Source organism: Gordonia jacobaea (assembly GCF_001186365.1).
GTDB classification, from domain to species: domain Bacteria; phylum Actinomycetota; class Actinomycetes; order Mycobacteriales; family Mycobacteriaceae; genus Gordonia; species Gordonia jacobaea.
Map to the genome: position 1 here is coordinate 400581 of NZ_LDTZ01000017.1, position 57671 is coordinate 458251.

49 protein-coding genes and 1 pseudogene (2 of these 50 cut by a window edge) are annotated in these 57671 nt (G+C 65.4%); 31 read left to right on the forward strand and 19 right to left on the reverse strand.

Going from position 1 to position 57671, the window contains the following annotated elements:
• Positions 1-654: the 5' portion of a citrate/2-methylcitrate synthase gene (locus ABW18_RS13045; protein WP_049699484.1), read on the reverse strand. 480 nt of this gene lie to the left of the window's left edge; 654 of the gene's 1134 nt are visible here — the first part of the coding sequence; the start codon lies at positions 652-654; its stop codon lies off the left edge, out of view.
• A 54-nt stretch (positions 655-708) separates the two neighbouring features.
• Between ABW18_RS13045 and ABW18_RS13050 the strand changes: the two genes are divergently transcribed.
• Positions 709-1938: a citrate synthase gene (locus ABW18_RS13050; protein WP_049699369.1), complete on the forward strand. Its 1230-nt coding sequence runs from the start codon at positions 709-711 to the stop codon at positions 1936-1938.
• A gap of 102 nt (positions 1939-2040) precedes the next feature.
• Here ABW18_RS13050 and ABW18_RS13055 read toward each other — a convergent pair whose 3' ends face one another.
• The gene (locus tag ABW18_RS13055; protein ID WP_049699370.1) at positions 2041-2817 is read right to left on the reverse strand and encodes a methyltransferase domain-containing protein; all 777 of its coding nucleotides are present in this window, start codon (positions 2815-2817) and stop codon (positions 2041-2043) included.
• A gap of 69 nt (positions 2818-2886) precedes the next feature.
• Between ABW18_RS13055 and rnhA the strand changes: the two genes are divergently transcribed.
• The 6 genes and pseudogenes from rnhA (at position 2887) to ABW18_RS13085 (ending at position 7140) form a co-directional block, all read left to right on the forward strand.
• Positions 2887-3375: a ribonuclease HI gene (gene rnhA / locus ABW18_RS13060; RefSeq protein WP_049699485.1), complete on the forward strand. Its 489-nt coding sequence runs from the start codon at positions 2887-2889 to the stop codon at positions 3373-3375.
• Positions 3375-4310 carry a D-isomer specific 2-hydroxyacid dehydrogenase family protein gene (locus ABW18_RS13065; RefSeq protein ID WP_049699371.1) on the forward strand — a complete coding sequence of 312 codons (936 nt, stop codon included), beginning with the start codon at positions 3375-3377 and terminating at the stop codon, positions 4308-4310. Before rnhA ends, ABW18_RS13065 begins: the two co-directional genes overlap by 1 nt.
• Positions 4303-4787: pseudogene (locus ABW18_RS13070) on the forward strand (gluconokinase). The gene ABW18_RS13065 and the pseudogene ABW18_RS13070 overlap by 8 nt, the downstream one beginning before the upstream one ends.
• A 29-nt stretch (positions 4788-4816) precedes the next feature.
• Complete coding sequence (locus ABW18_RS13075) at positions 4817-5284, forward strand: MerR family transcriptional regulator (RefSeq protein ID WP_049699372.1); 468 nt, start codon at positions 4817-4819, stop codon at positions 5282-5284.
• Positions 5281-6282 (forward strand): aldo/keto reductase, encoded by a 1002-nt coding sequence (locus ABW18_RS13080; protein WP_049699373.1) that lies wholly within the window; start codon positions 5281-5283, stop codon positions 6280-6282. The genes ABW18_RS13075 and ABW18_RS13080 overlap by 4 nt, the downstream gene beginning before the upstream one ends.
• 66 nt (positions 6283-6348) lie before the next feature.
• Positions 6349-7140: an SDR family oxidoreductase gene (locus tag ABW18_RS13085; protein WP_049699374.1), complete on the forward strand. Its 792-nt coding sequence runs from the start codon at positions 6349-6351 to the stop codon at positions 7138-7140.
• Positions 7141-7152: 12 nt separating this feature from the next.
• Here ABW18_RS13085 and ABW18_RS13090 read toward each other — a convergent pair whose 3' ends face one another.
• On the reverse strand, positions 7153-7725 hold the full coding sequence (locus tag ABW18_RS13090; RefSeq protein WP_049699375.1) for a YdeI/OmpD-associated family protein: 573 nt from the start codon (positions 7723-7725) through the stop codon (positions 7153-7155).
• Between the two features lie 44 nt (positions 7726-7769).
• On the opposite strand from ABW18_RS13090, the gene ABW18_RS13095 reads away from it, so the two are divergent.
• Both ABW18_RS13095 and ABW18_RS13100 read left to right on the forward strand, forming a co-directional pair.
• Positions 7770-8438 carry a hypothetical protein gene (locus ABW18_RS13095; protein ID WP_049699376.1) on the forward strand — a complete coding sequence of 223 codons (669 nt, stop codon included), beginning with the start codon at positions 7770-7772 and terminating at the stop codon, positions 8436-8438.
• Positions 8439-8505: 67 nt separating this feature from the next.
• Positions 8506-9519, forward strand: a complete 1014-nt coding sequence (locus ABW18_RS13100; RefSeq protein WP_049699377.1) for a type IV toxin-antitoxin system AbiEi family antitoxin domain-containing protein — start codon at positions 8506-8508, stop codon at positions 9517-9519.
• Here the strand turns inward: ABW18_RS13100 and ABW18_RS13105 are convergent.
• The 5 genes from ABW18_RS13105 to ABW18_RS13125 all read right to left on the reverse strand — a co-directional run bounded on the left by ABW18_RS13105 (position 9435) and on the right by ABW18_RS13125 (position 16908).
• A complete protein-coding gene (locus ABW18_RS13105; RefSeq protein ID WP_049699378.1) occupies positions 9435-11390 on the reverse strand; it encodes an ABC transporter ATP-binding protein in 1956 nt (651 codons plus the stop codon). The genes ABW18_RS13100 and ABW18_RS13105 overlap by 85 nt on opposite strands.
• On the reverse strand, positions 11387-13120 hold the full coding sequence (locus tag ABW18_RS13110) for an ABC transporter ATP-binding protein (protein WP_049699379.1): 1734 nt from the start codon (positions 13118-13120) through the stop codon (positions 11387-11389). Before ABW18_RS13110 ends, ABW18_RS13105 begins: the two co-directional genes overlap by 4 nt.
• A 71-nt stretch (positions 13121-13191) precedes the next feature.
• Positions 13192-13992 (reverse strand): family 1 encapsulin nanocompartment shell protein, encoded by an 801-nt coding sequence (locus ABW18_RS13115; protein WP_049699380.1) that lies wholly within the window; start codon positions 13990-13992, stop codon positions 13192-13194.
• Positions 13993-14056: 64 nt separating this feature from the next.
• Positions 14057-15133, reverse strand: coding sequence for a Dyp-type peroxidase (locus ABW18_RS13120; protein ID WP_049699486.1), 1077 nt, complete (start codon positions 15131-15133; stop codon positions 14057-14059).
• A gap of 98 nt (positions 15134-15231) precedes the next feature.
• The gene (locus ABW18_RS13125; RefSeq protein ID WP_414651996.1) at positions 15232-16908 is read right to left on the reverse strand and encodes an FAD-binding dehydrogenase; all 1677 of its coding nucleotides are present in this window, start codon (positions 16906-16908) and stop codon (positions 15232-15234) included.
• A 346-nt stretch (positions 16909-17254) separates the two neighbouring features.
• On the opposite strand from ABW18_RS13125, the gene ABW18_RS13130 reads away from it, so the two are divergent.
• The gene (locus tag ABW18_RS13130; RefSeq protein ID WP_049699381.1) at positions 17255-18214 is read left to right on the forward strand and encodes an alpha/beta hydrolase; all 960 of its coding nucleotides are present in this window, start codon (positions 17255-17257) and stop codon (positions 18212-18214) included.
• A 282-nt stretch (positions 18215-18496) separates the two neighbouring features.
• Here ABW18_RS13130 and pgfA read toward each other — a convergent pair whose 3' ends face one another.
• From pgfA to ABW18_RS13150, 4 genes are all read right to left on the reverse strand, one after another.
• A complete protein-coding gene (gene pgfA / locus ABW18_RS13135; RefSeq protein ID WP_049699382.1) occupies positions 18497-20059 on the reverse strand; it encodes a cell envelope lipid trafficking protein PgfA in 1563 nt (520 codons plus the stop codon).
• A gap of 89 nt (positions 20060-20148) precedes the next feature.
• The gene (locus tag ABW18_RS13140) at positions 20149-21519 is read right to left on the reverse strand and encodes an ABC1 kinase family protein (RefSeq protein ID WP_049699383.1); all 1371 of its coding nucleotides are present in this window, start codon (positions 21517-21519) and stop codon (positions 20149-20151) included.
• Positions 21520-21628: 109 nt separating this feature from the next.
• Positions 21629-21985, reverse strand: coding sequence for an ArsR/SmtB family transcription factor (locus ABW18_RS13145; protein ID WP_049699384.1), 357 nt, complete (start codon positions 21983-21985; stop codon positions 21629-21631).
• Positions 21986-21994: 9 nt separating this feature from the next.
• Positions 21995-23302: an MFS transporter gene (locus ABW18_RS13150; RefSeq protein WP_049699385.1), complete on the reverse strand. Its 1308-nt coding sequence runs from the start codon at positions 23300-23302 to the stop codon at positions 21995-21997.
• 79 nt (positions 23303-23381) lie between these two features.
• On the opposite strand from ABW18_RS13150, the gene ABW18_RS13155 reads away from it, so the two are divergent.
• The 6 genes from ABW18_RS13155 to ABW18_RS13180 all read left to right on the forward strand — a co-directional run bounded on the left by ABW18_RS13155 (position 23382) and on the right by ABW18_RS13180 (position 31209).
• Positions 23382-25469, forward strand: coding sequence for a heavy metal translocating P-type ATPase (locus tag ABW18_RS13155; protein ID WP_049699386.1), 2088 nt, complete (start codon positions 23382-23384; stop codon positions 25467-25469).
• Positions 25470-25545: 76 nt separating this feature from the next.
• Positions 25546-27219 carry an L-aspartate oxidase gene (gene nadB / locus ABW18_RS13160; RefSeq protein WP_049699387.1) on the forward strand — a complete coding sequence of 558 codons (1674 nt, stop codon included), beginning with the start codon at positions 25546-25548 and terminating at the stop codon, positions 27217-27219.
• 133 nt (positions 27220-27352) lie between these two features.
• The gene (locus tag ABW18_RS13165; RefSeq protein WP_049699388.1) at positions 27353-28231 is read left to right on the forward strand and encodes a hypothetical protein; all 879 of its coding nucleotides are present in this window, start codon (positions 27353-27355) and stop codon (positions 28229-28231) included.
• A gap of 110 nt (positions 28232-28341) precedes the next feature.
• The gene (locus tag ABW18_RS13170; RefSeq protein WP_049699488.1) at positions 28342-28677 is read left to right on the forward strand and encodes a metal-sensitive transcriptional regulator; all 336 of its coding nucleotides are present in this window, start codon (positions 28342-28344) and stop codon (positions 28675-28677) included.
• Between the two features lie 50 nt (positions 28678-28727).
• The gene (locus ABW18_RS13175) at positions 28728-28931 is read left to right on the forward strand and encodes a heavy-metal-associated domain-containing protein (RefSeq protein WP_005203212.1); all 204 of its coding nucleotides are present in this window, start codon (positions 28728-28730) and stop codon (positions 28929-28931) included.
• A 1-nt stretch (position 28932) separates the two neighbouring features.
• Positions 28933-31209, forward strand: coding sequence for a heavy metal translocating P-type ATPase (locus ABW18_RS13180; RefSeq protein ID WP_049699389.1), 2277 nt, complete (start codon positions 28933-28935; stop codon positions 31207-31209).
• A gap of 109 nt (positions 31210-31318) precedes the next feature.
• Here ABW18_RS13180 and ABW18_RS13185 read toward each other — a convergent pair whose 3' ends face one another.
• Positions 31319-32779, reverse strand: a complete 1461-nt coding sequence (locus tag ABW18_RS13185) for an FAD-binding protein (protein WP_049699390.1) — start codon at positions 32777-32779, stop codon at positions 31319-31321.
• A gap of 94 nt (positions 32780-32873) precedes the next feature.
• Here ABW18_RS13185 and ABW18_RS13190 point away from each other — a divergent pair, with 94 nt between their 5' ends.
• From ABW18_RS13190 to ABW18_RS13225, 8 genes are all read left to right on the forward strand, one after another.
• Positions 32874-34466 (forward strand): molybdopterin-dependent oxidoreductase, encoded by a 1593-nt coding sequence (locus ABW18_RS13190; RefSeq protein ID WP_049699391.1) that lies wholly within the window; start codon positions 32874-32876, stop codon positions 34464-34466.
• A gap of 85 nt (positions 34467-34551) precedes the next feature.
• Positions 34552-35883: a PE-PPE domain-containing protein gene (locus ABW18_RS13195; RefSeq protein ID WP_049699392.1), complete on the forward strand. Its 1332-nt coding sequence runs from the start codon at positions 34552-34554 to the stop codon at positions 35881-35883.
• Between the two features lie 229 nt (positions 35884-36112).
• Positions 36113-37210, forward strand: a complete 1098-nt coding sequence (locus tag ABW18_RS13200; RefSeq protein WP_005203205.1) for a Re/Si-specific NAD(P)(+) transhydrogenase subunit alpha — start codon at positions 36113-36115, stop codon at positions 37208-37210.
• Positions 37210-37515 carry an NAD(P) transhydrogenase subunit alpha part 2 gene (locus tag ABW18_RS13205; RefSeq protein ID WP_005177965.1) on the forward strand — a complete coding sequence of 102 codons (306 nt, stop codon included), beginning with the start codon at positions 37210-37212 and terminating at the stop codon, positions 37513-37515. Before ABW18_RS13200 ends, ABW18_RS13205 begins: the two co-directional genes overlap by 1 nt.
• The gene (locus tag ABW18_RS13210) at positions 37512-39029 is read left to right on the forward strand and encodes an NAD(P)(+) transhydrogenase (Re/Si-specific) subunit beta (RefSeq protein ID WP_083444394.1); all 1518 of its coding nucleotides are present in this window, start codon (positions 37512-37514) and stop codon (positions 39027-39029) included. The genes ABW18_RS13205 and ABW18_RS13210 overlap by 4 nt, the downstream gene beginning before the upstream one ends.
• A gap of 103 nt (positions 39030-39132) precedes the next feature.
• On the forward strand, positions 39133-41241 hold the full coding sequence (locus ABW18_RS13215) for a phosphoinositide-specific phospholipase C-related protein (protein ID WP_235434372.1): 2109 nt from the start codon (positions 39133-39135) through the stop codon (positions 41239-41241).
• A 94-nt stretch (positions 41242-41335) separates the two neighbouring features.
• A complete protein-coding gene (locus ABW18_RS13220) occupies positions 41336-42364 on the forward strand; it encodes a YdcF family protein (RefSeq protein ID WP_049699394.1) in 1029 nt (342 codons plus the stop codon).
• A 124-nt stretch (positions 42365-42488) separates the two neighbouring features.
• The gene (locus ABW18_RS13225; RefSeq protein ID WP_200903259.1) at positions 42489-44813 is read left to right on the forward strand and encodes a SulP family inorganic anion transporter; all 2325 of its coding nucleotides are present in this window, start codon (positions 42489-42491) and stop codon (positions 44811-44813) included.
• On the opposite strand, the gene ABW18_RS13230 is transcribed toward ABW18_RS13225, so the two are convergent.
• From ABW18_RS13230 to ABW18_RS13240, 3 genes are all read right to left on the reverse strand, one after another.
• A complete protein-coding gene (locus ABW18_RS13230; RefSeq protein ID WP_049699395.1) occupies positions 44785-45525 on the reverse strand; it encodes a metallophosphoesterase in 741 nt (246 codons plus the stop codon). The genes ABW18_RS13225 and ABW18_RS13230 overlap by 29 nt on opposite strands.
• A 172-nt stretch (positions 45526-45697) precedes the next feature.
• The gene (locus ABW18_RS13235; protein WP_049699396.1) at positions 45698-46477 is read right to left on the reverse strand and encodes a dienelactone hydrolase family protein; all 780 of its coding nucleotides are present in this window, start codon (positions 46475-46477) and stop codon (positions 45698-45700) included.
• A gap of 75 nt (positions 46478-46552) precedes the next feature.
• Entirely contained in the window at positions 46553-49033 is a 2481-nt protein-coding gene (locus tag ABW18_RS13240) for an ATP-dependent DNA ligase (RefSeq protein WP_049699397.1), read from the reverse strand.
• Positions 49034-49124: 91 nt separating this feature from the next.
• On the opposite strand from ABW18_RS13240, the gene ku reads away from it, so the two are divergent.
• From ku to ABW18_RS13270, 6 genes are all read left to right on the forward strand, one after another.
• Positions 49125-50093, forward strand: a complete 969-nt coding sequence (gene ku / locus ABW18_RS13245) for a non-homologous end joining protein Ku (protein WP_442903959.1) — start codon at positions 49125-49127, stop codon at positions 50091-50093.
• Positions 50090-51562 (forward strand): flavin-containing monooxygenase, encoded by a 1473-nt coding sequence (locus ABW18_RS13250; RefSeq protein WP_049699399.1) that lies wholly within the window; start codon positions 50090-50092, stop codon positions 51560-51562. Before ku ends, ABW18_RS13250 begins: the two co-directional genes overlap by 4 nt.
• 29 nt (positions 51563-51591) lie before the next feature.
• Positions 51592-52893: an MFS transporter gene (locus ABW18_RS13255; RefSeq protein ID WP_049699400.1), complete on the forward strand. Its 1302-nt coding sequence runs from the start codon at positions 51592-51594 to the stop codon at positions 52891-52893.
• Positions 52894-52916: 23 nt separating this feature from the next.
• Complete coding sequence (locus ABW18_RS13260; RefSeq protein ID WP_235434373.1) at positions 52917-53663, forward strand: SGNH/GDSL hydrolase family protein; 747 nt, start codon at positions 52917-52919, stop codon at positions 53661-53663.
• 119 nt (positions 53664-53782) lie between these two features.
• A complete protein-coding gene (locus tag ABW18_RS13265) occupies positions 53783-54154 on the forward strand; it encodes a DUF4267 domain-containing protein (RefSeq protein WP_049699491.1) in 372 nt (123 codons plus the stop codon).
• A gap of 35 nt (positions 54155-54189) precedes the next feature.
• Positions 54190-54678, forward strand: a complete 489-nt coding sequence (locus tag ABW18_RS13270) for a cupin domain-containing protein (protein WP_049699492.1) — start codon at positions 54190-54192, stop codon at positions 54676-54678.
• On the opposite strand, the gene ABW18_RS13275 is transcribed toward ABW18_RS13270, so the two are convergent.
• Positions 54667-55608: a LysR family transcriptional regulator ArgP gene (locus tag ABW18_RS13275; protein WP_049699402.1), complete on the reverse strand. Its 942-nt coding sequence runs from the start codon at positions 55606-55608 to the stop codon at positions 54667-54669. The two genes, ABW18_RS13270 and ABW18_RS13275, sit on opposite strands and share 12 nt — an antisense overlap.
• Before the next feature lie 70 nt (positions 55609-55678).
• Between ABW18_RS13275 and ABW18_RS13280 the strand changes: the two genes are divergently transcribed.
• Positions 55679-56299: a LysE/ArgO family amino acid transporter gene (locus ABW18_RS13280; RefSeq protein ID WP_049699403.1), complete on the forward strand. Its 621-nt coding sequence runs from the start codon at positions 55679-55681 to the stop codon at positions 56297-56299.
• A gap of 482 nt (positions 56300-56781) precedes the next feature.
• Here ABW18_RS13280 and ABW18_RS13285 read toward each other — a convergent pair whose 3' ends face one another.
• Complete coding sequence (locus tag ABW18_RS13285; protein ID WP_049699404.1) at positions 56782-57429, reverse strand: response regulator; 648 nt, start codon at positions 57427-57429, stop codon at positions 56782-56784.
• A 36-nt stretch (positions 57430-57465) separates the two neighbouring features.
• Positions 57466-57671, reverse strand: partial view of a sensor histidine kinase gene (locus ABW18_RS13290; protein WP_235434374.1) — the final stretch only. The gene runs 937 nt beyond the window's last position; 206 of the gene's 1143 nt are visible here — the last part of the coding sequence; the start codon falls outside the window, past its right edge; the stop codon is at positions 57466-57468.

The following is a 57671-nucleotide window of genomic DNA, read 5'->3' on the forward strand; positions in this document are numbered from 1 at the left end:
GCCGCACAGAGCTGCGTGGACGTCGGCCCCCGTTGACGCGATGACACGCGCGGTGAAGGTCGAGGCGTTGAATCCGTGATCCATGGTCAGGATGAGGTACTGCTCGACGGCGCGGGCGTGCTCCCGTGATGGCTCGGTGCCGGTGATCAGGTAGAGCCAGTTGGCCGCGACGCCCAGGTCATCTCGGGGCGTGAGCGGCTCCTGACCTGTGCGAATGCGGTGCAGCGCTGCGAGGATCGTCGGCGTGAGCGCGGTTGCCCGCAGTGCGTCGAAGTGCCGCGTCTGTGCGTCGGAATCCCAGAGGGGCCGGACGCCGAAGGTGGGCCCGAGTGCCGACATCACCGTGCGCAGGCCGGTCAGGAGTTCACGCTCGCCACCGAGCATCGCCGACGTCGCGAGGATGCCGGAGATCTCGTCGGGGAGTGTCCGCAACGCTCTGGTCGCTGAGACGAAGGAGTCGAGTCCGGCTTCGTCGGGTAGGTGTCCGTGCACGAACAGGAACCACACCTCGTCGAAGGTCTTGGTGCGTGCGAGGTCGACGGCCGAGAACTCTCGGTAATGGTAGAAGCCCTCGTCGCCACGGACGTCACCGATTTCGGTGTCGGCGACAACGACATTCGCGAGGCCCGCGGGCGCGATCAGCACATCAGTCATGGGTGCAACGATCACCCCTTGGTGCATCGTCGTCAATGTTGATTCAATCAATATGTGCAACGCATTCATCGACGCCGCTGGCCAACACCGGTGCACCATGACGGGCGCGACTACCTGACCACAGAACAGGTCGCAAAGGCGTTGGGCGTCAAGGCATCAACGGTTTACGCCTACGTCAGTCGCGGGCGGTTGCAGAGTCAGCGGATCGACGGTGTGTCGGGGAGCGTGTTTCCGGTAGACGAGGTCGAGAAGCTGTTGACCGCAGGCCGACCACGGCCACCGGCAGGCGTCGTCGAACGTATTCGGACGCAACTGACCTATCTGCACGACGACCGGCTGTACTACCGGGGACACGCCGTCGGCGACCTCGCGCGGGACATGTCATTCGAGGAGGTAGCGGCACTGCTGTGGGAGCAACCGTGGCCGACTATCCCGCCGGGTGCGGTCGGCGATGTGCCGGGTCGGGTCGACGCCGCGCTCGGGCCGGCTGCGCGAGGTCTTGATCGGATACGACTGATCGTCGACCTTCTCGGAGCCGACGATGCGCGCAGGCATCAACTCGATCCCGCAGCCGTGACCGTCAAGGCGGCGACGATTCTGGAGACGATCGTCGGCGTTGACGTTGTGGACGGTTCCGACGTCGAGGGTCGTGGGTTCGCGGAGCGGCTCTGGCCCCTTCTGACAGACGACCCCTCGACGCCGGAGCGGGTGCGGATACTCAACGCGGCACTTGTGCTGCTCGCCGATCACGACCTGTCCGCCGGAACGATCGCAGCCCGTGTCGCGGCGAGCGCGCGGGGAAGTGTGTACGCCGTGGTCAGCGCGGGTCTTGGTGCATTCGACGGCCCGATGCACGGCGGCGCAACGACTTTCGCGTACCGATTTCTCGCAGAGACGCTCGACGATCCGGAATCGGTTGTCGGTGAACGCCTGCGCCTGGGCGAGCGGATTCCGGGTACTGGGCATGTGGTTTATCGGCACAGTGATCCGCGCGCGGAGACGTTGACGGAGTTACTGCGGGACGCAGGCGACGGGGACCCGCGCGTGTCGAGCGCGATGTCGAGTGTGACCAGGGCGCTCGGGTCGTCGACGTTCGTCAACTCCGATTTCGCGTTGGCCGCGCTCGCGCTGAGCTATCGGATGCGCCCCGATGCCGCGGAGACGATCTTCGCCGTTGCTCGGATCGTCGGGTGGACCGCGCACGCGCTCGAGGAGTACGGCGAGAAGCGGCTGCGGTTCCGGCCCGAGGGGGTGTACACGGGCGTGCGGCCGGTGGGGGTGTGATCTCGACAGGCTCGATCAGCGGGGCGGGGCTCGATCAGCGGGGCGGGGCTCGATCAGCGGGGCGGGGCTCGATCAGCGGAGGAGGCTCGTTCGGTGGGGTGATCAGCGGGGCAGGTAGGCCACGGCGAAGGTGCGGCGGTAGGGGAGCACCGTGCCCCAGTCGCGGGCGGGGTAGGCCGCGCGGAGTCGGTGCTTGAGTTGTTCGCTGAACTCGTCACGCAGTTCGTCGGGAAGCGCTTCGAGGAAGGGGCGCGCACCGGTGCCGGAGATCCAGTCGAAGACCGGGTCGTCGCCCTTGTCCTTGAGTATGTGCAGATACGTCGACTCCCACGCGTTGACCTCGTAGCCGCGCTCGGCGAAGAAGTTCAGGTAAAAATCGGGCTCGAGCCAGGGGAGTCTGCGGACGTCGCCGAGGTACTGCGCGTACGGCTCCTCTTCGGCGAGCTCGTTGAGGCTGCGATAGGTGGCGGCACCGGTGTTGTTGGGAACCTGGATTGCGAAGGCGCCACCGTCGTTGAGGTGGGGCAGTAGCCGCTCGATTGCGACTTCCTGATCGGGGACCCACTGGAACACCGCGTTCGACAAGAACAGGTCGACGGGTTCGGGAGGTGTCCACTCGGTGAGGTCGGCGACGTCGTAGTTGGCCAGCCCGTCCATGTTCTCGCGGATGGCCTCGGCGATCATCTCTGTCGAGGCGTCGATTCCGAGGACCAGGGCTTCGGGCCAGCGTTCGCGTAGGTGCTTGGTGTGCTGCCCAGGCCCGCATCCGAGGTCGACGATGGTCGACGGATTGGTCGGCACCTCGGCGATCAGATCGAGGAAGGGGCGGGCACGAGCGTCGGAGAATTGTAGGTATCGACTCGGATCCCAGACCGGCATGCAACCAACTCTATGCAATTCACAGCGATCATGGCAGTGGGTAACCTGGGAGGAGTGTCAGAGACTCTCGTGAACGATGGTGACAACGCACTGGTGACGGCCGCATCGGCTGCCGCGGACGTCGTCGAAATTTCTACCGATGGCGCCTGCCTGGGGAATCCCGGGCCGGGCGGATGGGGTGCGGTTCTGCGATACCGCGGTCATGAGAAGGAAATCTCCGGCGCTGAACCCGATACCACCAACAACAAGATGGAATTGACGGCAGCGATCGAGGGACTCGCGGCACTGACCAAGCCGTCGAAGGTGATCCTCTACACCGACTCGAGTTACGTGCGAAACGGCATCACCAAGTGGGTGAGTGGCTGGCAGCGCAACGGCTGGAAAACAGCAGACAAGAAGCCCGTGAAGAATGCGGACCTGTGGCGCCGCCTCATCGAGGAGGAGAAGGTGCACGAGGTGACCTGGAAATGGGTGAAAGGTCATGCGGGAGACCACTACAACGAGATCGCCGACACGCTCGCAACATCAGCCGCAAAGAAACTCGCTGGGCGTGAGTGATGAGTTCGGCCGCCTCGCATACTGATTCGACGATCTCGGTCGCCGTCCTCCCCGAGCGCGATCAATACATCACCGCGGCCCTCGACGACGCCGACGCGACGCAGACCGACCTCGACGCCGCCCGGGTCCTGATCTGGTTGGGAGGCGCGGCGGGATTCCCCGATCTCCCCGACACCGTCGAATGGGTGGCGCTGAAGACGGCGGGGATCGAAGAGTTCGTCGCCGCGGGTGTTCTCGACGACAAGCGCGTGTGGACGAATGCGTCCGGCTTCTATGCAGAGAATGTCGCCGAGCACGCACTCGCGCTCTTGCTGGCCGGTCTTCGGCAGATCAACACGTCGGTGCGGTGGGGCTGGGACAAAGACCATATTGACCCCGCGGTGCGCACACTGCGCGGGGCGACCGTGGCGATCATCGGTGCGGGCGGCATCGCGAGATCGCTGATCCCACGTCTGAAGGCCTGTGGCGCTTCGGTTCTCGCGGTCAATCATTCGGGACGCGAGGTCGACGGCGCCGAGCGCACGTTGCCGTCGTCGCGGATGGACGAGGTGTGGTCGTCGTGCGATCACGTGGTCCTGGCCGCCCCGTCGACTCCCGAAACCCATCACCTGATCAACGGAAAGGTGTTGGCGCAGTTGCCTTCCCATGCGTGGGTGGTCAACATCGCACGCGGACCTCTCGTCGACCAACAGGCGCTGTACTGGGCGCTCAAGGGGCATGAGATCGCGGGCGCTGCACTCGACGTGACCGATCCCGAACCGCCCGCGCGAAACGATCCGCTGTGGTCGCTATCGAACGTGATCATCACACCGCACATCGCCAACCCATCGTCGGGTCTCACCCGCGAGCTCGCGCCGTGGATCGCGGAGAACATCCGTCGGTTCCGCGCAGGAGACGATCTCGTGTCGACCGTGGCGGCTGGTCGCGATTACTGAGTCCCCCATCGTCGTCTGTGGTGTGTCGGGGTGCGGGAAGAGCACTGTCGGTCTGGCGCTCGCTTCGCGTCTGGCGGTGCCGTGCCGTTTGTCGATGCCGACGATCTGCACCCCGCCGCCAACATCGCGAAGATGGCTGCGGGACATCCACTCACCGACGCCGATCGGCTGCCCTGGCTCGATGTGGTCGGTACCTGGCTCTCCGAGCACGACGACGGCGTGGCCGCCTGTTCGGCGTTGCGTCGCGCCTATCGGGATCGACTGCGCGGCAAGGCTCCCGGGGTGTTCTTCGTGATGCTCGCCCTCGACCATGACGCCGCACTGGCACGCGTGCGCGGGCGGCGTGATCACTTCATGCCTGCCGCGCTCGTCGACTCGCAGTTCGCCGCACTCGAACCACTCGGACCCGACGAGCGGGGAATGACCGTCGACGCCACGCTGCCGCTCGACGTGATCATCGATCAGGTCTTGCGTTAGAGCGCGCTCAAAGGCCTAGCGTTGTTGTCATGAGCACAGATCACCTCATGAGCAGGGCGTTGGCCACGTTGAACGAACTCGACGGTCCGCTGTCGGTCGAGGTCATCCACCGCCTGGTCGAAGCCGACGAGATCGACGAGCCGCTGACCATTGCCCAGACGGCGGAGATGCTCGACGTCTCGGCGCACACACTGCGGTACTACGAGCGGATCGGACTTGTCTCCGTGCCCCGCGATGCGTCGGGAAACCGGCGCTACGACGCCGACGCCGTGCGGAGACTGGTCTTCCTGACACGAATGAGGCTGTCGGGCATGGCCATTCGTGACCTCCAGCACTACGTCGAACTGGTCGACGAGGGCGAAGACACCGTCCCGGAGCGGCTCGAGATGTTGCTGGAGCACCGCGACACGATTCGACGGCAGATCTCAGAACTCACGCTCTCGTTGGCAGCAACCGAATACAAGATCGCCACCTACGGCGGAAGGACACAGCCATGACCGCATCAACAGACCCGACAACCGCGAACCGCAGGCGCATCGGCTCCCTCGAGGTCTCACCGCTCGGATTGGGTTGTATGGGAATGAGTTTCGCGTACGGCGAGGCCGACCAGGACGAAGCGAGGTCGACGCTGCATCACGCTCTCGACGTCGGGGTCAACCTGCTCGACACCGCAGACGTATACGGTGCGGGAGCCAACGAAGAACTTCTCGCGGCAGTTCTGGCCGACCGCAGAGACGACGTGGTGCTCGCGACCAAGTTCGGCATTGTGCTCGATCCCGAAACCGGTTATCCCAACGGCGAAGTCGACGGTTCGCCGGAGTATGTGCGGTCGGCGGTCGACGCCTCGCTGCGACGTCTCGGCGTCGACACCATCGACCTCTACTACCTGCATCGTGTCGACCCGAAGCTGCCTATCGAGGAGACTGTCGGGGCGATGGCAGAGTTGGTGACCGCGGGCAAGGTGCGCGAGCTCGGCATCAGCGAGGCCAACGCCGACACCCTGCGCCGCGCAGCAGCTGTGCATCCCATCGCCGCGCTGCAATCGGAGTGGTCGCTGTTCAGCCGCGACGTCGAATCGTCGGATGTTGTCGCCGCACGCGAACTCGGCGTCACGATGGTGCCCTACAGTCCGCTCGGCCGTGGCATGTTGACGGGATCTGCTGCGGCAGTGCAGGTTTCCGACGACGACTTCCGTTCTACACTCCCGCGGTGGCAGGCCGAGAACCTCGACCACAACCTGGCCCTGGTCGATGAGATCCGCACCGTGGCAACCGAGGTCGACGCCACGCCGGGTCAGGTCGCGTTGGCGTGGCTGCTGGCTCAGGGTGCCGACGTCGTGCCGATCCCCGGCACCAAGCGCACTCGCTACCTCGACGAGAACCTCGGCGCGCTGTCGGTGGAATTGAGTTCAGATCAGCTCGAGCGATTGTCGACGCTGCGCCCCGCGGGCGACCGCTACCCCGACATGGACTGGGTGGCGGGCAGGTCGTCGTAGTCCGCGCAGCACTCCTGTGTGTGAAAATCTAGAACGTGTTGCAGTTCTGTGGCATTGTCGGGAGTCGTGATCCTGGACAGATTCCGACTCGACGACACCGTCGCGGTCATCACGGGCGCGGGGCGCGGACTCGGAGCGGCGATCGCTGTCGCTTACGCCGAGGCGGGCGCCGACGCGGTGATCTCAGCGCGCAGCGAAAGTGAACTGGAGAAGGTGGCCGCCGAGGTCGCCGACCGGGGCAGGCGTGCGCGCGTCGTCGTCGCCGACCTCTCCGATCCCGACGCTGCGGCAGCCCTCGCGCAGACCGCCGTCGACGCGTTCGGACGGCTCGACACCGTCGTGAACAACGTCGGCGGCGCGATGCCACGTCCGCTGCTCGACACCTCGCCGAAGAATCTGAGCGACGCCTTCGGTTTCAACGTCGCGAATGCTCATGCGCTGGTAACGGCCGCGGTTCCGCTGGTGTTGGAGACGGCCGGCTCGGGCTCGATCATCAACATCACTTCTGCGATGGGGCGGCTACCCGGCCGTGCATACGCGGCGTACGGGACGGCCAAGGCCGCGCTCGCGCACTACACGCGGCTCGCGGCGATGGATCTCAACCCGCGTATCCGGGTCAACGCCATCGCGCCTGGGGCGATCCTGACGTCGGCCCTCGATATCGTGGCGGCCGACGACACGATGCGGACGGCAATCGAGAACTCGACTCCGATGCACCGTCTCGGCGAGCCCGAGGACATCGCTGCTGCGGCCGTCTACCTCGCGTCGCCCGCCGGTGCCTACGTGACCGGAAAGGTGCTTGAGGTCGACGGCGGTATCATCGCTCCGAACCTCGATCTCCCGATCCCCGATATGTAGGACGGGTTCTCCTTACGACGGCCGTTCGTTGCGGGACGCGCGCTCGACGATGGTCGCGATGCGCGTGGACTTGGTCTCGGGTTTGCGGGCCATCGCGATCTGGGTGAGCGCGAGCTTCCGCGCACTCGGCGGAAACGCGTCCCAGTGCTCGCGCGCCTGCGGCGTCGCGTCGAGTGCCGCGGTCAGCTCGGGGTGCTCAACACCCGCCTCTGCGTCGTCGAGGAGATTCCAGAGACCGCGCGCCTTGGCGTCGTCGATCACGGCCTGGCCGGCCGGTTGCATGCGGCCGGCGGCGAGGAGTTCGGTGACGCGCTTCTTGTTTGACGCCGACCACGCGCTGGTGCGGCCGCGGCGAGTGAACCACATTCCGCGACGCTGCTCGTCGAGTGTGCGGGTGTGTCCGTCGATCCACCCCCAGCACAGCGCCTCGCGGACGGTTTCGTCGTAGTCGAGGGCGACGCGGCCGGAGTCCTTGCGCCAGAACACCAACCAGATTCCCGACGACGAATCGTGGTTGTCTGCGAGCCAGTTCCGCCAGTCGTCGATGGTGTCGAAGACGTGCGTAGGGGCGTCCGCTTTGGCCATGTCGACACAGTAGTCGCGGCCGCTGACGTGGGTACTGTTGTCTCATGGATCAGTTCTTGCACTTCATGGGCAATAACTGGTGGCTGATTTTCCCGATTGGCGGAGTTATCGGCGGTTGGGCCGGGTCGGTCGCCCGCTACAACGAGAAGCGTCGACGCGACAAGATCGAACTCGCCCGGGTCAAGGCGAGCGCGCAGACCGAGCAACTACGACTCACCCAGGCCGACAAGTCAGCCATCACCAAGGTGCTCGAGAAGCACGACGCGATAGATCAGCGATGGTTCGATTTTGAACTCGACCTGGCGACACTGATCGAGTTCCCCATGATGACCGACATGCGCGAGCCGCTGACGCTCGCATTTCATCGCGCGAAGATCCGGGCCGACGATCTGCGCCCGACGTCGGCCGACCAGAAGCTCGACCCGCTCGAGTTCGAGCGCTACCGCGACGCCGTCGGCGACTACGCAGCGGCGTTCGACGCGGCCGAACGCGAGGCGCGGCGTCGCAAACAGTCCGACTTCTCGCCCATCGAGCGCGAGTCGCTCGACCGCGCGCGCAAGCTGATCTCCGTCGCCGCAGACGCCGCCGCCACACCCGCGGAACGCCAGGCCGCCTACCGCAAGGCCCGCCAGGAGCTCGACGGACTCATCGACGTCCCGGACGTCGCCGCCGCCCAGATCGAGCAGCGAATCGCGGGCGAGCTGGAGCGCTGAGCGGGGCGAGCTGTGCGCAAGTCGGAATCGGGTGGATCCAGATCGACGTTCTCGACGTCGGATATACATGGACACTTTCCCGGTCAACGAACACGGATTGATACTGCGACGCACGGCGCTCGACGCGGGCGCCTCCGATCGGCAACTCACGCGCGCCGTCGACGCGGGCACCCTGGTGCGGGTGTGGCCCGGCGCCTACGTGCTGCCCGACAAGAGCCGCACGCCGGAGGTCAAGCATCGGCTGAAGGCGGTCGCGGCAACGCTGCTGTCCGAATCCGACGTACCGCTGAGTCATCAGTCGGCGGGCGTGCTCCACGGGATGTCGCTGCTGTTCCCCGACCTTTCGCGGGTCCACCTGACGACAGGGCACAAGACCGGCGGACGCATCGAAACCCAGCGGCATCTGCACTCCGGTCGTCTGGGGCCCGACGACGTCACGGTGATCGACGGCATCACGGTGACGTCACTGGAGGTCACCGCCGTCGACATCGCGTGCAGCGGCAACTTCTTCCAGGCACTCGCCGTCTTCGACTCCGCGCTGCGACTCGGTGCCGATCGCGAGAAGATGTCGGCGCTACTCGACTCTCGACGCCGCGGTGTCGCCGTCGCACGAAGGGCGCTTGCGTTCGCGAGCCCACTGGCCGACAACGCGGGCGAGTCGTGGGGCAGAGGTCAGATGATCGTCGCCGAACTGCCGGTCCCACGACTGCAGCGAGAATACTTCGACGCCGACGGCCAATTCGTCGCCAAGGTCGACTACGACTGGGAGGGCAAGCTCGTCGGCGAGTTCGACGGTATGCGCAAGTACACCAAGGACCTGGGCGACGACGAGACCGCGCTCGACGTGATGAAGCGCGAGAAGGCGCGCGAGGACGGCGTCAGGCGCCTCGGACCGATGGTGATCCGATGGGTCTGGGCCGATCTGCGACAGAACCGCATGGTGCCGATGGTCCGAGAGTGGCTGGAGCGCTTGGAGATTGGCGGAATGGGTAGTGCTCAAGCCTCCGAGTCGACGGCCCCGGCGAACTGGCTGCGGTACAGCCGGCAGTACGCGCCCTGTGCGGCGAGGAGTTCGTCGTGATTGCCCTGCTCGACGATGTGCCCGTCCTCCATCACCACGATGACGTCGGCGTCGCGGATGGTCGAAAGGCGGTGCGCGATAACGAAACTTGTGCGGTCGGTGCGCAGCGCTGCCATCGCCTTCTGGATGAGCAGCTCGGTGCGGGTGTCGACGGAGCTGGTGGCCTCGTCGAGAATCAGGATGGTCGGGCGGGCGAGGAAGGCGCGCGCGATCGTGATGAGTTGTCGCTCACCGGCACTCACGCCGCCGCCCTCGTCGTCGAGCATCGTCTCGTAGCCGTCGGGCAGGATGCGGACGAAGTGGTCGACGTGGCTCATGCGCGCGGCCTCGAGGACCTCCTCGCGCGACGCGGTGGGGTCGCCGTAGGCGATGTTGTCGTAGATGGTTCCGCCGAACAACCACGAATCCTGCAGCACCATTCCGGTGCGTTCGCGTAGGTCGTCGCGGGTCATCTCACGGGATTCGACGCCGTCGACGGTGATGGTTCCGGAGTCGACGTCGTAGAAGCGCATGATGAGGTTGACCAGGGTGGTCTTGCCCGCGCCGGTCGGTCCGACGATGGCGACCATGTGGCCGGGACGCGCGACGAGTGAGAGGTCGTCGATGAGCGGCTTGTCGGCGACGTAGCGGAACGAGACGTCGTCGAATTCGATGAGGCCACGGTCGTGCTCTGGCGTTCTCGGGTTCTTCGGGTCGGGGGTCTGCTCGTCGGCGTCGAGGATGTCGAAGATGCGCTCGGCAGACGCCACTCCGCTCTGCAGCAGGTTGACCATCGACCCGATCTGGGTGAGCGGCTGCGTGAACTGACGCGAGTACTGGATGAACGCCTGCACCTCGCCGAGGCTCAACGCGCCCGACGCCACGCGCAGTCCGCCGACGACGGCGACCGCCACGTAGTTGAGGTTGCCGAGGAACATGATCGTCGGCATGACGGTGCTCGAGATGAATTGTGCACGCCAACTCGACTGGTAGAGCTTCTCGTTGCGCTCGTCGAATTCGGATTCGACGTCGGCCTGACGATTGAACGCGGTCACCAGTTCGTGCCCGGTGAACGCCTCTTCGACCTGGGCGTTGAGCTTGCCGGTCGACGACCACTGCGCGAGGAAGTGCGGCTTGGAGCGCTTGGCGATCAGCGCGGTCGCACCCGCGGCGAGCGGCACGGTGACGAGCGCGATGAGCGCCAGCAGTGGCGAGATCCAGAGCATCATCACCAGGATCGCGATCACCATCAGGATGGAGTTCAGCAACTGGGAGATGGTCTGCTGCAACGTCTGTGACAGATTGTCGAGGTCGTTGGTGACGCGACTGAGCAGATCGCCGCGTGCGGTGGTGTCGTAATAGCTCAGCGGGAGGCGGTGGATCTTGGACTCGACCTCTGCGCGCAGATGCTTGACGGTACCGACGACGACGATGTTGAGCAGATACGCGCCGAGCCACGACAACAGCGACGAGCCGATGTAGAGCGCCAGCACGATCAGCAACACGCGGCCGACGTCGCCGAAGTCGATGCCCACGCCCGGGGTGACGTTCATCGAGTTCACCATGTCGGCGAGGGTGCCGTTGCCGCGCTCGCGCAGCCCTTCGACGGCCTGCGCCTTGGTCGTCCCCGCGGGGAGCATCTTGCCGACGACGCCGTCGAAGATGATGTTGGTGGCGTCGCCGAGCACTCGCGGTGCGAACGCCGTGAGGATCACCGATCCGATGATCGACAACACGACGACGCTCATCGACGTCCGGTAGGAGAACAGCAATCCGATGAGCCGCTTGATCGACGGACCGAACGATCGCGCCTTCGCCACCACAGGTCCCGCAGCCATCGGGCCGCGGCCGGGCCCCGGGGATGCGGGGGCGCCGCCGCCTGCGCGGGTCATGCCGACTCTCCGATCGCGAGCTGCGACTCCGCGATCTCGCGGTACGTCTCGGAGGTCGCGAGAAGCTCGTCGTGTGTGCCGATCCCGACGATCCGACCGCGATCGAGCACGACGATCTGCTCGGCGTCGACGATGGTCGAGATGCGCTGGGCGACGATGATGACGGCGGACTCCGACGTCGCGGGTGCGAGTGCGGCGCGGAGGCGGGCGTCCGTGGCGACGTCGAGGGCCGAGAACGCGTCGTCGAAGAGGTAGACCGACGGTTTGCGCACCAACGCGCGGGCTATTGCGAGGCGCTGACGTTGACCACCCGACACCGTGGTGCCGCCCTGGGAGATCGGGGTGTCGAGGCCGTCGGGCATGCGCTCGACGAAGTCGGCGGCCTGCGCGATGCGCAACGCCTCCCAGATCTCGTCGTCGGTGGCGTCGGGTTTGCCGTTGCGAATGTTCGACGCGACGGTGCCCGAGAAAAGGTACGGGCGCTGCGGGACGAGGCCGATGGCGTCGCGCAGGGTGTTGGGGTCGAGGCGTCGGACATCGGTGTCGCCGACACGAACCTCACCGGCGGTGACGTCGATGAGTCGGGGCACCAGACCGACGAGTGTGGTCTTGCCGGAGCCGGTCGAGCCGACGATGGCGGTCGTGGTGCCGGGTTCGACGCGAAAGCTGATGTCGGACAACACGGGATCGTCGGCGCCCGGATAGCGGAACTGAGCCCCGCGGAACTCGACGGTCGACGGTTGCGCTGCGAACGGCACCGGATCCTGCGGTGCGCCAACGGAGGTCTCGGTGTCGAGGACCTCGCAGATGCGCTCGGCGCAGACCGTCGCGCGCGGCGCCATCATTGCGAGGAACGACGCCATCATCACCGACATCAGGATCTGCATGACGTAGGTGATCATCGCGGTCAGGGCACCGATCTCGATGCTGCCGTCGGACACCAGGTGGCCACCGAACCAGATGATCGCGACGATCGTGACGTTCGTGATCAGCATGACGGCGGGGAACATCAACGCCTGCATGCGGCCGACGCGCAGTGTCGCCTGGGCGAGGCTGTCGTTCGCGGTGGCGAAGCGGTCGATCTCGTAGCGTTCGCGCACAAACGCGCGGACCACTCGGATGCCCGTGATCTGTTCACGCAGAACACGATTGACCGCGTCGATACGCTCCTGCATCGCGCGGAAGCCGGGGATCATACGCGCGATGATGACCCCCATCGCGACCGCAAGGACGGGTACGGCGACGACGAGCACCCACGACAACTGCGACCCCACCTTGATGCCCATGATGATGCCGCCGATGCACATGATGGGCGCCATCACCAGGATGGTGGTGCTCATGACGATCAACAACTGCACCTGCTGGACGTCGTTGGTGGTGCGGGTGATCAACGACGGCGCACCGAACGTTCCCATTTCCCTGGCGGAGTAGGTGTTGATCCGGTGCAGTAGGTCGTGCCGGATGTCGCGTCCGGTCGCGAGCGCTGCCCGCGAGCCGAAGTACTGGGCGATGATGGTGCACACGATCTGGGCGATCGTGATGACGAGCATGACCGCACCGATGCGCAGGATGTACGACGTATCGCCCTTCGCGACGCCGTTGTCGATGATGTCGGCATTCAGCGTCGGCAGGTACAACATGGCCACCGTCGCGACGAGCTGCAGTATCACGACGGCGAGCATGTGCCAGGGATACCGCGAGAGGTATGTCCTGATCAGGCGGGTCAGCATGTGGCGCTCACTCACACGACGCTAGCAAGGTGTGCCGACACGGTGCGAGGGAAATACCCCGGGGGCTCGCGTCAGGCGGACGTCAATGCGACTGCCGCTTCACCGGTGTAGGTGAGGTAGGTGAAGGACTCCTGGAAGTACAGGTTCACTACGTCGGCGTCGTGCGAGTCGTAGCCGATCGACACATCCTGACCGATCGTCAGCTCGAAATCGCCTCCACGCGTGGACAATACGAACGCTCCGGTGATCGCGGGCGCCCACACGATCTCGCCGTCGATCAGACGCTGGATGTGCTGGCGGACCGGGTAGCCGTGATTCGACGTCTCGTTGACGAGGTTGTACACATCCGCTGCGAGTGCGATGGAGTAGGGCCCGTCGATCGACGCGAGCTTGAGCGTCGAGAGCGCCGCGCTGAACGCCTCGGGGTAGTCACGCACGTCCTCGGGCAGCGGGATGGGGGTTGCGGTGGCCTCGGCGCGGATGCCCGAGATGCCTGCGGCGGCGTAGCCCTCGAAGATCGCGCGGTCTTCGGCCAGCGCGAGTTCGCGCGCGGCGTCGACCACCGGATCCCAGTCCGAATCCTCCGCGCCGCGGTCGACGTCGTCGATGGCCTCGCGCGTGACGGTGAACGGCACCTTGAGTTCGATCAGCGGCTGAACGCTGCGCTTGAACGCCTGGATGCCGTCAGCGGGGGCGTCGATCTTGGTGCGGTGTCCGCGCGTGACCGACGACGCCTCGAGTCCGAGCGGTCCCTTGACGTCGACGAGTCGACGGCCCGCGATGTTGCGCTTGAACGACCGAGCCGCCTCTTCTTCGATGGCCTCCCAGGCGGACGCGGAGATGGGGGCGAGTTCGCGATGCAGGTTGTTCATGGTGCGTCTCCTGGTAGTCGGTGTTGGCGGCGAGTTGTGTTGTCAGGCAGAAGGTGCAGAGGAGTCACGAGGGGCGCAGCGATCCGATTCCCAGCGAGCCGTCGCCGGGGTCCGTCGGCTCGGGTGGCGGAACCGGCGATGCGGCGTCGAGCGTGACCGGCGCGGGTGCGTCGTGGGGAGCGTCGTCGTCGGAATCCGACTCGGCCGCGGGTGGGGCATCGGGGAGGTCGTCGAAGAAGTCGACGGTCGGGGTGAAGAACTGTGCCCCGGTGACGGCGGTGGTGAAGTCGAGCAGCCTGTCGTAGTTTCCGGCGGGATCGCCGATGAACATCTTGCGCAGCATCTCCTCGGTGACGTCGGGCGCCGAGGAATACGCGATGTAGAAGGTGCCGGAGTCGCCGATGCCCGAGGCCTCACCGTAGGGCATGTTGTCGCGGACGACGTCGATCTGCTCACCGTTGACGTCGTTGACCACATTGAGTGCGATGTGCGAGTTGGTCGGTTTCACGTCGTCGGACATCTCGATGTTGTCGAGTTTGGTTCGCCCGATCGCCGCCTCCTGGTCTTCGACGGAGATCGAATCCCATTCCTTGAAGTCGGTGACGTAGCGCTGGATGGCGACGTAACTACCGCCCGCGTACGCGGGGTCTTCGTCGCCGACCGTGATCGCGTCGATCGCGGCCTGGCCGACGGGATTCTCAGTGCCGTCGACGAAGCCGATGAGGTCGCGAAGGTCGAAGTAGCGGAAGCCGTGCACCTCGTCGACGACGGTGACCGCGTCGCCGAGTTCGCTCATCAGCATGCGGCCGAGCTCGTAGCAGAGGTCCATCGCGTCGGCCTTGAGGTGGAGCAGGAGGTCTGCGGGAGTCGCTGGGGCGGTGTGGACATCGCCCGCGTACTCGACGAAGGGTCGAAGCGACTTGGGGCGGTTGCCCGCAAACAAGCGGTCCCACGCGTCCGAGCCGATCGACACGATGCCCGCAAGTGCCTGCTCGGGCGCTCGGGACGATACGGAGTTGATGCGTGACCCGAGGACGTCGAACATTCCCCGGACAGCGTCCTCGCCACCCGCGTTGATCGTCAGGACGAGGAACAACGCGTGCTTTGTCTTGCGTGTCAGAATCGTCTGCGGTACGGGCACGGTTTTCACTCTAATGCAGCGCGCAATGCGCGCCGGTGAAAGTGTGTCCTCACAAAACTCAGGTCAGGCACGCCTGGTCGTGTACGACACTTTTCGGTTCAGCCGCGCGCGACCGCTCGTCCGGCGGCGCGGCCGGAGAAGATGCAACCGCCGAGGAACGTTCCCTCGAGCGCGTTGTATCCGTGCACGCCGCCGCCGCCGAATCCGGCGACCTCACCCGCGGCGTACAGGCCGTCGAATACCGAACCGTCTGGTCGCATCACAGCCGACTCGAGGTTGGTCTCGAGACCGCCCAACGTCTTTCGCGTCAGGATGTTCAGTCGCACCCCGATCAGCGGCCCGTGTTCAGGGTCAAGGATCTTGTGGGGCTTGGCCACGCGCACGATCTTGTCGCCGAGGAACTGGCGCGCGTTGGTGATCGCCATCAACTGCGCGTCCTTGGAGAATTTGTTGTCGATCTCGTTGTCGCGGGCGGAGATCACGCGCTCGACATGCTGCAGATCGAGCTTGGGGCCGCGGGTGATCTCGTTCATGCCTGCGATGAGTTCTGCGAGATTGTCGGCGACGACGAAGTCGCTGCCGTTCTTCAGAAAAGCCTCGACAGGACCGGGCGCGCCCTTGGCGAAACGACTCTTCGCGGCGAACTTCAGGTCTTTGTCCGTGATGTCGGGGTTCTGCTCCGAACCCGACAGCGCGAACTCCTTTTCGACGATCGACTGCGTCAGGATGAACCACGAGTAGTCGTGGCCGGTCGCGAGGATCTCGCGCATCGTCGAATTGGTATCGAAGCCAGGGAAGTTCGGCGGCTTGAGGCGATTGCCGTTGGCGTCGAGCCAGAGCGACGACGGCCCGGGGATGATGCGAATGGCATGGTCGGGCCAAATGGGATCCCAGTTGTGGATGCCCTCGGTGTAGTGCCACATGCGGTCGCGATTGACCAGGCTTGCGCCCGCTTCCTCGGCGATGCCGAGCATGCGACCGTCGACGTAGGCGGGGACGCCGGAGATCATCGTCTTCGGTGCGGGCCCGAGACGTTCCGTCGGCCAGTTCTTGCGGATGAGTTCGTGGTTGTGGCCGATGCCGCCGGTCGTCACGATGACCGCACCCGCTCGGATCTCGAAGTCGCTGATCTCGTCGCGGTTCGACGCCTCGCCGCGCCCGGCGGCGGTCGGGGCGAGCTTTGACCCGCGCACACCGACAGCGGTGCCGTCTTCGACGACGATCTCGTCGACGCGATGTCGGAAGCGGAACTCGACGAGTCCGCGACGCTCGGCGTCGAGCACGGGTTCGGCGAAGATCCGGACCACCTCGGGGCCGGTGCCCCAGGTCAGATGGAAGCGGGGTACGGAGTTGCCGTGGCCGTCGGCGAAACCGCCGCCGCGTTCAGCCCAGCCGACGACCGGCGTGATGCGCAGGCCGAGGTCATGCAGGTACTGACGCTTCTCGGTGGCTGCGAAGTCGACGTAGGCGCGAGCCCACTGTCGAGGCCAGTAGTCCTCGTCGTCGCGGTCGAAACCCGCAGAGCCCATCCAGTCCTGAAGGGCGAGTTCCGCTGAATCGTGGATGCCGAGACGACGCTGCTCGGGAGTGTCGACGAGGAAGAGTCCGCCCAGCGACCAGAACGCCTGCCCACCGAGGTTGTTGCGGTTCTCCTGGTCGACGACGATCACCCGACGACCCGCCTTGGTGAGTTCGTAGGTCGCGACGAGTCCGGCAAGGCCGGACCCGACAACGATGGCGTCGGCTTGTCCTGCATCCACGTGCGCTGTGTTCACGAGAGCCTTCCTCGATATGTCCTGCTTGTGGGATCGACCCTATCCCCGGGGCCCTTGGTGAGGTAGCGCCGACGGGTATCGAGATGTGACGACCGACATGTGACAATTGGGCGCCCTGTGACCTAGTTGACGCAGCGCAGGTATGGACCGCGCGTGTGACGTGGGTAATGATCATCTGCGTGTCTCAACCGACGGTCAAGGGTCGATGTACCTTTTGCTGCTGCGTTATGCAGCCGTTACACTCTGTCGCGTTGGGGACCAACTCAGTCGGTATGGCCGCTGACCCCCATTTCCTGCCCGTATGAACGAGGCCCGTCCGGGTCAAGATCGTAAGGACTCTTCTCATATGTTGACTCGTGCGCGCAAGCGCCTCGTTGCCGCTGTGGGCGCCATGGCGGCGCTCGGCGGCCTGACCATGGCCGTGGCCCCTGAAGCCCACGCGGCCGGCCAGACCGAATACGTGTATTCCGCATCGATGCACAAGAACATCCCGGTTCGCATCGTCGACGGTGGTGGCGGCGGCCCCAAGCCCACCCTCTACCTGCTCGACGGTCTGCGGGCTCCCAACAACACCAGCGGTTGGCTGCAGAACAACACCGGCGCCGACCGCTTCATGGCCGGCAAGGGCACCAACCTGGTCATCCCCTTCGGCGGTGGCGGCAGCTTCTACACAGACTGGGAGCGTCCCGACCCCAAGCTGGGCGTGAACAAGTGGGAAACGTTCCTGACACGCGAACTGCCCGCGTACATGAAGAAGAACCACAACTCCGACAACCGTCGTAACGGCATCGCGGGTCTGTCGATGTCGGGAACGTCGGCGCTGAACCTTGCGTCGCGGCACCCGGGCTTCTACAAGGCGGTCGCGTCCTACAGCGGCTACCCGACCGTCACCTTCCCCGGCTTCACGCAGGGCATCCAGGCGTCGGTCGCGACCATGGGCGGCGACCCCAACAACATGTGGGGCTTCTACCCGGCAGGCCAGTGGTTCCAGAACGACCCGTTCCTGAGTGCCAACAACCTGGCCGGCGACTACGTGTACCTGTCGTCGGGCACCGGACTCGGCAGCAAGTTCGACAGCTCGATCAACCCGACGAGCGCGAACTTCAACCCGGTCAAGTTCTCGCAGATGGTTCCGCTCGAGGTGGCCGCATCGGTCAGCACGCGGCTCTACATCCCGCGCGTCGCAGCGGTCCCGGGCGTCAAGCTCACCACGCATGTGACCCCGGACGGCGACCACTGGTGGGACTACTGGCAGGAGAACTTCCGCCAGTCGTGGAACACCACCTTCCGCCCCGCGTTCTTCTGAGCCTGAGGCTAGGTAGCTGAACGACTGCACAACTGAACACGACGAGGGCCGGCGATCGGATCGATCGCCGGCCCTCGTCGTTGTGTTGTGTGCGGGTAAGTGGTTTCGACTTGGCTGCTCGCTCCGCTCGCGGCCGCTCAACCAGCGGGAAAGGCGGCTCAACCAGCGGATAGGGCGGCTCAAACAGCGGGATAGTGGTTTCGACTCGGCTGCTCGCTCCGCTCGCGGCCGCTCAACCAGCGAGGGGTGAGCCGGCCCGACCAGCGGCGAGCTAGCCGCGGCCTACTCGCCCGAGTCCTGCGTGCCGCGGCGGCGGAAGGCGCGGGCCTCGTCGAGCGCGGAGCGCGGGGTGTCGGATGAGTCGTCATCGACTGCGGGCACCTGGCGGGTCGGCTGGTCGTCGCCCTCCGGGGCGTCGGAGGCCGTGGGACCTTCGACGCGCGGGATGCGCTGAGTCGGGCGGTCCCACATGTACGCGTCGTCGTCCTCGTCGGCGTTCGCTTCCGTCCCAGCCGCACCGATCGAGGTCGTCGCGGCGTCGTCCGTGTCGTCGGCCGCGGCGTGGCGGTTGCGGCCAGCAAGGCCTGCACCCGCGGCTGTTCCGGCGAGGGCGGTCGTTGTCGCGGCGCTGCTGCGATCGGACTCGCGTTTGTCGAAGAAGCCCGGTTCGTCGTCGTAGACGTCGGGGTTCTCGAGGTTCTTGTCGGCGCTGTTACGTGTCCGCCAGATGATGAGAATCCATGCGAGGAGGAGTAGTGCTCCGACGATGCCGAGGATGAGCGGCAACCAGAATCCGCCGAGCTTGAGCAGATTCATGTAGTGGCCAGCGCGATCAGCCTGCGCGTTGACGGTGCCGTCTGCCCACTGGAACGTGGCCTTCAGGGCGTCGAGCTTGAAATCGCGGACCGGTGCGGGCGTTCCGTCGCTCTGGTCGGGCGACTTGAAGTACTGGCGCTGGTCCTCGCGGCCGTTGACGATGGTGCCGGTCTCGGGCTCGACGAAGACGTGCCGCGTCGCCGATGCGTAGCGATGCATCGTGATCTTGTCGTCGGGCTTCACGCCGCGCCCGGTGATTCCCCACCACTTCGCGGGCATCGTGAGCATCGTGCCCAGCGCGGCCTCACCCTGTGCGTTGGGCAGCGACGAGAGGTCGGTCTCGGGAACCTCGGAGACGAATTCGTAGGTCTTGACCCCGTTGAAGGTCTTCTCACCGACGTACTTGGCAGGCTGATCCTGGCGGGTGTTGAGGTCGTAGTACAGGTACGACCGCTTCTTGACGTTGAAGCCGAACTTGTACTGGAACCCCTTACGGTCGGGCAACTGGACCGACACGTCCTTGACGTTCACGCCCTCCGGTGCGGCCTCGAGCTGCAGTGCGCTGACGGTGCCGTTGGGCACCGACGTCTTGCGGTTGACCGAAACCCTGTCGATGGTTGCGGTGAGCAGGCCGTCGTCGCATTTCAGGTCGCCGTCGGCGCGCGGGGCCGGTGGGTCTGTCTCCTTGCCGTCGGCGTCGCGGATGCGGTCGATCTGGACGGTTTGCGCCGACTGCAGAGTGGCCTGTCGCTTGTCCGAAGGCTCGATGATCACGCTTCGACGCTGCTGCGTCAGGTGTGCGTCAAGCGTGCGGGCCTTGGGCTGTGAGACCGAGCAGCGATCGAAGATGACCGCCGGGAACCGTTCGCCGGCCGATCCGTCGGCAGGAACCGTCGAGGCAACGGAAGTGATGTCGAGATCGAGTGGCACCACCCGCAACTGAGGCACCAGGAACGCCGGGATGGCGATCGCCGCGGTAATGCAAGCAACCCCGAGGAATGCCAGCAGCGCCAGCCAAACTCGTCTCATTCTCGACTCCTGTGCGGTTCGGCCTGGCCCGTCGTGTCGACGAGCAGGCCACGGTCAACGCTCTCACCCTAATGGTCGGCCAACGGGAATCAGCCCATGCCGGTGCGATCGGCACGCCTGTCCCGTTCGGCTTCTTTCATGATTCCGGCCATGTAGCCGTAGATCTCCGCGTCCGACATCGCCTTCCAGCGCGGTGCCAGCAGCTTCATGTACTTCTCGACGTAGAGCAGTTGCTTTCCGACGAGCACCAACTCGCGCGGCAACCGGGCGTCGTGTGCCCGTGCGACCGCCGCGAGTTGTCGCCCGAGGTCGGTGTAGCTCATGTCGCCGAGATCCGTGGTCGACAGCGGTGTGGTGATCTTGCGGATGTCAGCCCCACCCTGTGTCGTCGAACCGGGGTTACGCACAGCGCCCAGCAAGAAGATGGCGCGACCCGCCGATTCGTAGTCGTTGCGGACGATCAGGTCGACGACGAGCTGACGCAGGATGCGTCGGGTGCGTGGTGTGAAGCGTCCGACGATGCCGAAGTCGAGCAGCACCAGGCGACCGTCTGCGTCGACGAGGACGTTGCCGGCGTGGAGGTCGCCGTGGAACAAGCCGCCGTGAAACGCCGACTCGAGCAGCGACAGCAACAGGTTTCGGCACAGCGCGACCCCATCGTGTCCGGCGGCGCGCACAGCGGCGGCGTCGTCGATGCGGGTGGCGTAGATGCGTTCCATCGTCATGACGCGCGCGGTGGTCAGGTCGTCGTAGACGTGGGGAACGCGGACGCGATCTCCGAACTGTCCCGGTTTGAGACATTCGTACCATTCGCGCATGGCGTCGGCCTCATTGCGGAAATCGAGCTCGGCGTCGAGACCGTCGGCAAAATCCTCGACGACGTGTCGCGCCGACAACATCCGGCCGTACTCCGAGATCTCGGCAAGGCTGGCGAGTCGTTCGAGGATCGCGACGTCGGGTGCGAGTCGCTCGGCGATTCCAGGGCGTTGGATTTTGACGACGACCTCGTCGCCGTTGTGCAGCCTCGCGGTGTGGACCTGGGCGATGGATGCCGATGCGATCGGCTCGGGGTCGAACTCGGCGAAGACGTCATCGGGTGCGCGGCCGATCTCGTCGATGAAAACCTGTCGGATCTCATCGGGGTCGGCGGGTGGCACGCTGTCGAGGAGCGACTCGAACTCCGATGCCAACGTCTCGGTGAAGACACCGGGACTCGACGTGATGAGTTGTCCGAGCTTTACGTAGGTGGGGCCGAGATGCTCGAAGGTCGCGCGCACCTGCGCCGCCGCGCGCTTGCCACTCGGTGCGCGCAGATGCGCTGCGTCGAATGCGGTGTCAAGGAGGAATCTGCCGACGCCGAGCGTTGCGTGGGCGGTGGTCACACCGAGGCGCGTGACCTCGGCGATCGGCGACGCCGGGCGTAGACGCGCGTGGCGACCGTCGTCAACTGTGCTGTCCATATTCCCCCCTGCTCGTCGTGCTTGCGGGTTCCCGCGTCGCGCCCAGTGTAGGAGGTCGGTGTCGGGAATCGGACAAGGCGTACGAACGGCCCAGGTATCGGGTCGCGCCTCAGCCGTGCTCGGGCTCCCCTGAAACGCGGTGGTCGGCGTGGTTGAGAGCCTCGGCGATGACCCTGCCGACGTGCCCGTCGCGTAGGCGGTAGATGATTCGACGCCCCTCGCGTCTGGTGTCGACGAGCCCGGTGAAGCGCAGTTTTGCCAGATGCTGACTGACCGCGGTCCGCGACGCTCCGACGGCCTCGGTCAGAGCGGTGACGTCACGCTCCTCGTCGCGCAACAGCCACAGGATGTGCAGCCGCGTGGGGTCGGACAGCATGGTGAAGAGCGCTGTTGCGGTACCGAGGAGCTCGGGGTCGGGACTGACCCGGTGCTCGAGGCTCGGGGCAGGGGTGGCTGCCTGTTTCATCGGCGGTGATCACCGTTCGTCGGCGGTTGCGGTTGCTCGGTTCATCGTAAGTGAGATCCGCGGGTGGATTCGTAGGTTCGCCGGTCGTGTGTTCGCTGTTCGGGTGGTAGTCGCTGGTCGCCAGCTGTACGCGGCACCGACGAGTCCGAGCAGCGCGAGCGCCGACAGCACGAGCGCACACGCCGCTTGCCCGCTGGTCGACGTGCCGAGACCCGCGAGGGGATAGGCCACCAGAAACGCGGCGTGTGAGAGCGAGAACTGTGCGGTGAACACGTCGTCGCGGTCGGCGTCGGTGCTGTGATCGCGCAGCAGACGCGCGGTACCGGTCGAGATGATCGACGTCGCGGCACCGAGAACCGCCCAGAGTGCGAGCAAAGAGATGTACGACGGCGCGCCCAACCACGCCGCCATCCCGGCAACGCCGATCACGCAGGCGAGGGCACAGGCCAACATCGGTCGTGAAGTTCCCGCGCGTCGGAAGATCAGCGGCCCGAGGATCGCCGCGGCGATCGACCCCGCGCCGAACGCGGCGAAGGCCACCGCGACCGCCGTCGCGGAACCTCCGAGGTCGGCTCGAACGAAGACCACGGTGCCGACCATGACCAGTGCGGTTGCCGCGGCGACGACGACGTTGACCCACAACACGCCGCGAAATGCGCTGCGCGCCAGCATGATTCGACAACCCGCGAAGGTTCGGCGGGCGAAGCTTTCGGCGGAATTGGGGGCGCGCGTTTCGTTGATGCGGCGGCCGTTGATGCCCCTGCGGCACGAGATGACGAGGGTGGCGGACGCGGCAAAGCCGAGCGCGGTGCCGACGAACAGCGTCGAGTACGACACGACGGTCAGCAGTGCCGCTGCGATCAGCGGGCTGCCGACGGATTCGAGGTCGTAGGCGATCCGCGATGCCGCGACGGCCGATGAGTAGTCGTCACCGTCGTCGACCACACGCGCGATGGTTGCGGAGAAGGTCGGAGTGAAGGTCGCCGACGCGGTCTGCAAGGCGAACACCAGGAGATAGATCTGCCAGACGTGGCCGACCCAGGGCAGACAGCAGGCCATTGCGACACGTACGACGTCTGCGCCGACGAGCACTCGCGAGGCCGGTAGGGCGGTGACGAGCGCGCGCATCACGGGGGCCATCACGACGTACGCGACCATCTTCACCGCGAGTGCCGTGCCAAGAACCCGTCCGGCGTCGGGGCCCGCGAGGTCGTAGGCGAGCAGACCCAACGCAACGGTGAGCAGGCCAGTGCCCAGCAGAGACACCACCTGCGCGCCGTAGAGCCGACGGAAAGTCGGATAGGTGAATGCCCGCACAGGGCGATATTAAGCTATATGTGCGCATCTGCGCACATATACGCGTGCGATACATACCCTAGGGGGGTATAAAGGGGATATGGAAACGCACGGGCACGCGCCCAAGGGCGCAGAACCAGGTAGCGACGAACACATGGGCCACGAGCACATGGACCACGGCAACATGAACCACGGGGATATGGCGCACGGGCACATGGACCACGTCGCGATGTTCCGACGGTTGTTCTGGATCATGTGCGTGATCGCGATCCCGGTCGTTGTGGCTTCGCCCATGTTCGGGTCGATCGTCGGCTACACCGTCCCCGACAACGCGGTGCGCCTGATCTCGCCGGTGCTCGGCACGGTCATGTACCTCTGGGGCGGACGGCCGTTCCTGACCGGTGCCGTAAGCGAACTTCGCTCGCGCACACCCGGAATGATGACCCTCATCGCGCTGGCGATCACGGTCGCATTCGTTGCGTCGTGGGGTGCGTCGCTTCACCTGCTCCCGCACGATCTCGACTTCTGGTGGGAGCTGGCACTTCTCATCGTCATCATGCTGCTCGGGCACTGGATAGAGATGCGCTCGATCGCGCAGACCACGTCGGCACTCGATTCGCTCGCATCACTGATGCCGGACGAAGCCGAGCGCGTCGTCGGCGATCCGGGTAGTGGGCAGACCGAGATGGTCGCCCCGGCCGACCTCGTCGAGGGCGACGTGGTGATCGCGCGTCCAGGGGGCAGGGTGCCCGCGGACGGTGTAATCATCGACGGCACAGCAGAACTCGACGAGTCGATGATCACCGGAGAGTCTGATCTCGTCACCCGCAAGGTCGGCGACAAGGTGGTCGCAGGAACGGTCACCGCCGACTCGGCGATCACGGTGAGGGTCAGAGCTGTCGGCGACGACACGACGCTCGCGGGCATCCAGCGCCTTGTCGCGCAGGCGCAGAATTCGACGTCGCGTGCGCAACGACTCGCCGATCGTGCTGCGGGCTGGCTCTTTTGGTTCGCGCTTGGCGCCGCGGCGCTGACCGCCATCATCTGGACGGCGATCGGACAACCCGAGGACGCAGTCATCCGCACGATCACGGTGCTGGTCATCGCGTGCCCGCACGCACTCGGACTCGCGATACCGCTGGTGGTCTCGATCGCCACCGAACGTGCCGCCCGGATGGGTGTGCTCGTCACCAATCGGATCGCGCTCGAAACCCTTCGGCAAATCGACGTCGTCTGCTTCGACAAGACCGGAACGCTTACTCGTGGACGGCCCGAGGTGACCGATATCGTTGCGCGCGAGGGGTATTCGAAGGACGAGCTTCTCGGTCTCGCAGCGTCGGCCGAATTGCAGAGCGAGCACCCGCTCGCCCGCGCCATCGTGCGCGCCGCGCAGGACAGGGGAGTGAGCACCGCTCCGTCGAAGGATTTCAGTACGCACGCCGCAACGGGTGTGCGCGCTGTCGTCGACGGTCGGCAGGTGTCCGTGGGCGGTCCAAGGCTCGTCGAAAACGTGACGGTTCCAAATGATCTCGCCTCTGCTGCACAGGATCTTCGGGGAAACACGGTGCTGTACATCATGATCGACGGCAAGGTAGTCGGCGTGATCGCACTCGCCGACGAACCGCGTCCCGAATCGGCACAGGCGGTCGCCGAGCTCCGTGACCGCGGCATCGAGTCGGTGATGATCACCGGCGATGCCCGAGACGTCGCCGACCGGGTGGCCAAGGCGGTGGGCATCACCGAGGTACACGCGCAGGTGCGGCCGGAAGACAAGGAGCAGATCGTCTCCGAGCTGCAGAAGCAGGGCCACACCGTTGCCTTCGTCGGTGACGGTGTCAACGACGCGCCTGCGCTCGCGCGCGCCGACGTCGGTATCGCAATCGGCGCGGGTACCGATGTGGCGATCGGGTCGGCCGGCGTCGTGCTCGCGGGAGACGACCCGCGGACCGTCGTGTCGGCGATCGAGCTCTCGCGCAAGGCGTACCGCAAGATGAAGCAGAACCTCTGGTGGGCCGCCGGGTACAACCTCATCTCTGTGCCGCTGGCGGCGGGCATCCTCGCGCCGATCGGGTTCGTGCTCCCGATGGCGGTCGGGGCCCTGCTGATGTCGTTGTCGACGATCATCGTCGCGCTCAACGCTCAACTCCTGCGTCGAGCCGATCTACACGAACCGCGAATCTCGGCGTAGTCTTCGTGGAGGGTTTTCGACTGTGGGTCGAAAACACTCGGGGTCGACAACATCGATTCGGCGAAGGAGCACGCACATGGGGCTCGATCTGGCACGTGCCGATCTCGTCGTGGTCGGGGCGGGGGTCGCGGGACTCACCGCTGCACTGCACGCAGCAGAGCTCGGGCTACGCGTGGTGATCTGCAACAAAGGTGCTGCGTACAGCCCTGAATCGCTTCAAGGTGCCGGATCGCTTGAACATTCAGGGCGGCCGGTCGAACACAGCACGTCGACGTACTACGCGCAGGGCGGCGTCGCAGTGGTCGCACCCGACGATGTCGACGACAGCGTCGAATTGCACCTGCACGACACGCTGGCCGCCGGTGCGGGACTCGGCGATGCCGAGATCTCGCGGGAGATCCTCGCTGACGGATGGTCTGCGGTGTCGCGCCTGCTCGGATGGGGTGCGCAGTTCGATTGCGATGCCTCGGGGAGATTCACCCGTACGCGCGAGGGCGGGCACAGCGTGCGTCGGATCATCCATTCCGGCGGCGACGCCACGGGCGCGCAGATTCAGCTGGCACTGTCGGAGGCCGTCGCCACCGTGATTCGACGCGGCGATGTGCGCGTTCTCGACGACTGCACTGTCACCCGCGTCCTCACCGTGAACGGGCGCGCCGTCGGCGTCGCGTACCTCGGCGCGGACGGACCGGGAGTGGTGCATGCCCCGACGGTGTTGCTCGCGACGGGCGGCAGCGGACACCTTTTTGCCGCGACCACCAACCCGGCGGGCGCCACGGCAGACGGCCTCGCGCTCGCACTACGCGCGGGTGCCGACGTTGCCGACCTCGAGTTCGTTCAGTTCCACCCGACGATGCTCTACACGCCGGGAGCGCGAGGTCGGCGCACGCTGGTCACAGAGGCCATCCGAGGCGAGGGCGGACGTCTCGTCGACGCCGACGGAAAATCGGTGACCGAGGGCGTCCATCCGCTCGGCGACCTGGCACCGCGCGACGTCGTCGCCAACGCCGTGACGGCGGCGATGGAACGCACCGGACATCCGTGCGTGTACCTCGACATCTCGGCGATCGACGACTTCGTCACACGGTTCCCGACGGTCACCGCCGGACTGCGCACGGCCGGCCTCGACCCAGCGGACGGGCGCATCCCGGTGGTGCCGGGCGCCCACTATCAGTGCGGTGGCGTCTTCACCGACGCGCACGGGCGCACGACGGTCGCAGGTCTACTCGCGGCAGGCGAGGTAGCCCGCACCGGGCTGCACGGCGCCAACCGGCTCGCATCCAATTCGCTGCTCGAAGGGCTGGTGATGGGTGTCCGTGCTGCCGATGTCGCAGCGATGGCCGGCACCGACGTCGTCGCCGAGGCGATCGGGTCACTCGGCGACGAGCCCGGTGTCGAGCAGGTGGTGGACCGAGAGGTGCTGCAGGATGCGATGTCGCGTTTCGTCGGGTTGCGCCGCGACGCGGAGGGACTCGGGCGAGTCGCGGCGATGCTCGACGATGCGAGTCCACGCGTCCTCGCGACGCGGCGCGACGTCGAAGATGCGGCGTTGACACTTGCCGCGCGGGCCGTCGTGACGGCCGCCCTGGCGCGGACCAGCTCACGCGGGTGCCATGTGCGTACCGACGAGCAGTACCCGGGTACGGATCATCACGGGACCGGCGAACAGCGCTCGCGACCCTTCCGATTGGTCGACGGCAACATCTGCGCCGTCGGGGTAGAAGTGCCGGCGCTGACTTCCGTAGACTGACGCCGGGGAGAGGGTCGGTCGACGCACCGCACGGCCGTGATGACAGTCGATTCGACTGTGACGTGCCGGGTAATCGCGAGTAGCGTCGTCGCCACACGTAAGCAGCGCGTATTCGGGCCGATGGGAGGACCGTATGGACGGCCAGGGTTGCTGGTCAACGGTTGTGTGCTCCGCGGAGGAACGTCGTGCGCTCGGTTTGAGCGGGTCGTCGGAATGGTTGCTGCAGTGTCGGCTGGCGGCCGGACACGCGGGTAACCACGCCACGGATGCGAGTGCTCGACCGCGAAGCGACAGACGTCTCTGGCTCGAGTGGAACGACTTCGACGACCGCGCGCAATCGCTCATCGAGCGCAACCCGTGCCCGGTCCCGTCGCCCGAGGGAGCGCGCTGCGTCTTCTTCAACGGACACGGCGGCCCGCACTTCTATGCCCGATCGAACGGGCATGCCCCGAGCCCTCGTCCCGGCAGTGGTGGTCCCCGGCGCGCGCCCGGTGGCGATGCCCGGGAGCCCGTCGGTGCACCCGATCAGCCGCAGCGCAGCGGCCCGTCGACCGGCGATCTCCCGATCGCCGCGGGTAACGCCGGGTCGCATCGGCTCGACGATCCGCGCGGGTCGTCGCTCCGTGAGGCCCCACCCGCACAGCATCCGGTCTCGTCACATTCGGGGTCAGGCCAGTCGGGGTCAGGCCAGTCGGCTGCGGCACACGCCTACCGCGGTGGACGCCGGTCGACCAACGCTGAACCACCCTCGACGCCTGTCTACCAAGCCAACAGGCACCAGGCTCTCGACGTCGCTGGTCAGCGGTCCGTCGAGCAGCCTCAACCGCTGTCACCTCAACCCCCGTCAACCCAACCACCGTCACCTCGACCCCCGACGCCGCAGCGCGTCGATCCGTTGCAGGGTGGTCACCCGACATCCGGGGCGCAGCCCGATCCGGTGAGTGACGCGCTACACGAGGTTGCCGCGGCGTTGTCGAAGCTCGCCGACGCGCTCCATCACGCGCGCTCCTGAGATGTCTCTCGTCTTCCGCTCTCAGCTGTTGGCTATCCAGATACCCTAGGGGGGTACCGTTTATTGTCATTTCCTGGTATACCGGTGAGGGGTATACGAGGAGAGTGACCATGACCGTAGACGCGACACCGGACGCCGGGGCCAATACAGACGCCGAGCACAACGCACACGGGTACATCACGCGCAAAGACGACTACCTCAAGCGTCTTCGACGCATCGAGGGTCAGGCGCGTGGGCTTCAACGCATGGTCGACGACGAGGAGTACTGCATCGACATCCTCACCCAGTTGTCGGCAATGACCAAAGCGCTGCAGGCCGTTGGGCTCGGTCTGCTCGAAGACCATATGAACCATTGCGTGGTGCACGCCGCGCAGGAGAGCGACGAGGCCGGCCGAGCCAAGGTCGACGAGGCAATGGCCGCGATCGCCCGGCTCGTCAAGTCCTGATGCAGCCGACCACTACGACGATCAACCATTACGAAAGGTAACCGAACACAATGACTACGAGCACCTACACCGTCACCGGCATGACCTGCGGGCACTGCGTCGCATCGGTTCGCGAAGAGATCGGCGAGATCCCCGGCGTGAACAATGTCGACGTGACTTTGGAGACGGGCGTCGTCGAGATCTCCAGCGATCGCGAACTCGCTCGCGACGAGGTTTCCGACGCCGTGTCCGAAGCCGGATACGAGCTGGTCTGACATGTCGACGACGTACACGACGCACGGTGAGGGGCCGGCCACCGTCGTCGACCTCGACATCACCGGCATGACGTGTGCGTCGTGTGCGAATCGCATCGAGCGCAAGCTCAACAAACTCGACGGCGTCCACGCCACGGTGAACTTCGCGACGGAAAGGGCGACGGTCGACGGCACAGCCGACGTCGACACCCTCGTCGCCACGGTTAAGGACGCCGGATATACGGCCACACCCGTGCGCCCGAAAACTCTTGGTGAGTCCCCTGATTCGGGGCCGGGTGACGGGATCGAGCCCGATGGGGTCGATTCGAGTCCTGCTGCCGTCGAGCTGCGGGGGTTGCGTCAACGACTCATCATCTCGGCGCTGTTGTCGATACCGGTCATCGTCCTCGCGATGGTGCCGGCGTGGCAGTTCACCAACTGGCAGTGGCTGTCGCTGACTCTTGCTGCACCCGTGATCATCTGGGGCGGCTATCCGTTCCATCTCGCCGCGTGGCGCAATCTGCGGCATGGCACTGCAACCATGGACACGTTGGTGTCGATGGGCACTCTTGCCGCCTTCGGGTGGTCTTTGTACGCCTTGTTCTTCGGTATGGCCGGAATGCCGGGCATGACACACGGATTCGAGCTACTCCCCGATCGCGGAGCGGGAGCGTCGTTCATCTACCTGGAGGCCGCAGCGGGCGTCACAACGTTCATCCTCGCCGGTCGCTACGCGGAGAAGCGTGCCAAAATCCGTGCGGGGGATGCGCTTCGTGCTCTGATGAACCTCGGCGCGAAGGATGTCGTGATCCGACGTTCGGGCGGTGAGGTCAGGGTCCCGATCGCAGAACTCTCCGTAGGAGACGAGTTCGTCGTTCGTCCCGGCGAGAAGATCGCCACCGACGGAGTGGTCGTCGAGGGTGCCTCAGCTGTCGATATGTCCATGCTCACAGGCGAATCCGTGCCCGTCGAGGTGACCGTCGACGACGACGTCGTCGGCGCGACGATCAATACGAGCGGTCGACTCGTGGTTCGTGCGACCCACGTCGGTTCCGACACCGCGCTGGCACAGATGGCCAGGATGGTCGAGGCCGCGCAGGCGGGTAAGGCCCAGGTCCAGCGACTCGCCGACCGGATCTCCGGCGTCTTTGTTCCCGCAGTCATGCTGATCGCCCTTGGCGCACTGATCTTCTGGTGGGTCGACGGTTCGGTGCTGACCGCGTTCACCGCAGCCGTCTCGGTTCTGATCATCGCGTGCCCCTGTGCGCTCGGACTGGCGACACCGACTGCGTTGATGGTCGGCACCGGACGTGGTGCGCAGCTCGGAATCCTGCTGTCGGGCCCCGAAGTGCTCGAGAAGACTCGACGCATCGACACCGTCGTGCTGGACAAGACCGGCACCGTGACCACCGGCGAGATGCGCGTCGACGCCGTACACCCTGCAGCTGGGGTCACCCCGGAAGAGGTCACCACTCTCGCCGCAGCGGTGGAGAAGGGTTCTGAACATCCCATCGGTCACGCGATCGTCGTTGCCGCACAGGATCTTCCGGTGCCCGAGGTCGATGAATTCGACGCCGCTCACGGTGTCGGGGTGTCGGGCAGGGTTGGACCCAGCAGCGTGGCCGTCAGTGGGCCCGCGCATCTCGACGTCGAACTCGACGAAGGACTTCGCAATGCCATCGGCGATGCGCAGGCCGCGGGAGCGACTCCCGTCGTCGTGCTGCGCGACGGTACGCCCATCGGTGTCATCGTGGTGTCTGACACGGTGAAACCGGGTGCCGCCGAAGCGATTTCGCGCATGAAGAAGGCGGGGCTGCGACCGGTTCTGTTGACCGGAGACAACGCAGGAGCCGCCCGGCACGTCGCCGACATCGTCGGGATCGACACCGTGATCTCCGATGTGCGGCCCGAGGACAAGGTCGCAGAGGTCGTCCGCCTACAGCAGGCCGGCGCGACCGTGGCGATGGTAGGCGACGGCATCAACGACGCGCCGGCCCTCGCGCAGGCCGACCTCGGCATCGCGATGGGCACCGGTACCGATGTCGCGATCGCCGCCAGCGACGTGACCGTCGTCGACGGTGACCTGAACAAGGTGCTCGACGCGATCGCGTTGTCGCGCGCGACATTACGGACGATCAAGCAGAACCTCTTCTGGGCGTTCGGCTACAACGTCGCCGCGATCCCGCTTGCCGCTGCCGCGCTGCTCAATCCGATGATCGCGGGCGCCGCGATGGCGCTCTCGTCGGTGTTCGTCGTGCTGAACAGCCTTCGCCTGCGGCGGTTTACGCCGCGACGGTGATCTCGACAAGCTCGATCAGCGGGGAGCAGCTCGATCGGCGGGGACCAGCTCGATCGGCGGGGAGCGGCTCGATCAGCGGGAACAGCTCGATCTGCAGTGGGGCGCTCGATCAGCGGCGCGCGGCGGCGTGGCGTCCGGCGCGGCGTCCGAAGTACGAGCCCTCGCCCAGCTGTGTTCCGCTGGCGTAGCCCTTGCTGTCCTGTGCGATGTTCGCTGCGCACGCGCCGGCTGCGTAGAGCCCGGGAATCGCGGTCCCGGAGGCGTCGAGCACCTCGCCGTCGACCGAGGTTGCCATGCCGCCGAGGGTGAACCCCGCGTACATCGCCTTTCCCAGACTCATGTCGAAGACGGCCCACGGTCCCTTGTCCTGCGGCGCAAGGTATTCCGGTGCCTTGTGGAAGTCAGGGTCCTCGCCGCGTGCGGCGTTCTCGTTGTACCGATCGAGGCTCGCCTGGAGCTTCCCGGTCGGAATGCCAAGCGCCTGTTCGGCTTCGGCAATCGTCTCGTAGCCGTCGACAAACGGCACCAGCGGCATGCGTGGTCGCTTCATGTGTGCTTCGTCGACGATCAGATAGGCCGTCGAATCCGGTTGTTCGAGAACAAAACTCGACGTCCGCGAGTGGTAGGAGTCCTCCGCGACGAATCGATCGCCATTCTTGTTCACCGCGATCCCGGTCAGCAGAATCGCCGGCGGGTAGACGGGTGCGGTGCAGAATGCCTGATCCATGTGCTTGAGTTCGGCGCCCACCGAGACACCCATGCGGAGTCCGAGGCCGTCGTCGTAGGTGTTGCCGAGTACGTACGGCTTCTCGGTGAGCCACGGCACGTTCTCCGCGACCATGTCGGAGTTCATCACGAACCCGCCCGCGGCGATGACGACTCCCTGTGCCCTGATCACCCCGTCGCCACTGCCGGGGCTGTGCCACGCGACTCCGGCGACAGCGCCGTCGTCGACGACGAGTTGCCGAGCGCCGGTCTCGTATCGCACCTCCACTCCGAGGTCGGCGAGACGTTTGACCAGCAACTCGACGATCATCGCGGCACCACCCGTGTCGCCGGGGACCGGAACCTTGTGCCCACGCGGGGCGGGAACGGCCATGGTGTTGAACGGCCACACCTTCTCGTTGCCGGTGTACATCAGACCCTGCGTCTCGGGCTGGACGACGGCCTTCTCCGGGTAGTAACTGCGCTCGAACTGAAAGCCGAGAGCTTCGAGCCAGTCGAAATGCTCGACGCTGTCGACGCAGTACGCATGGATCTTGTCCGGCTCGGGGTCGCTGGAGACCGCGGTGATGTACCGCTCCATCTCCTCGGCGGAATCGTCGTGTCCGGTGGCTTTCTGGACCGCCGTACCGCCGCCGAGGTAGAAGTGTCCGCCCGCCAGTGCCGTCGTGCCGCCGGCCGCCGCCGCACGCTCGAGAACCAGAACGCGTGCTCCATTCGACGCCGCCTCCACCGCGGCGCAACCGCCCGCGATGCCCAGTCCGATCACCACGACGTCGACCTCGTCGCTGAACTGCGTCACCGCGCCGAGGGGGAGGGTGTCGGGAATCCGTGTGCCGTCAGCCATGCGGCTTAGCGTAGACCACAAACTAGAACGTGTTCTAGTGATTGAGGGTCGCGTACGTTTGCCTTCTCCTCAGGCTTTGGAGGTATCAAGGGGTGTGTCCTCTGGACGAACCCTCACCAGACCCGACGTCGACGACAATCGTCGACCGTCGACTCATGACGGCCCGGCAGCGGTCGCAGGGCTGATCGCCGTCGGCGCAGGCCTCGCCATTGGCGAGTTGTGTGCGGTTCCGATCTCGGAGAACTCCTCACCGTTCTTCGGCGTCGGGTCGACGGTCGTCGACCACACGCCGCAGGCGGTCCGTGAGTGGGCGATCGGGGTGTTCGGCACCTCGGACAAGACGGCGTTGTTCACCGGGATGGCACTGATCATCGTCGTCCTCGCAGCGGCGACGGGCGTGCTGGAGCGGCGTCGACCTCCGCTCGGGAGCGTTGTGATCGGAGTGTTCGCGGTGCTCGGGGTGGTCGCGGCACTCAACCGAGCGGGTTCGAGCGGCGCCTACGTCATTCCCTCGCTGCTCGCCGGAGTCGTCGGTATCGGGGTGCTGCGACTGCTCCTGCGACAACTCGACGCCCCGCAATCCAGCAACGGCGACGAGCAACAGGACGACGAGCGACAGTCCGGGGTCCCGCGGCGCTTCGTCCTGACGGCTGCGGGCATCGCGGTCGCCGCCATCGCGGTGGGCGCCATCGGCCGTAAATTACTTGCCGACGCCGCGCGCACCGTCGCCGATCGCGCGGGCATCAAGCTCCCCGCGCCCGCCTCACCCGCGCCGCCGATCCCCGCGGGCGTCGACATCGGTGTGCAGGGAGCGACGTCGTACGTCACCGACAACGCGTCGTTCTACCGCATCGACACCGCCCTGCAAGTGCCTCAACTGACCACCACGGACTGGAAGCTACGGGTGCACGGCCTCGTCGACGAGGAGTTCACCCTCACCTGGGACGAACTACTCGCCATGCCCATGACCGAACGCGTCGTGACGTTGACGTGCGTGTCGAACGAGGTCGGCGGTGATCTGATCGGCAATGCCCGCTGGCTCGGCGTGCCGATGAAGGCCATCCTCGACAGGGCCGGAGTGCGCCCTGGCGCCGACATGTTGCTCTCGACGAGCTCAGACGGATGGACCGCGGGCACCCCGGTGTCTGCGATCACCGACAAGCGTGACGCGCTGCTGGCAGTCGCTATGAACGGCGAGCCGCTTCCCATCGAACACGGATTCCCTGTGCGACAAGTGATTCCGGGGCTCTACGGGTATGTGTCGGCGACGAAGTGGGTGACCGACTGGGAACTCACTCGGTTCGCCGACGCTCAGGCGTACTGGACGACGCGCGGTTGGTCGGCGCTTGGTCCGATCAAACTCGCGTCGCGCATCGACCGTCCAGCGGGCGGCTCGGTCAAGCCCGGAGAGGTGATCATCGCCGGGACGGCGTGGGCGCAGCACACGGGTATCTCCGCTGTGCAGGTCCGCATCGACCGCGGGCCCTGGCAGGACGCGCAATTGGCAACCGAGTACAGCATCGACACCTGGCGCCAGTGGAAGTTCACCTGGCAGGCGACGAGCGGCCAGCACACCGTCGAATGCCGTGCCATCGACAAGAACGGGAAAGCGCAGACCGAGACCGAGGCCGACCCGGTTCCCGACGGCGCGACCGGACTCGATTCCCGCGACTACACCGTCGGCTGATGAGAGCACGGAGTGGTGCCGCCGTGGGCGTGAGGCTATTGCCGGGGTTACCCTTCGACGCAGCACACATCGAGGGGTGGGTCACATGCGCGGGGTTGTCACTTCCGGACTCGCGGTGTGCGCCGCGGCCCTACTGCTGACCCCCGGCACCGCCGGTGCGGCTTCGCAGGGCGCGCAGGGTCCCGTCCGGCTCCCCACGGTTCAATTGCCCAGGTCCTGGTACGAGCCGACGCCGATCCGGGACAAACCCAGCTGGCTCCCGCAGGGTCTCGGAGAAGACTCGACGGTGCTCCTCATCCCCGGCACCAGCGACTTCACACCGATCAGCTCGACGGCGATCGGCGGCGCAGGCTCCCCGATGGGAGGCGACCAGTACGGCCGCACGGTCGACGTCGGGTTCTACGACGCACCGCATGGCGCGGGCTCCTACAATCCGAAAATCCCTGTCGTGCAATACCCTGCGGCATTCGGAGTCGTAGTCGGCAATAAGAAGTTCGATCTCACCGGCAACGGCACCTACAACGATTCGGTCGACATCGGTACCGCCGACGGGGTCGCTGACGCCGAGCGGGCATGGGTTGATCGCGGTAAATCGGGCACCATCGTTCTCAATGGCTACTCGCAGAGCGGGCCCATCGCGATGAACGTCGCCTACAAACTCCACCAGAAGTACTTGGCGGGAGACGCGGATGCGATCCCGGACGCCGACGTCGTCGTGGTGGTCGGCGCCGACTCGCGATTTCCCAACACCGGCATCGAAACGGTCATACCCAGCGTCATCCCCGGTGCCTACACGAACGGTCCGCGCGACGAATCGAGTACCGGCGACATTCGGGTCATTTCCTACTGCGTGCGCGGAGACTCGGTGTGCGGCTTGGGAAATCCGCTCGCGCACCCGTTGACCTCCGCCTTCTACTTCTTGCCCGGCGCTACGATCCACGGCCAAAAGGGCAACCTGGTGAACCAGTACCGGGTGGTCTCGACCAAAGAAGTCGGCGCCACCACCTACGTGGTCCTCGACGGTGGCAATCCGCAGGGGATCTTTCTGCGCAGCTTGGGCATACCCGTTCCACCAGAATTCGACGACGCGCTCGACACTCTTGTCCCCGTACCGGAGCCGGGTGAGGCGTCGACGAATGCAGGCGAGAAGCTGCCGACACCGCGCGAGATTCAGGTTGCTCTGTACGACGCGTTGGGGCTGCAGGTACCGGTCACCGACCCGGACGCCCTCGCGGCACAGGGCAAGACGTGGCAGCCGCCGCAGAACACCAGCGCGACGCCGACCCCTGCTCCCACAAACCCTGGCCAGCTCCCCGCAGCCGCCGACACCGCGCCCGCAGCGGTCCCCGAGGACCCCGTCGGCGACTTGGTTGCCCATCTAGTTCGGTGGGCAGCCGGCAACGTCAAGCAAAAGTGAGCAATTCAACGGCGTGATCTGCGTCTGCTGAGGTCATGCTATGTTCGTCGCACCGAATTTCGAGCGGGCGCGGCGTGCGGATGACCACCTCATTGACGAACGCGCCCCGACGAGGCGCCAAACGCAGTGGCCGGAGGAGTAAACCCGCGGATCACCGTGCGCTCGTACCCAAACAGATCGAGCACTGACGAAGACCAGTGCCGAAGAAGACAGAGAAGAAACTGACAACATGAGCGTGGGAGTCGTGCGCGAAACGGCCGAGGGTGAGCGTCGCGTGGCGCTCGTCCCGAAGGTCGTTGCGACGCTGGTAGGTAAGGGAGTGCCGGTAACCGTCGAATCGGGCGCCGGTGTGGAGGCGTTGATCCCCGACGACGCATACGTCGAGGCAGGAGCGACGATCGGCGATCCGTACGCGGCGGATGTGGTGCTTCGTGTGTCACCGCCGAGCGACGCCGAGATCGCCAAGCTGCGGCGCGGCCAGAAGCTGATCGGCTTCTTGGCACCGCGCAATGCCGACACCAAGGTCGGAGCGCTGAAAGAAGCGGGCGTCGAGGCGTACGCCGTCGAGGCGATTCCGCGCATCTCGCGCGCGCAGGTCATGGACGCGCTGAGCTCGCAGGCCAACGTGAGCGGCTACAAGTCGGTCGTCGTGGCAGCCGACAAGTCGACGCGATTCTTCCCGATGCTCACCACCGCGGCGGGCACGGTCAAGCCTGCAACCGTGCTGGTGCTCGGCGTGGGTGTCGCCGGCCTGCAGGCGCTGGCAACGGCCAAGCGCCTCGGTGGCCGCACCACCGGCTACGACGTGCGACCCGAGGTGGCCGAGCAGGTCCGTTCGGTCGGCGCGCAGTGGCTCGATCTGGGAATCGACGCCGCCGGTGAAGGCGGATACGCCCGTGAACTCACCGACGACGAGCGCGCCAAGCAGCAGCAGGCGCTCGAAGACGCGATCAAGGGTTTCGACATCGTCATCACCACCGCGCTGGTTCCGGGTCGCCCGGCGCCTCGCCTGGTCACCGCCGCTGCAGTAGAGGGCATGAAGCCCGGCAGCGTCGTCGTCGATCTTGCAGGTGAAACCGGTGGCAACTGCGAGTTGACCGAACCGGGTCAGACCGTCGTCAAACACGACGTCACCATCACGTCTCCGCTGAACCTGCCGGCGACGATGCCCGAGCATGCCAGCGAGCTGTACTCGAAGAACCTGCAGGCGCTGATCGAGCTCATGCTCGACGAGAACGGCGCCATCACACCCGATTTCGACGATGAGGTCATCGCATCCGCATGCGTGACCGGGTCGACGTCGACCAGTTCGGAGGTGAAGGCCTGATGTACACCGGTCTCATGGCGAACATCGCCATTCTCGTTCTAGCGGGATTCGTCGGCTTCGCGGTCATCTCGAAGGTGCCCAACACGCTGCACACCCCACTTATGTCCGGTACCAACGCTATTCACGGCATCGTTGTGCTCGGCGCGCTGGTCGTGCTGGGTTCGCTTCCGGCAGATGCCAATTGGGGTACCCGGATCATCGCGTTCGTCGCGCTGATCTTCGGCACGCTCAACGTGGTCGGCGGATTCCTCGTCACCGACCGCATGCTCGGAATGTTCAAGGGTAAGAAGGAGTCTGCCAAGTGAGCGCCATCCTCGCCTCGACGGTGCTGGCGAGCGAGTCGACGGGACAGGTCTCCGAAGGCCTGGGCTACGGCGTCACGGCTCTCTACATCGTCTCCTTCTCGCTGTTCATCTACGGCCTGATGGGGCTGACCGGCCCCAAGACCGCTGTGCGCGGAAACTGGATCGCGGCAACGGGTATGGGCATCGCGATCGTCGCGACCCTGCTCAGCGTCTACAACGACGCAGGCGACGTCGGTGTCCCGACGGTCAACTGGGTGTTGATCGCCATCGGTCTCGCGATCGGTGTCGCACTTGGCATCCCGCCGGCCCTCAAGACCAAGATGACGGCGATGCCGCAGTTGGTCGCGCTCTTCAACGGCGTCGGCGGCGGCACCGTCGCGCTCATCGCGTGGGCCGAGTACATCGAGTACGACGGCTTCACCCAGGTGCCGCACGAGCCGAACGTGGCCGTGATCGTCGGATCGCTCTTCGCGGCCATCATCGGTTCGATCTCCTTCTGGGGCTCGCTGGTCGCCTTCGCGAAGCTGCAGGAACTGCTCAACAAGAACCTCGAGAAGAAGCTCGTCGCAGCCGCCAAGCTGTTCCAGGTCGCCAACGTCGTGCTGGCGATCGTGGCCGTCGCGGTGGCCGTGGTCATCGGTGTGAAGGCGAGCTCGACCAACGCGACTCCGTGGTACTGGATCGTCATCCTGCTGGTGGTCGCGGGTCTGATGGGTCTGTTCGTGGTGTTCCCCATCGGCGGCGCCGACATGCCCGTCGTCATCTCGTTGCTCAACGCACTCACCGGATTGTCCGCTGCCGCTGCGGGTCTCGCGCTGAATAACCAGGCGATGATCGTGGCAGGCATGATCGTCGGAGCGTCGGGTTCGATCCTGACGATGCTGATGGCCAAGGCCATGAACCGCTCCATTCCCGCCATCATCTTCGGGTCTTTCGGTGGCGGCGACGCCGGTGCCGCGGGTGTTGCCGGTGGTGCGGGCGACACGGTCAAGGCCACGTCGGCTGCCGACGCCGCGATCCAGATGGCATACGCCAACCAGGTCGTCGTCGTTCCGGGCTACGGTCTCGCCGTCGCCCAGGCGCAGCACACGGTCAAGGAAATGGCAGACCTGTTGGAGGACAAGGGCGTCGAGGTCAAGTACGCGATCCACCCGGTCGCCGGTCGTATGCCGGGCCACATGAACGTGCTGCTGGCCGAGGCCGACGTGCCGTACGACTCGATGAAGGAGATGGACGACATCAACGGCGAGTTCACTCGCACCGACGTCACCATCGTGATCGGCGCCAACGACGTGACCAATCCGGCGGCGCGCAACGACCCGTCGTCGCCGATTCACGGAATGCCGATCCTCAACGTCGACCAGTCCCGATCGGTCATCGTTCTCAAGCGTTCGATGAGTTCGGGCTACGCCGGTATCGACAATCCGCTGTTCACCGCGGAGCAGACGTCGATGCTGTTCGGCGACGCGAAGAAGTCGGTCGCCGAGGTCATCGAGGAGCTCAAGGCGCTGTAGCAGCCTCATGAAGTGCTTTACGATTTGGTAGCAGCGGGCGGCACAATGTGCCGCCCGCTGCTATGTGTATGTGATGGCAGTCGACGCTTCCCGAGTTCGCACGGTGATTTCGCACGTTGTTTTCGCGCTCGGAGTGCTGTGTCTGCTCGGCGGGTTGTTCGCGGGTGTGGTCAACCGCGAGGCCGTCAACAGCGCCCGGTTCGCCGCGCATGTCGACTCGATCCGGCAGGATCCCGCGGTCGCGCGGCAACTCGGGCTGCTCGTGTCCGGCAAGATCATCTCGGCGTCGCCGGAACTCATCGCGCTGCGTCCGCTGGTGGAATCGGTGTCGATCTCGGCGGTGTCGAGTCCCGCGGCGGGGCCCGCGGTGCGAGGACTCACCGCGTCGATCCATAGGTCGATAACCCAGGGCGACAGCAATCTGTTCGTGTTGCGTCTGGCCGATCTCGGGGCGGTTACCGTCGCCGCGCTGCGGACGGTGGCACCCGACGTCGCTGCTCGACTACCCGACAACATGGATGTCACGCTCTCGGCGATCGGTGCGAGTGAATGGGATTCGGGCATCCTCGATTACGTCAGATGGGTACGAGTCCTCGCGTGGTTGTTGCCGCTGCTGGGCCTACTGCTGATTGTGGGTGCGGCGTTCATCCGACCTCCGCCCGCGGCTACGGGTCGGGCCTCGCGCATCGCCGCGGTCACCGACTCCCTTGGCGCGGCGATCATCTGGCTCGCGGCACTCGTCGCCGCAATCCTGCTCGCCTGCACCATCATTGCCGCCTTCCTCCCGACCGACACCCTCGACGGCGCTCTCACGGTAGCGGTCTGGCGCGAGGTCGACGGCAGGCTGTGGATCATCGCTGCGGTTGCGGCGCTCATCGGGCTGGCCGTGCGCGCGGCGTCGAGTCTCGCGCCGGTCGACGATCTCGACAGACTCGCAGAGCGTCTGCGCGAGTGGGTGATACGACGACCTTCGACCCCCGCGGCCATCGCCGCGCGTGGCGGAGTGCTGGTGTTGCTGGGCGTGCTGGCGGTGGTGCGCCCGCTGACCTTCGTCACGGTCGTCGCTGTGCTGCTCGGAGCATTCGCGCTCTTCGCAGGTGCGGGGGAGTTGCTGCGGGCAGCGAATCGGCAACTGCAGCACAGCGATCGGCGCCAGATCGTCGGCCGGTTGGCGATTCCGGCGGTGGCGATAGTCGGCGTAGCGGTCCTGCTTGCGACTGTCGGCGTACTGTCTTGGCCGCAGCCGACCCCGGCGTTGAGTTCCGCTGTCGCCGAGAATGATCCGAATGCGTGCAACGGTCACGTCGAGTTGTGCGACCGGCCATACAACGACGTGGCGTTTCCCGCGACGCACAATTCGATGTCGGCGGCCGACGGCAATCGATGGTTTCTCGCGGAACAGGAGACCGGCGTCATGGGGCAACTCGACGACGGCGTACGCGTGTTCCTCATCGACAGTTGGAACGGTCAGATGTCGAACAAGCCGCCGATCATCGCCAACACTCAGGACAGCCGCGCACAGGCATTGGCAGCGGCAGAGCAGCTGTATGGCGCGCAGACCGTGCAGAGTGCTTTGAGGGTGCGCGACGCCCTCGATCTGACTCCCGTCGGACCGGTCAAGCCCTACCTGTGTCACGAGCTGTGCGAACTCGGTTCGACGGAGTGGCTGCCGCTGATGATCAAGGTGCGCGAGTGGATGGACGCCCACCCCAATGAGGTGGTCACATTCTTTGTGCAGGACATGGTCGCACCCGCCGACGTGGAGACCTTGCTGCGGCAGGCGGGACTCTACGACCGGCTCTACACCCCGACCATGGGCCAGCCGTGGCCGACGCTGCGGCAGATGATCGACAGCCGTCACACCCTGGTCTGGCTGCACGAGAACGTCGGTGGCGGCGCCGAGCGCCCCTGGCTGCTCGACGGCAAGGAGTGGACCCAGGACACACCGTACGAATTCCGGACGACAGCCGAGTTCAACTGCGATCGGAACAGAGGGTCGACCACAGCGCCACTGTTTCTGGTGAATCACTGGATGAGCAACTTCACCAGCAGGATCCGCGACGCCGGTGTGGTCAATCGCGAGGAGTTCTTGTTCAACCGGCTCGAGCAGTGCCGCGCAGAGCGGAACATGATTCCGAATTTCGTCGCGGTGAACAACTATCGGGTCGGAGACCTGTTCGCGTCGGTGAACCGGCTCAACGGGGTGAGCTAGCTCTTACTACTGCTGAGCCTCGCTGTTATCGACTTGGGATCGCAGGGAGACCCAGTACTGGACAAGTCAACCTAGAGTTACACGAGTGACTCATGTGGCCAGAGTGAAACGGATTCGACGCGGCGTCGTCGCGGTCGTCGCTGCGGCAGCGGTCGGCGGTGTGGTGGGTTCGTTGCCGGTGGTGCACCACGCGCAGGTGCAACCGACCGTGACCGCCATCGATCCGGCGTCGCTCTACAACTCCGCCCAGCAGAAGTTCGCGGCCGGTGACGTGGCTGGCGGACTCGAGTCGCTCAAACAGTCGCTGATCGTCGCACCCGCAGACGCCGAATCACTTGCGCTGCAGTCGGTATGGTCCGATCAGGTCGACGATGCCGCCACCGGGAAGGCGGCACTGAGCCGACTCTCGATGATCAATCCGACGCTCGCGACGAGCGTCCGCAACATCACTGCCGGCGTCTCTGCTGCCGCCGCGATCGTCCCGTCCACCTCGCCCGCGCCCGCGTCGGGGCAGCCGGCGATTGTGATACTCGGCTACGGGCTCGGCGCCGACGGCACGATGGCACCCGAACTGGTGAAGCGGCTGACGGCGGGCAAAGCCCAAGCCGACGCCGCGCCGTCGCTCCCGATCGTCGTCACCGGTGGCGTGCCGAAGAAGGGCATCACCGAGGCGTCGGCGATGAAGAAGTGGCTCGTCGCCAATGGCGTCGACGCGTCGCGGGTGACGACGGAGGACAAGTCGGTGTCCACGGTGTCGAACGCACAGAACACGGCCGCAATTCTCGGTGCGCGGGGGATTGCCGACATCGTGCTGGTCACCTCACCGAATCACATTCGGCGAGCCGCGGCCGACTTCGCTGCAGTGGGACTGAAGGTGAGCGGATCTGTCACTACGCCGACCGATATGGCGAAGTATCTCAAACCTTTGACGAAAGATCAGCAGAAAGGCATTCGCCTCGAAGCGACCCGCGCCGCAAGAATTCCCACCACTAAGAATTCAGAATTATCGATCCCGAATATGCCTGGTCTGCCGAATGATCTTCCGGACACCGGACCAGGCCTGATTCCCGAAATCGGCGGCAAGATTCTCGATCAGCTATTGCAGACCGGATCGAAAAGTTGAACAGCGCAACGACTTTCGATGATGGCGTGAACTGAATCACAATCAAAATCGGGCTGTGTAAGTCTCACAAGAATTTTATGCCTCAGGGCATCTCTAATTAACTCTGCATCTGTACGTTCGTTTCATGGCAACTACCCCGACAGATTCTCGACGGATAGGCACGGCCCAACAATCGCGCGACCGATGGCGTGGTGTTCTGAAATATGACGTACCGGCATCGCTGGTTGTTTTCCTTGTGGCACTGCCACTTTCGCTCGGCATCGCAGTAGCCTCCGGTGCGCCCGTCATGGCGGGGCTGATCGCGGCGGTGGTCGGTGGTGTGGTGGCGGGAGCGATCGGAGGTAGCCCGCTTCAGGTGTCGGGGCCTGCGGCGGGACTGACAGTGGTGGTGGCAGAACTCGTCGCCAACTTCGGTTGGAAGGTGACGTGTGCGATCACCGTTGGTGCGGGAATCCTGCAGATTCTGTTCGGTGTCAGCCGGATCGCGACCGCCGCGCTCGGCATTGCGCCGGTGGTGGTGCACGCGATGCTCGCCGGAATCGGAATCACCATTGCGCTGCAACAGATCCACGTACTGCTCGGCGGTAAATCGCAGAGTTCTGCACTTGCCAACATCAGCGAGCTGCCCGAGCGGATCGGCGACATAAGCTGGGCAGACGCCACGATCGGAGTGATCGTCATCGTGGTGATGGTTGGCTGGAAGTATCTTCCCGCACGTGCACGCAAGATTCCGGGACCGCTCGCGGCGATCGCGCTAGCGACCGTGTTGGCAGCTGTGCTCAACCTCGACGTCGAGCGGGTACGTCTCGACGGCAACTTCTTCGACGCAATCTCGCTGCCTGAACTGCCCCATGGCAATTGGGGTGGATTCGTTCTAGGCGTGCTCACCGTCGCACTGATCGCCAGTGTCGAATCCCTGCTTTCTGCCGTTGCCGTCGACAAGATGCACGACGGTCCGCGCAGCAGATTCAATCGCGAACTCATCGGGCAGGGCAGCGCGAACATGACGTCCGGACTCCTGGGCGGGCTTCCGGTCACCGGCGTGATCGTGCGGAGCACCGCGAATGTTGCTGCCGGAGCGCGTACTCGGTGGTCGGCGGTTCTGCACGGTGTGTGGGTCTTCGTCTTCGCGGTGTTCCTGACGGCACTGGTCGAGCAGATCCCGCTGGCGGCGCTCGCCGGGCTCCTCGTGGTGATCGGCATGCAACTGGTGAAGTTGGCGCACATGAAAACCGCTCTGCGCACCGGTGACCTGTGGGTGTACGGCGTGACCGTTGTCAGCGTCGTCTTCCTGAATCTTCTCGAGGGTGTGGCAATCGGCCTTGCCCTCGCTGTGGCACTGGTCCTCTGGCGGGTCATCCGAGTCGAGATCAACTCGGGACCGGTGGCGACCGGCGAATCGGACGAGTGGCTGATCGCGGTACGGGGATCGCTGAGCTTCCTGTCAATGCCGCGATTCAACAGCACTCTGAGCAAGGTTCCCGACGACGTCCCGGTCACATTGGAATTCGACGTCGACTTCCTCGACCACGCGGCGTCGGAGATGATCTCCGACTGGGTGCGTGCGCGCGAGGCCACGGGCAACGAGGTCACGATCGTCGAGCGCGGTCGGGCTCGAATCGAGCATGCACCGCTCGCTCCGCCCCGTCGACACACCGGCGGCATCGTCGGTCTTACCCCCTGGCGCAGCCAACGGATCCCGGTCGACGACAAGGCTGTTGCCGACGTCCCGGCATCGCTGCGGTCGATCATGGCGGGCGTCACCGACTATCACCGCGAACACGCTGACGTGCTGCGTGGCCACCTGCAGGATGTTGTCGACTACCAGCAGCCGGACGCCTTCTTCCTCACCTGTGCCGACTCGCGCATCATGCCGAATATCATCACCTCGAGCGGTCCTGGCGACCTGTTCACGGTGCGCAACGTCGGCAATATCGTCGGAGGGCCCAACGGCGGCGCCGAATCCATCGAGGCCGCACTGGATTTCGCGATCAACGAGGTCGGCGTAACCGCCGTGGTGGTCTGCGGACACTCATCGTGTGGTGCGATGCGAGCGGTGCTCGACCAGAGTCGTGGCCGCGAATCGTCCTCGGATGCGGCGTCGAGTTCGCCGATCCGCTCGTGGCTGGCCCAGGCCGAACCGAGTAGGACAGCACTGCAACTCGGGCATCCCGCTGGAAGGTCGGCCGCCAGAATGGGTTTCAACGATGTGGACCAACTCGCGGTGGTGAATGTCGCCAAGCAGGTGGAGATTCTGAGTCGCCATCACCTCGTCGGGCGGGCAGCGGCCGAGGCGCGCCTGCGAATCATCGGACTCTACTTCGATATTCGTACCGCACAGGTCTACGAGGTCACCCAGACCGGTATCCACCTCGCAGGCGTCGGCCATCACGTGAGTGGCTTGCTGGACCGCGAAGGCGCTAGAACATCACCGAGCGAAAGTGTGTGATCAGCCGTCCGGCGTCGTCGAGGACATGAAAGGCGATGCCGGGCGGCTGGCCGCGGTTCACGATGTCGTGGCCCTCGAAGGGCAGGTTCAGCGTCGACGAGACGCCGGGTGCGACGCAAAGCGGGCGGTCGGCGAATCGGGTGACCGCGGGCGTGTGCGCGTGTCCGCACAGGAACGCGACGATGTTGGGATGCGTGTCGACGAGGGCTGCGATGCGCTCCTCGCCGGTCTGGCGGATGCTGTCCATGAACGGCATCTCCAGCGTGACCGGCGGATGGTGGAATGCGACGAACACCGGGGTGTCGGGTCCGTGCGCGGCGATCTCCGCAGACATCCACGCGAGCGTGTCGTCGTCGATGTAGCCGTCGTTGCGGCCCGGGATGGAACTGTCGACCACGACGAACAAGACGCCGTCGACGAGGCTCGACGAGTTGATCGGCGCAGATGATTCGGCCCGCAGAATGCCTGCGTTGAACGCAACGCGCTCGTCGTGGTTGCCCTCGGTGATGAGGATGGGCAGCGGGCTGTCGATGACGAGCGATGCCTCGCGGTACTCGCTCGGGCTGCCTTCGTCGGCTACGTCACCGGTGATCAGGAGGACATTGATGCCGTCCGCGCGCGCGTTGATATAGCTCAACGTCGATTCGATTCGGGCGCGATTGAATCGGGTGCCGTTGAAATGCAGGTCGCTGATGTGCGCGACAACGAACACAGGCTCTCCCGGGGTTGGACACCACTGAACATAGCCAACGGAGTTCCCGATCGCGAAGCGAGGTCGGTGGGCGTGGCGAGAGACTCACTTATGGCGCCCCTATGACCGATGACGGCGATCGTGTGCAACGTGGCATTCGGTGCAAAGTTCGCATTCAGGGCAGCGTTGCCATTCAGTGCAGCGTATGTGCGAACAACTTCCGAAGCTCGGCGAAGTGGTACTCGGAGGCGTCGTGGTTGTACGACGCGGTGTCGGCCATCGTGTAGCCGTGTTCTGCGCCCGGATACACGGTCGCGGAGTGAGTGACGCCCGCGGTTATGAGAGCGTGCTCGAACTGGGCGATCGCTTCGGAGGGAAGCGAACGGTCGCGGTCGGCGTGCACGGCGAGCACCTGGGCGTCGACGTCGGCGAGGCGCAGATGCGGACTGCCTGACGACTGTGTGACCAACCCGCCCGTGTGGAACATGCCGAGAGCTGCGACGTCGTCGGGCCGGGTCGCCGCGGCCAGCAGGGCAAGTCTGCCGCCCGCGCAGTACCCCGTCACGCCGATCGGGCCTTTCGAGACGCCGGGTGTGGCATTCAAGGCGTCGATATATGCGGAGAGGTCGGGTTCGGCGAGATCGTCGGTCAGAGCATGCACGCGCGGCATGGCCACGCTGAAGAACTCTTTGCGTGCGTCGGCGTCGAGGAGCTCGTCCTCCGGCGATGTTTCCTCCGCGGTGCCCCAGCGGTAGAAGACATTCGGAACCAGCACGACGTAGCCCCACGACGCGATGCGGTCGGCCATGCGGCGGGTCTGTGGGCGCAACCCGATGGCGTCGATGATGAAAAGCACGCCGGGGTAATCGCTTTCCGGGTTTTCACCGGCGGGTCGGACGAGGTATGCCTCCGCGTCGCCGTCGGCGGCCGCGACGGTGATGTACTTCCCGACGGTGTCGTGGGTGATGCTCATCTTCGGTGTCCTGTCGCTGGTGCGGGTGGGCCTGTTATCCGGTGTTTGTCAGAGGGTGTTTGTCAGAAGGTTTTGTCAGAGGTCGCCCGGAAGCTTGTCGCGGCGGATTCCGCGCCAGCTCGGGTGGCGGAGGTGGCCGGTGCTGGTCCAATCCATGAACCTGACCTCGCCGACGATCTTCGGTAGCACCCAGGTCGCGGTGGACGCGACGGGGCGGTCGAGCTTCTCCAGGAACGGACTTCGTGAGATCTCCAGTGGCTTGAGTTCTTCTGCAAGGCTTTTCAACGACGCCTCGGTGAATCCGGTGCCCACTCTGCCGACGTAGCGCAGCCCGGTCTCTTCTGGTAGCCCGACCAGCAGTGACCCGATGGCACCCTCGCGATTGCCGCGACCGAGTCGGTAACCGCCGATGACGACCTCGATGTCGCTCCAGTTCTTCTGCTTGCGCCACTGGCTACTTCGTCGTCCCTGTTGATATGTCGACGTCCTGCGTTTGGCGATGACGCCCTCGAGTCCGTGGTCGCGACTATGACGCACAGCAGCCGAGCCGGGAGCGGGTAGAAGCGGCGGAATCTCCACGTACGCAGACTCTTTGAATGCCGGCGCGAGAGCCTCCAGGAGTTGTCGACGCTCCGACCACGGCTTACGCAAGAGCGATGTGCCGTTGAGATAGAGGATGTCGAAGAGGTACAGCTTGAGCGAGTACGCCTCCGCGGTATTGCTGCGTGAGGCAAGCAGGGTGAAGTTGGTATGCCCGGCGGAGTCCACGGCAACGACCTCACCGTCGAGGACGACGTCGATGAGGCCGAGTTCGTCTGCCGCCGAGCGCAATTCGGGAAAGTCGTCGGTCATGTCGATTCCCGATCGCGAGGTGAGGCGGAAGTCTCCATCGATGGAGCGCAACAGAATTCGATACCCATCCCACTTGCCCTCGAACGCCCAGTCCCTGCCGTCGAGACGTTCGACAGGTTCGTCGGTGGCCAGCATCGGGCGCGGGTGTGTGAGGCTGTCGGGGAGGATGGGCCGCGGCTCGTCGCTCATCAGGTGCGCGAGCCAGTTCTTGTCGCCGGTCTTGATGAGCGCGTAGCGGCCCTGGATTCGCTCGCCGTGAAGGCGGACGATGACCTCCGAGTCGCGCCACTTCTCGGTCTCGTATGTGCCGCGATCCCAGATCTCCACGTGCCCGGCGCCGTACTCCCCGCCGGGGATGTCGCCGGAGAAGTCGGCGTAGTCGAGAGGGTGATCCTCGGTGTGTACGGCCAGCCGGTTCTGACCCGAATCGGTCGGCAGGTTCTTCGGCACGGCCCAGGAGACGAGCACTCCGTCGCGCTCGAGCCGGAAGTCGTAGTGCAGGCGGCGAGCGTGATGTTCCTGGATCACGAAGATCGGTCCCGCCGACGCCGCGCTCACCGTGTCGTCGGAGTCCTCGGGGTCGCTCTCGTCGTCGCTGTCGGACGACTGGGCGCGGCGTCGACGATGCGCTTCGTCGCCGAAGGGTTCCGGGGTTTTCGACGCATCGCGCTTGGCACGGTAGGTGCTCAGGTCGACGACCGGGCGCGCGCCGGCGTCCTCGACTTGCTCCTCGGAGTCGTCTGCGGAGTCCGCGGAGCCGCTGGTGGTTGTCGTCGCGTCGTCGGTGTCTGGTGAGTAGGGGTCGTCGAGGCCGTCGAGCAGATCGCCGTCGGCGGCGCGCTCGAGCACCTCGCCGAAGTGCAACTGTGTCAGTCCCGGACCGGCGAGTTCGTCCCACGTCCGCGGTGCGGCGACCCAGGGTTCTTCGCGTCCGCGCATGGAGTACGGCGCCAGCGTCGTCTTCGACGCGCTGTTCTGGCTCCAATCGATGAAGACACGGCCGGCGCGTTCGGATTTCGACATCGTGGCGGTGATCGTCTTCGGATGTGCCGCCGCGAGCGTCGAGGCGATCTCACGTGCAACAGTGCGTGCGGAATCCGGCGCAACGGGTCGGTCGAAACGCGCGTAGACGTGAATTCCCTTGCCGCCGCTGGTCACCGGATACGACGCAAGGCCCGCGCCGTCGAGCATCTCGTGCATCATGAGGGCCACCTGCGCGCATTCGTCGAGTGACACGTCGGGGCCCGGGTCGAGGTCGAGGACGAGTCGATTCGCGCGGATCTCGCCGAGTCCCTTGGGACCGGACTTCTCCGGATCGGCCTGCACGCCGGGCGGCGGGACGAGCCACTGGGGCGTGTGGAGTTCGAGCGCGGCCATCTGTGCCAGCCATACGAGAACGGCTGCAGAATCTGCCATCGCGTAGGTGATGGTGCGCCCGCTGTGTGCGACGGCGTGGCGGGGAATCCACTCCGGAACCCCGCTAGGTAGATCTTTCTCGAAGAAGGGCGTCGACTCGACGCCATTGGGCCAGCGTTTGCGGGTGATCAGCCTGCCGCGCAGATGCGGAAGCATGACGTCGGCGATGCGGGTGTAGTAGTCGACGACGTCGACCTTGCGCGTGCCGGTCGCGGGATACAGCACCTTGCCCAAGTTGGTGAGAGCGATCGTGTGACCGTCGATCTCCAGGCTCTGGGAGGGCGCCATGAGTTCATTGTGCCCAGAATCTGGTCGCGTGCCCATATCCGGTGTCGGTACGCGGCCACTTTGCGACGTGACCGATGGCACAATGGTGCCCATGCGCTCGATCTGGAAGGGCGATCTGAGCTTTGGCCTGGTCAACGTGCCCGTCAAGGTGTATTCGGCGACGGAGAGTCACGACCGCAAGTCGTATCAGGTCGATTCGTCCGACGGCGCCCGCATCCGTTATCGCAGGGTGCGGGAGGGAACCGATACCGAGGTCGACTACTCCGACATCGCCAACGCGTACGAAACCGACAGTGGCGAGTCGGTGATCCTGACGAAGGACGACCTTGCGAGTCTGCCGGTGCAGAAGAGTCCGGAGATTTCGATCGTCGAGTTCGTACCCGTCGACCAGGTCGACCCGATCTACTTCGACAAGCCTTACTATCTCGAGCCGTCGTCGAAGTCTCCGAAGGCTTACGTGCTGCTGGCGAAGGCGTTGCAGGAGACCGACCGGTTGGCGATCGCGTCGTTCACCCTGCGCAACCGCACGCGCATGGCGGCGCTGAGGGTCATCGAACCTGGCGTGATGACCCTGCAGACGCTGCTGTGGCCCGACGAGGTGCGCAAGCCCGACTTCGACTTCCTCGGCGACGACGTGCAGATCCGCGACCAGGAATTGAAGATGGCGTCGTCGTTGATCGACTCGATGGCCACCGACTACGACCCGGACGAGTTCTCCGACACCTACCAGGACGAACTGTCGAAGCTGATCGAGGCGAAAGCCGAAGGCGGCGAGGCATTTCCGGAGAGCGATGAGAAGGAAGAAGCCGCCGACGAGGACTCCGACGTCGCGGATCTTCTTGCCGCACTGCGTGCTTCGGTGAAGGACAAGGGAGACGCGAGCGGCGGTTCATCCGATGCTGCCGACAAGCCGCCCGCAAAGAAGGCCGCGGCGAAGAAGGCGCCGGCAAAGAAGGCTGCCGCCAAGAAAACTGCAGCCAAGAAGGCAACAGCCGACAAGGCAACGGCCGAGAAGTCCACAGCAGCCAAGAAGACGACCCGAAAGCGAGCGGCAAGTTGAGCGACGTACTGGATTTGCTCATCGTGGGAGCAGGGTTGGCGGGGATCGACGCCGCCTACCGTGTGACGGAGCGAAATCCGGGCTTGCGGTATCGGATCGTCGAACAGCGTGAACGTATCGGTGGCACGTGGGATCTGTTCCGCTACCCGGGAGTGCGGTCGGACTCCGACATCTTCACACTCAGTTTTCCGTTCCGGCCGTGGCGCGGAACCAAGACCATGGCGTCGGGTGCCGAGATTCGTGACTATCTCGAAGACACCGCCCGCGACACCGGGATCTACGACCAGATCGACTTCGGCGTCACGGTCACCGCGGCCGACTTCGACACCGCGTCCGACACCTGGACTGTCACGACCAACGCGAGCGGCGAAACCCGCACGTACACAACACGATTCCTCTATCTGTGTACCGGCTACTACCGATACGACGAGGCCTACACCCCCGATTTCGCGGGCGCCGAGGACTTCTCCGGAACCATCGTGCATCCGCAGTTCTGGCCCGAGGATCTCGACTACGCGGGCAAGAACGTCGTCGTGATCGGCAGTGGCGCAACGGCTGTCACCCTCATCCCGAGTATGGCCGACCGCGCCGGTCATGTGACGATGCTGCAGCGTTCGCCGACGTACCTGTTCCCCGTCGGCTGGCAGGAGCCGACGACGCCGTGGATTCAGCGACTGTTGCCGAGGCAGTGGGCACACGACGTGATCCGGTACCGCAACGCACTTGTCACGTTGTCGATCTACCTGTTCGCGCGGCGGTTTCCGCGTACGTCGCGAAAGCTGCTGCGTCAGATCGCGATCCGCAACCTCCCCAAGGGATACGACGTCGACACGCACTTCCGCCCGCGGTACAACCCGTGGGATGAGCGATTGTGCATCATCCCCGACGCCGACTTCTACAAGGCTCTCGGCTCCGACCATGCCGATGTGGTCACCGACCAGATCGACCGGTTCACGCCCGGCGGGATCAAGCTGGTGTCGGGCGAGGAGTTGCCCGCCGACATCATCGTGACCGCGACCGGACTCGAGCTGCTCGCCTTCGGCGGAGCGCAGCTGTCGATCGACGGCGTCGAATTCAAACCGCACGAGAAGTTCGCCTATCGCGGGTACATGCTCAACGACGTACCGAATCTGGCGTGGTCCATTGGCTACACCAACGCGTCATGGACATTGCGCGTCGATCTGACCAGTAAGGCGGTCGGTGATCTGATCGCGTACATGCGGGCGCACGGATACACGTCTGCGGCGCCGACCGTCGGGTCGGCGACGCTGCCGGAGCACATGCTGTTCGCACTGGATGCGGGCTATGTCCGACGCGGTGCCGTCGCTCTCCCCAAGTCGTCGGATCAAGCGCCGTGGCAGGTCCGGCACAACCTGGTACTCGATGCCATCGATTCGCGTCGCTACGAGGTCACCGAAGCGATGGAGTTCCACACCGTCGGCGAGTCGGCGGCAAAAAGCGCTGGCTGAACGGGTGCGCTGACGGGCATCCTCGGGAGGTGACCATCACCGCCAGCGAGTCCCGGCTGCCGCGCGCTCTACGGCCATTGGCCGGCGCGCAGTTCCGTCGGCTCGTGGCCGGCCTCATCTTGGCGTTGTTCTCCGACGGCGTCTGGGCCATCGCACTGGTATGGCAGATCATCGAGCTCGGGGGTGGCCCGACGCAGGTCGCGTGGGCGTCTGGTGTGTCGGCGGTGGGCATGATCGTCTCGACGCTCGCGGGCGGAGTGCTCGCCGACCGGGTCTCGCAACGATCGATCATCGTGGCGCTCGAAGTGGTCAAGATGGGTGTGTTCGGACTCGTCGGAGTGCTGTCGATCTTCGGGGTGCTCACCCTGCCGATGGTGGTGATCGCCGCGTTGCTCGGTGGAGTCACCACCGGTATGTACTACCCGGCCTACTCGGCGCTGCTCCCGCGGATCGTCTCGGCATCGGAGTTGCAGGCCGCCAACGGAATCGAAGGGTTCTCCCGGCCCGTCGTCTTTCAGGCGATCGGCCCGATGGTTGCTGGATTGATCGTGTCGGTTGCCGCGCCGGGACCGGCGGTCGTGGTTGCCGCGGTCGCGAGTATCTGTTCGGGCGCGTGCTATCTCACGATGAAGCCGCTACCTCAGCGTCGAGAAGCGTTGCGGGGCAACCCGGCACGATCGGCGGTCACCGATCTGGTCGAGGGCTTCGGATACGTCCTGCGGACTCCGTGGTTATGGGCCACGTTGTTCTTCGCGACGCTGCTTGTGTTGGCAACGATGGGTCCGATCGAGGTGCTCGTTCCCTTCGCGCTGCGCGAACGCGTAGACGGTGGCGCGGGAGACCATGCGCTCGTCCTCGCCGCTTACGGGGCGGGAGCGGCGATCGGTTCGGCGTACTTCGCGTCGATCAGGATGCCTCGGCGATACCTCACCGTCATGTTCGTCATCTGGGGTCTGTCGAGCCTGTCGCTTGTTGTCATGGGCGTCGCCGAGCACACCTGGCTGTTCATCGTCGCCGGTGCATTGCTGGGATTCGGATTCGACGCCCCGTCGGTGCTGTGGGGAACATTGCTGCAGCGGCGGGTGCCGCCTGAGCTGTTGGGTCGGATCGCGAGTCTCGACTTCTTCGTCTCCGTCATTCTGATGCCGGTGTCGATGGCGATCGCCGCACCGTTGAGCAACGCCATCGGGCTCACCGCGGTGTTCGTGATCGGCGGCATCCTGCCTGTTCCAGCGGCGATCGCCTTCTACGTCGCGGCGCGACTCTGGCGCGACGAGATCGAGCATCCGTTGGACGACGCCGTGGTGGTGACGGCCCCGAGCGAGTCCTGAGTGGGATTGCGACAATGGATGCCATGCGCGAGATTGTGACCCTGGCTGCCGCCGCCACCTGGCGTACCCCGGTGATCGCGTGGCAGGGGCTGCGCGCCAAGCGGAGCGTCGTGCGATTACCGCAGGCCGAGGGCGACTTCGGGACCGTCGGCGACGCGTCGGATCCGAATTGTCTGCGCCTCGTGGTCCTCGGCGACAGCCTCGCGGGCGGCGTCGGGGTCGACAACCACCTCGACACCCTCGCCGGCGGAGTCGCGACACGGCTCGCCACCAGAGAGTGCCGCTCGGTGCAGTGGGTTGTTGCCGCACGAACTGGTTTCACCGCTGCGCAGGTGATGACACTGATCGACGACGCCGTGCTTGCACAGGCCGACGTCGTGGTCGTGTCCGTCGGGGCCAACGACGCGAAGAACATGCACACGGCCCGTCGGTGGCGTGACGAGCTTACTGCTTTGCTCAACGCCGTGTGCGCGGCGGCGGAGCGGGCCGAGATCGTGCTGCTGCCGGTGCCGATGCTGCAGATGTGCCCGGCGCTGCCGGGTGCGCTGGCCCAGACGCTGGGCATGCGTGCCGCGCAGTTCGACGCGATCGCAGACGACGTGGTCGCCGGATCCGGGCGAGTCCGCAGAATCATGCGCTTCGAGCCGTCCGGCGACGGATTGTTCGCCGCCGACGGATTCCATCCCTCCGCAGCGTTCCACGCGATCTACGCCGAGCAGATCGACGCCGCGTTGAGCACTACTGATGGAGATTCTCCGGCGCGTCGCTGACCGACAGGCAGCGTCGCTTCTTTTTGAGCGAATCCCCCGCACCTTCGATCTATCACTGATAGAGTTTGGTTCGTTGGAAGTTAACAACGATAGAAGAAATCCTCTTGGAAGGAATCGCGATGCTCGCGACCTCGATCGGACTCATCCTCAGTTGGGCCGGCGCGCTGATGATCATTGCAGTCGGCTGCGCTTACCTGGCGAGGAACGAGAAGAATGCGGCCGGTTTCGGACTACCGACGCCTCCGGCTCCGGACGCACGGGGCTGGTGGCAGGTGAAGGGCATTCGCGACGTCGTGACCGGACTACTCGTCATCGTCTTCACCTTCGTCGCACTCGACTACCTCGGTGTTCTGGTCCTAGTGCTTGCCCTGATCCCGTTGGGGGACATGGTGATCGTGCTGACCAATCGGGGCAGCAAAGCAGCCGCCTACGGCATCCACGGCGCGACCGCACTTGCACTGATCGTCGCCGCAGTTCTGCTCTTTCTCTGATCCGACAATCAATCAACAAAGCAATGGAGACCACGATGACCACTACTGCACCCGTATTCCGCAGCGCCAGTGACGATGTCGTCGGCAACGAGCGCGCGTCGATGCACCTGCTGTTCGACGCATCCGACACCGCAGGCGCGCTGAGCTCACTCGAAGTTCGCCTCGACGCGGGTGTCGACGGCGCCGCGCCTCACTTTCACCGACAGTCGTCCGAGATGTTCTACGTCATCGAGGGTGGCCTGCGCCTGATGGCCGGTAATGAGATCGTGACAGTCGAAGCTGGTGCGGCAGTGTCGATTCCGCGACTCATGCCGCATGCCTTCGGTGCGGTGCCCGACGCTGCGGCACGCGTCCTGATCGTCCTCACGCCCGGCGTCGAACGATTCGAGTACTTCCGACTGCTTTCGCGAATCCAGGCGGGCGAGGCCACATTCGAGGAGTTGGTGGCTGCGCAGGAACCGTACGACAACCATTTCGTCGACGCGCCCGAGTGGTGGAGTGACCGCCAGAGCTCACGCGGTTGAGGAGTCGGTGTCCGGCGGCGCGATGAGATGGCGACGAGCGCCGTCGACGACGAGGTCGGTGAGAGTGCGCAGCAACGACGACCCGAGCTTCCAGTACTGCCAGTAGAGCGGCACGTCGACGTGGAGGTCGGTGAAGGTGACCACCCGGCCGCTGTCGAGAGCATCGGCGATCTGCGCCAGAGGGACTGCGCCCCAACCCATTCCGGCTTCGATGGCACGGTGGTACTCGGTGGAGGCAGGGATGTAGACGGCGGGCGGATCGAGTCGCTGTCCCGACATCATTCGGAGCACTCTGCGTTGCAGCTCGTCGTTGCGATCGAACTGCACCATCGGGGCCTTGGCGAGGGATTCGTCGTCGACGCCGTTGGGCATCCAGGTGTCGAGGAACTGCCCAGTGGCGACGGGTAGATAGCGCATGATGCCCAGCGGTCGCAGTGTGGTCCCCCGGATGGGCAGGGGATCGGAGGTGATGGCGCCCATCACCTCGCCGGTCACCAAGCGCGAGCTGTTGACTGCTTCGTCGTCGCGGATCACTTCGACGGCAACTGGGTTCTCGCGGTGGAAGCGCGCGAGTGTGGGGAGGAGCCAGGTCGCGAGCGAGTCGGCGTTGGCGGCAATCGGGAGATGGACGCGCGGGCGGTCGGTGAGTGGGGCGGTCACGGCGTCGTCGAGGTCGCCGGTCAGTTCGAGCTGAGCCTCGAGGGCGAGCAGATTCCACTGTTTGGCCATCCGTGCGAGCACCTCGCCGTCGCGCGTCGCGGTGATCGGCTTGGTGCGACGGACCAGGATGCGTCCGACGGAGACCTCGAGCGCCTTGATGCGTTGACTCACCGCCGACGGTGTGATGTGCAGTTGCTCGGCCGCGGCGTCGAACGTGCCTGCGTCGAGTACCGCTGACAGCGTGCGTAGTGCGTCCGATCCGAGATCCACATAAGAGAGTCTAATGTTTCGACAGAAACATTCGCTGTACTTGTCGGTGACGTGCTCTTACGTTCGTGTCATGACGACATATCTCCTCGCAGCCATGATGGGTCTGCTTACCGGAGCGGGCTTGATCGTGGCCATCGGGCCGCAGAACATCTTCGTGCTGCAGCAGGGTGTGCGCCGAGTGCATGTGAATCCGGTGATCGCGGTGTGTGCGCTCTCCGACGTGGTCCTGATCGTCGCGGGGGTCGCGGGACTCGGCGCGTTGGTGTCGGCGCATCCTTCCGTGGTCACCGTCGCGAAGGTCGCGGGTGGGGCGTACGTCGTTGTCTTGGGTCTGCTGGCTGCGCGGCGGTGTCTTCGGTCGAGCGAGGCCATCACGGCCAACGCCGACGAGGTGCGCACCGCGTCGCGCTGGGTGGCGATCGGGTCGGCGCTCGCGCTGACGTGGCTCAATCCGCACGTGTATCTCGATACGGTGCTCACGATGGGGGCGATCGCCAACAGTCACGGAAATGCGAAGTGGGCGTTCGCGATCGGCGCGTGCGCGGCGAGCGTGCTGTGGTTCACGTTGATCGGCCGCGGCGGGAGCAGGCTCGCCCCGCTGTTTGCCAAACCCCGGGCGTGGAAGATCCTCGACGGCATCGTGGCCGTGATCATGGTTGGCATGGGCGCTGCGCTGCTGTTCTCGGCGTGATGTGGTCTCTTTCCGCTGATTGAGCCGGCCGCGAGCGAGCGTGGCCCCTTCCCGCTGATTGAGCCGGCCGCGAGCGGAGCGAGCTGCCGAGTCGAAATCACTTGGGGTGGTCTCGACAGGCTCGACCAGCGGGTATAGCTCGGCCGGCGGGTGGGCCGTTTCCGCTGATTGAGCTGGCCGTGAGCGGAGCGAGCTGCCGAGTCGAAATCACTTGTGGTGGTCTCGACAGGCTCGACCAGCGGGTATAGCTCGACCAGCGGGTGCAGCTCGATTGGCGGGGGACGCCCTTTCCGCTGATTGAGCTGGCCGCGAGCGGAGCGAGCTGCCGAGTCGAAATCACTTGTGGTGGTCTCGACAGGCTCGACCAGCGGGTGCAGCTCGACCGGCGGGTGGTCTCGACAAGCTCGACCAGCGGGTTCAGCTCGACCAGCGGGTGCAGCTCGATCGGAGAGTGCAGCTGGACCAGGGGATGTCGGCCGGGCTCAGGCCAGCCCGAGGCGGTAGGCGTAGGCCACGACGGCCGCGCGGTCGCGGCATCCCGTCTTGGCGAGTATGTGGTTGATGTGCGTCTTGACGGTGCTCACCCCCAGGACGAGTGTTCGGGCGATCTGTTGATTCGACAGCCCCTGCGCGATCAGCGTGATGACCTCCGACTCGCGTTCGGTGAGGCCGTCGGGGTTGAGCGCGCGTGGATTGCTCTGGTCTGGCGTCGCCGATGTCCGAGACAGCAAGGCGCGCATGGCCTTTTCGTCGAGCAGTGAGCGGCCGGCGGCCGCCGAGAGGAGCGCTGACTCGATCGCCGTGGGGTCGGCGTCCTTGTTCAAGAAGCCGACGGCACCGGCGTCGAGTGCCTCGACGATCGTCGCGTCGTCGTCGTAGGTGGTCAATGCCACCGCGCGGGTCGGGGCCCCGGACGCGGCGAGTCGTCGAATCCCTTCGATCCCACCGATTCCCGGCATTCGAAGGTCCGTGAGAAGCACGTCGGGAGTCTGCTCGGCCACCAACACGAGAGCATCTTCGGCCGACGACGCGACGCCGACCACGTCGAGAGAGTCGAACAATCCGAGCATCGAGCGCAACCCTTCGCGCACGACCGTCTGATCGTCGGCGATCACCACCCGTACCGTCATGAACCCACCCGTACTGTCACGAACCCACCTGTACCGTCATGAACCAAACCGGACCGTCAGATCGAAACCCTGTGCGGTCGTACCGTATTCCAGCGATCCGCCTGCCGCAGAGATGCGTTCGGTCAATCCGGTCAGACCGTTGCCGCCGCTGGTGTGACCGCGGTCGACGAAGGTCGACGGGTCGCCGACCGAGCGCACCCGAACGAGTTGCGGTGTGAACTCGATACGTATGGGTGCGCCGG

Excerpts from the sequence above, each read along its gene's own strand:
- ABW18_RS13055 (WP_049699370.1), bottom strand. The coding sequence starts at position 2,817 with ATGCCGGTCTGGGATCCGAGTCGATACCTACAATTCTCCGACGCTCGT.
- ABW18_RS13065 (WP_049699371.1), top strand. The coding sequence starts at position 3,375 with ATGAGTTCGGCCGCCTCGCATACTGATTCGACGATCTCGGTCGCCGTC.
- ABW18_RS13075 (WP_049699372.1), top strand. The coding sequence starts at position 4,817 with ATGAGCACAGATCACCTCATGAGCAGGGCGTTGGCCACGTTGAACGAA.
- ABW18_RS13080 (WP_049699373.1), top strand. The coding sequence starts at position 5,281 with ATGACCGCATCAACAGACCCGACAACCGCGAACCGCAGGCGCATCGGC.
- ABW18_RS13090 (WP_049699375.1), bottom strand. The coding sequence starts at position 7,725 with ATGGCCAAAGCGGACGCCCCTACGCACGTCTTCGACACCATCGACGAC.
- ABW18_RS13095 (WP_049699376.1), top strand. The coding sequence starts at position 7,770 with ATGGATCAGTTCTTGCACTTCATGGGCAATAACTGGTGGCTGATTTTC.
- ABW18_RS13100 (WP_049699377.1), top strand. The coding sequence starts at position 8,506 with ATGGACACTTTCCCGGTCAACGAACACGGATTGATACTGCGACGCACG.
- ABW18_RS13105 (WP_049699378.1), bottom strand. The coding sequence starts at position 11,390 with ATGACCCGCGCAGGCGGCGGCGCCCCCGCATCCCCGGGGCCCGGCCGC.
- ABW18_RS13110 (WP_049699379.1), bottom strand. The coding sequence starts at position 13,120 with ATGCTGACCCGCCTGATCAGGACATACCTCTCGCGGTATCCCTGGCAC.
- ABW18_RS13115 (WP_049699380.1), bottom strand. The coding sequence starts at position 13,992 with ATGAACAACCTGCATCGCGAACTCGCCCCCATCTCCGCGTCCGCCTGG.
- ABW18_RS13130 (WP_049699381.1), top strand. The coding sequence starts at position 17,255 with ATGTTGACTCGTGCGCGCAAGCGCCTCGTTGCCGCTGTGGGCGCCATG.
- pgfA (WP_049699382.1), bottom strand. The coding sequence starts at position 20,059 with ATGAGACGAGTTTGGCTGGCGCTGCTGGCATTCCTCGGGGTTGCTTGC.
- ABW18_RS13140 (WP_049699383.1), bottom strand. The coding sequence starts at position 21,519 with ATGGACAGCACAGTTGACGACGGTCGCCACGCGCGTCTACGCCCGGCG.
- ABW18_RS13145 (WP_049699384.1), bottom strand. The coding sequence starts at position 21,985 with ATGAAACAGGCAGCCACCCCTGCCCCGAGCCTCGAGCACCGGGTCAGT.
- ABW18_RS13155 (WP_049699386.1), top strand. The coding sequence starts at position 23,382 with ATGGAAACGCACGGGCACGCGCCCAAGGGCGCAGAACCAGGTAGCGAC.
- nadB (WP_049699387.1), top strand. The coding sequence starts at position 25,546 with ATGGGGCTCGATCTGGCACGTGCCGATCTCGTCGTGGTCGGGGCGGGG.
- ABW18_RS13165 (WP_049699388.1), top strand. The coding sequence starts at position 27,353 with ATGGACGGCCAGGGTTGCTGGTCAACGGTTGTGTGCTCCGCGGAGGAA.
- ABW18_RS13170 (WP_049699488.1), top strand. The coding sequence starts at position 28,342 with ATGACCGTAGACGCGACACCGGACGCCGGGGCCAATACAGACGCCGAG.
- ABW18_RS13175 (WP_005203212.1), top strand. The coding sequence starts at position 28,728 with ATGACTACGAGCACCTACACCGTCACCGGCATGACCTGCGGGCACTGC.
- ABW18_RS13180 (WP_049699389.1), top strand. The coding sequence starts at position 28,933 with ATGTCGACGACGTACACGACGCACGGTGAGGGGCCGGCCACCGTCGTC.
- ABW18_RS13185 (WP_049699390.1), bottom strand. The coding sequence starts at position 32,779 with ATGGCTGACGGCACACGGATTCCCGACACCCTCCCCCTCGGCGCGGTG.
- ABW18_RS13195 (WP_049699392.1), top strand. The coding sequence starts at position 34,552 with ATGCGCGGGGTTGTCACTTCCGGACTCGCGGTGTGCGCCGCGGCCCTA.
- ABW18_RS13200 (WP_005203205.1), top strand. The coding sequence starts at position 36,113 with ATGAGCGTGGGAGTCGTGCGCGAAACGGCCGAGGGTGAGCGTCGCGTG.
- ABW18_RS13205 (WP_005177965.1), top strand. The coding sequence starts at position 37,210 with ATGTACACCGGTCTCATGGCGAACATCGCCATTCTCGTTCTAGCGGGA.
- ABW18_RS13225 (WP_200903259.1), top strand. The coding sequence starts at position 42,489 with ATGGCAACTACCCCGACAGATTCTCGACGGATAGGCACGGCCCAACAA.
- ABW18_RS13235 (WP_049699396.1), bottom strand. The coding sequence starts at position 46,477 with ATGAGCATCACCCACGACACCGTCGGGAAGTACATCACCGTCGCGGCC.
- ABW18_RS13240 (WP_049699397.1), bottom strand. The coding sequence starts at position 49,033 with ATGGCGCCCTCCCAGAGCCTGGAGATCGACGGTCACACGATCGCTCTC.
- ku (WP_442903959.1), top strand. The coding sequence starts at position 49,125 with ATGCGCTCGATCTGGAAGGGCGATCTGAGCTTTGGCCTGGTCAACGTG.
- ABW18_RS13260 (WP_235434373.1), top strand. The coding sequence starts at position 52,917 with ATGCGCGAGATTGTGACCCTGGCTGCCGCCGCCACCTGGCGTACCCCG.
- ABW18_RS13265 (WP_049699491.1), top strand. The coding sequence starts at position 53,783 with ATGCTCGCGACCTCGATCGGACTCATCCTCAGTTGGGCCGGCGCGCTG.
- ABW18_RS13270 (WP_049699492.1), top strand. The coding sequence starts at position 54,190 with ATGACCACTACTGCACCCGTATTCCGCAGCGCCAGTGACGATGTCGTC.
- ABW18_RS13280 (WP_049699403.1), top strand. The coding sequence starts at position 55,679 with ATGACGACATATCTCCTCGCAGCCATGATGGGTCTGCTTACCGGAGCG.
- ABW18_RS13285 (WP_049699404.1), bottom strand. The coding sequence starts at position 57,429 with ATGACGGTACGGGTGGTGATCGCCGACGATCAGACGGTCGTGCGCGAA.